Here is a 57,671-nt window from a genome sequence, read left to right as displayed (position 1 = left end):
ACGAGGTCAGCAGCGAGAGACCGGCCGGGGTCACCGCGGCGGTCGCCAGCCCCTGTGCGACACGGGCGATCAGCAGGGTCTCGGGGCTGACGGCGAGCCCCCCGAGCAGTGAGGCGGCGCCCAGGACCGCGAGCCCGGTCAGAAAGAGCCGGCGCCGGCCGACAAGGTCGGCGATCCGGCCGAAGAGCAGGGTGAATCCGGCGGCGGCGAGGGCGAACGAGGTGGCGATCCACTGGAGGTTCCCCAGCGAGAAGCCCAGGCCCCTGCCTATCACGGGCAGCGCGACGTTCAGGATCGAGAAGTCCACGGCGAGCATGAACTGCGCGACCAGCAGGACCACCAGGACGAGCCTCAGCCGGCCGGTGAGCCGCTCGGGGTGTGCTGAAGGCCGCTGCTCTGACACATCGTCGAGTGTCGACATCGTCGGGTTCCCTCTCGTCCTTGACCAGGCATGACCATCACGCCGACCGAGAGTCTGCGGTGACGTCGAGGGGGCAGCCAGCCACGCGCGCCGCGTACGCGAGGCATGCGTGTGACCGCTGGTCCTACCACTCGCAGGGTGTGGACAGGCCCCGGTCCGGACGGAGGGCCGCGGCCATACTGGTCCGCATGGACACTCCCGCGGAGCTTGGTGAATTCCTGCGCACACGGCGCGCACGGCTGAAGCCCGAGGACGTCGGACTGGTCTCGTACGGGGCGCAGCGGCGTGTGCCGGGCCTCCGGCGCGAGGAGCTGGCGCAGCTCGCCGGGGTGAGCCCGGCGTACTACGCGCGGCTGGAGCAGGGCCAGAGCGGCAACGCCTCCGAGGGGGTGCTCGACGCGCTCGCCCGCGCGCTCCGGCTGAGCGACGACGAACACACCCATCTGCGGAACCTCGCCCGTCCCGGCCGCGCCAGGCGCCGTCCACCGGAGCGGGCGGTCTGCGTCCGGCCCGGTACGAAGCAGCTCATCGACGCCATGGACGGCGTTCCCGCGATCGTGCTGGACCGGCGCAGCGATGTCCTCGCCTGGAATCCCCTGGGCCACGGCCTGGTCGGGGACCATCTCGACTTCGCCGCTCCCGACCGGCAGACCGGGCGTCCCAATCTTCAGCGGCTGCTCTTCCTCGACCCGCACACCCGCGAGCTGTATCCGCGCTGGGAGGAGGAGGCCAGGCGCGCCGTGTCCTCGCTGCGGCTGATGGCCGGCCGCTGTCCCGACGACCGCCGGCTGGCCGAACTGGTCGGCGAACTGCTCATGAAGAGCCCGGAGTTCGCCGCGCTGTGGCAGCGCCATCCGGTACGCAACTGTGTGTCCGGGGTGAAGTCCTTCCACCATCCGCTGGTGGGGCCGATGGAGCTCTCCTTCGAGACGCTGCGCATGCCGGACGAGTCCGGCCAGTGGACGCTGATGTACAGCGCCCGGCGTGGTTCCCCGGCCGAGGCCGGTCTGAGTCTGCTGCGGACACTCGTCGAAGCGCACCCGGTCACCGCCCCCGCCGACGGCGGGCCGGGACGCTCCGACAGCGGGCCGGGAGGTTCCGACGGCAGACCGGGACGCTCCGGCCGGGGCGCCGACTCCGTCAAGGACCCGGCTCAGCCCTGTCCCGGGGTCTCCTGAGCGCGCCGGGAAGAGGTCGGACGGTGCCGAGGGCCTGCTGACGGCCAACGTCACCGAGGGCTGACCCCGCTCGAACCCGAACCGGGCATGCGCCGAACCGGGCATGCGCCGAACCGGGGATGTGCCGAACCGGGGATGCGCCGACGGTCGGGTGACGGCTTCGGTCGCACTGCTGTCATGGGGCCTGCCAAGAACGGCGGAGGACCGTGGTGTGATGGCGTCGTGAGCCGTGCCGCAGAAGAGACGAACCGCCGGATGCTCCGGGTACGGGATGCGATGGACCGCGCCTACGCGCAGCCGCTGGACATCCCGGCCCTGGCCCGGATCGCCCATGTGTCCCAGGCACACTTCACCCGCACTTTCCGGGCCACATTCGGCGAGACGCCGCACCGCTACCTGCAGCGCCGCCGTGTCGAGCGTGCGATGTTCCTGCTGCGGGAGACCGATCGCAGTGTGACGGACATCTGCTTCGAAGTCGGCTTCGGCAGCCCGGGAACCTTCAGCCGCACGTTCCACGACATCGTCGGCCGGTCGCCGAGGGAGTACCGCAAGGAAAGGAGAACGGCGGCCACGGGCGTTCCGACCTGCTTCACCATGGCATGGATGCGGCCGAGCCCGTGACCGTCCGCACACCGCGCGTACCGTCCGCCATCCGAGCAGTTTCGGATAAGTTTTCGCCCGGCTTGCCCGGTAGCGTGACGCACATGTTCAACGCGATCACACACTCACAGATATACGTCCTCGACCAGGACGAGGCCCTCGATTTCTACGTCGGCAAGCTCGGCCTGGAGGTCAACTCCGATGTCGACCTCGGCTTCATGCGCTGGCTGACCGTCCATGTCCCCGGCCATCCGGAGCGGCAGATCCTGCTGGAGAGGCCGGGAGCTCCGGCGCTGTCCGAGGAGACGGCGCAGCAGGTCCGCGAGCTGCTGACCAAGGGCGCCACGGGCGGCTCGCTCATCTTCAGCACGGACGACTGCCGCACGACGTACGACACGCTGCTGGGCCGGGGCGTCGAGTTCACCGAGGAACCCACCGAGCGCCCGTACGGAATCGACTGCGCCCTCCGCGACCCCTTCGGCAACAGCATCCGTTTCACCCAGCTGAAGGCCTGAGGACCGGTCCGGCCGGTCCGGCCGCGTCCGGCCCGAGCACTCCCGCGGCGCGGCGCGCCCGTATGACCTTTGCCCTCGTACGGGTGAAGCCGCTCCCCGATCGCCGTCGCGGCGGGGCCGATCACCGGTATCTGTCGGGCCATGCTGAAAACCCTCGCGCGGGCCATGACGGCCGCCGCCCTCATCGCCCTGCCGCTGACCGCCACGACCCCGGCCCATGCCACATACGAGCAGTGTTCCCGGTACCTCCAGAACATGGGGTACCCCCATCCGCTCCTGAGCCTCCAGTGCCAGCTGGGGGAAGGCGACTACACCTACGCCTACCGGGACTGCGTGGACGGTCTGACCGCACGGAACGTCCAGCGGGCCCACGCCAACGAGGCGTGCCGCCTGGCGCACCTACGCCCCTGAGCCGGCGCCGGGGCCGGTCGGGGCCGGTCGGGGCCGTACGGAATCCGACGGTGCTCGACCGGTTCCGTCCGGTGACGGATCACAGAGGCCGAGGCAGCTGGGCCTTGACTATTCGGTCCCCTCAACGAAAAGTGGCTAGTGCTTCGATATGAGGGGAATGTTCCATTTCTGCAATCAGCACGCTCAGTCAGGTGACCGTGACCGCCCCGAAGCGGCTCTCCCAGCGGATGCGGGACCAGGGCCGTCCGTTCGAGACGGCGCTCCTCACTCCTCTGCTGGTGATCGTCGTGGTCTCGGTGGCGGCGGCCTTCACACCCCATCTGCAGTTCAACCGGCTGCTCGGGGTGGCACCGGCGCTGGCCGCCGCCATGTTCCCCGTAGCCGGCACGCTGGGCGTCGGGCTGCTGGCCCTGACGGCCGACACGGCCCTCGGTCTCGTCGTCGAGCACGACCTGAACCGAACACCCGGTTACTTCACACTGCTCGCGATCGCGACGATCACCCTGGCCGCCGCCTACGCCAGCCGCGTACGGCAGAACCGGGAGCGCACGCTCGCCCAGGTCTGCGCCGTGGCGGAGACCGCGCAGCGGGTACTGCAACGCCCGCTGCCGAATCATCTCGGGCAGGTCGACATCGAGGTGCTCTACCGGGCCGCCGCCGCGCACGCCCGTATCGGCGGTGACTTCTACGAGGCGCTACAGACCCCGTACGGGGTACGGCTGATCATCGGTGATGTGCGCGGCAAGGGGCTGCCCGCCGTCGAGGCCGCCTCCGTCGTCCTCAGCTCGTTCCGGGTGTTCGTCAAGGACAGCCCCGACCTGCCGTCCCTGGCGGGCCGGCTGGAGAGCGGTATCAACGGGTACTGCGAGGTCGTCCCCAGCGAGGACGTACTGGAGCGTTTCGTCACGATCGTGCTGGTCGAGATTCCCACCGATGAGCCCGTCGCACGGCTGGTCAACTGCGGGCACCCGCCACCGCTGCTGCTGCACGACGGCGATGTGCGCGAGGTTGAACCCAGCGCGCCGTCGGCACCCATCAACATGGCCGCCCTGCTCGGCGATCACTACCGCGTGGACACGATCCCCTTCGCCGTCGGCGACAGTCTGCTGCTCTACACCGACGGTGTCAGCGAGACCCGCGATCACGCCGGGACCTTCTATCCCCTCGCCCAACGTGTCCGGCCTTGGGCCTTCACCGCGCCCCGCCAGTTCCTGGACCTCCTTGAGCAGGACATTCTCGCGTATGTCTCGGGCACCCGCGCCGACGATCTCGCGGCCCTCGTGGCCCACCGCGCCGCCCTGGGCGGTACCGGTTAGACCGGACGACCGGCTGGACCGGGCGCGGACCCGGACCCTGTCCGCCCCACGCCGCGCCGGGGCGGTCCATCGCCCGCGCACCGATGGGCCGACTCCACGTTTCTGTACGAGAGTCAACGGAAACAATTGGTGACTTCGGGGGATCCACAAAGCCGCATGCCGGCTCATCCGGGCGTCGGGCGTTTTATCGACGCGTTCGACAAACTGGTGGCGCAGCCGCAGCAGGGTGCCGGTCGTCCTGCTCAACGAGCAGGACGGCGGTAATGCGGGGCGCCGGATCGTCACAGGGCTCCGGTCGCGGATGCGCGGGCGCAGCGAGGTCCTCGCCCCGCACGCGTACATCCCGCGGCTCCCCGACGGCACCGACCCGCCGCCGCTCGAACTCTTCGAGCATCTGACCCATCTGCTCGCCGAGACCATCGACCAGGCCTGGCGGACCACCGGCGGACATGACGACCGCCTCGACCGCGGACTGCTGCAAGGGGTGCTCCACCAAGGTCTGGGCGGCGGGGGTTTCGACGGGGCCACCGGCCGTATGGACGCGCACGGCGCGGCGGGCGGGGGACGGCTGACGGAGGACAAGCTGCTCGCGGTGCTGCGGGGCGGCGGCGACGGGACGACGACCGAGCTGCTGTGCGGCACGGTGGTGCGTGGGGATGCAGGGACGAGGTGGGGACCGAAAGGAAAGGAACACCCCTGCCGGTAATACAATTACACGCTGGCGATTCGCAGCAAACTCTCCGGCTTTCCCTTGACGGTTTATTCGAACGTGCCATGCAATGAAGAAAGCGCCATCGAGGCTCCGTCGAGCCATAACGGCAGCGCTGTTCAGGAGTGCCGTTCCGAGAAAGGAATCAACCGTCATGCTCGAAAACGATGAACTCTTCGAAGAAATGTCGATCCCGGAGACCGAGGCGGCTTTCGCCGGGCACAGCTGCTTCAGCGCTGTGTCGGATGTGACGGAGCGGGAGACCGGGCCGACGGAGTAGCGCGCCAGGTGTCTTCCTGTCTCGTGACGGGCAGGGAGACACCTTCTTGCTCCCGGCCCCCGACCAGTCTCCAGAAGGCGGACAGCATTGGAATCGAGCCCGGACCCGTCGGCCACCCCCCGCTCCGCCGCCCTCGTGCCCCGGCGCGATGTACGGCTCGTCAGCCGCGACGATCACCTCTATATCTGCGCGAGTACGGGGACCCTCCGCGTCCCGGCCGGAGTGCCCGCCCCGCGTGGTGGCGAGCACGGCCTCCTCGCGCTCGACGCCGTACCGGATCGCGTCGTCGAGGGAATGCGTGACCGCGGCCTTGTCCACCCCGGCGACGGACGGCGCCCCCATCCCCTCTACGGACGGGAGCAGGAGCGCGGCGACCTCACGGTCGTCCTGGCCGCCGACGGGCTACTTTCGGCCGAGACAGCCACGCATCTGAGCCGGGCCGGAGTCAGGGTGGTGGTCGCCGGGCGGAGCGCGGACGCCGACGCCGTACTCCCGCCCCTGAATGCCGACGCCCTGCCCCTGCGCGCCGACGCCGCACTCCCGCCCCTGGACGCCGACGCCGTACCGCCACCGCCGGGCGCCGACGCCGTACTGCTGCCGCTCGGTCTGGCAGAGTCCGAACTCCACCGCTGGACCCGCTTCTCCCTCGCCGGCGGCACACCGCTGGTGACGTATCTGAGCACGCCGACCCGTCTGCTCCTCGCCACCCTCACCCCGCCCCGTACCGCCTGCCCCGTCTGCCTCGTACGGCGCATCCGCGCCAACCACACCTGGCAGGCGGTCGCCGGCCTGCCCTTCGATGTGCTGCTGGGCGCGGCGGAGAGCGAGGCATGGCCCACCACCGCCATCGCCGCGGGAATCCTCGCCCACGAGTTGCTGACGGCCCTCACCACGCAGCCGCGCACCGGTCCCCCGGTCCTGACCGACATCGACCACGATTCGCTGGAGCGTACGCGCCACGCACTGTTCCACACCCCGAACTGCCCGGCGTGCGCCCAGGCCGTTGTCCCGCCGACGCGGCCCGAGGCGGACACCGTTGACGCGCACACCAGTTGGGAGCTCATGCGCGGCGCGGTCGATCCGCTGACCGGGCTCGTGCCGGAGCTGCGCGTGGACGGGAGCGACGGCCGGCGGGACAGCACCACCTACGCGCGCACCGCCGGGGTGACCACCACGACCTGGTTCTCCCCGGTGAAGGCGGAGGCGCGCGGCGGCGCCGTCAAGAGCGACCCGACCGGGGCCCGGGTCTGTGCCGTCGGCGAGACCATGGAGCGCTATGCCGCGGGCGTCTACGATCCGGAGCAGCTCATCCGCGCCACCTTCGCCGCGCTCGGCGACAAGGCCGTCGACCCGCGCACGCTCCCTCTCGGTTCGGCCAGGGAGTACACCGAGCGGCCACGGTACGGACCCTTCGACCCGGAGGTGGAGATCGACTGGGTCCGGGGCCGCTCCCTGACCACCGGTAGGACGCGGTATGTACCGGCCTGCGCGGTCTATCTGCCGTACCGCTTCCCGCGGGGCCACAAGCCCTGGTTCGACCCCATCTCCACAGGCCTGGCGGCCGGCGGCACATACCACCACGCCGTGCTCGGCGGTCTGCTGGAGATCGTCGAGCGTGACTCGGCCATCGTCTTCTGGGAGAACCGCCTCACCCTGCCGAGCCTGGATCTCGCGCGGCTCGCGGACGGCCCGGCCCGCCGGATCATCGACCGGGTCACGGCGGACGGCGCCACGGTCATCTGCAAGGACCTGACCACCGACCTCGGCATCCCGGCCGTGGCCGTCCGTTTCGCCGAAGGCACCCCCGACCGGCCCGTGGTCGTCCACACCGCCCGCGCCGACCTCGACCCGCACGCGGCACTCCTCGGAGCGCTGGAAGAAGCGTGTCTGTGCCGGACGGGCGCCGGTATCTGGCTCGCGGAGGAGGAGATCCCCGGCCCCGACGCCATCTTGAGCAGCCTCAGCGAATTCTCCCTCTACTACTGCTCCCCCGAGCGCCGGCACCATCTGGGCTTCTGGGACGAGGGCCCGCTGCACCCGGTCCCGCCCGCCAGACCCGCCGGCGGACTCCGGGCCGACGTGGACGAGGCGGTCCGCCGGCTGGCCGGCCGGGGGTACGAGACCATCACGGTCGACATCACCCCGGTCGATGTGGCCGAGTGCGGCGTATCGGTGGTCAGGACGGTGGTGCCCGGCCTGTGCCCGCTCACCCTGCGCAGCGACTTCCACCGACGGGGCGGCCCCCGTGTCTTCACGGCCCCGGTCGCCATGGGCGTACGCGAGAGGAGCCTCACCGAGGACGAGCTGAACCCGTTCCCGCTGCCGTTCCTGTGACGGCGCCCGGTCCACGGCCTGTGCGACGGAAGACACCCGATCAGCGAGAGAAAGGGGTGGCCCCATGGACAACCAGCACCGCTACCGACGCAACCCCGACATTCTGCTGGAGTGGGGAGAGGGCGCGGGACCCGTCCTGGTCGACTGCCGTCGATGGCGGAAGTTCTCCGTCAAGCCCGTGCTCGTCGGGCTGCTCCACCAGCTCGACCGCCCGCTGACGGCGGAAGAACTCCACGAGCGCTGGCAGGACTCCGGCCATGCCGAGGAGGCGCGCGGACTTCTGGACCGGCTTGCCTCGGCCGGGATCGTCCAGCGGTGCGCACCGGCCCGCACACCGGCCGAAGGCACCACCGAGGGCGGTGACGAATGCGGTGCCGACCGCGGTGACAACACCACGGGAACAGGAGTCGCCTCCGGCGGCGACGGCTGGACGCCCTATGAACTCGCCGTACACGCACAGGCCGGGAGGGGTCCCGTCCCGTATGCCCGGCGCGGCGCCCCGCCACCCGCGCGCCTCAGCCACCCCGAGGCCACCGAGGTCATCGTGCTTCCCGACGGCCGTGACATCCCGAGCCGCCCGCTGGCCGAGGTGCTGGCCGAGCGCCGCAGCGTCCGCGCTTTCGCCCCGTCCCCGGTGCCGCTCCCGCTCATCGGCGCGTTCCTCGACCGGACCGCCCGGGTGCGCGGCTACCTCCCACCGCGCGCGTACGAACAGACCCACCGCGCGGCTCCCTCCGGCGGGGGACGCCACAGTCTGGAGGTGTATCTGCTGGCGCGCGAGGTGGAGGGGCTGGCGGGCGGGGCCTATCACTACGATCCGTTCACCCACACACTGCACCGGCTCTCCGCGTGGACCGATGAACTCGCCGTCCTGCAACGGCGGACCGTCATCGACGCCGCCGCCATGGCCGAGGCGCCACCCGCCGGGATCTATCTGGCGTCCTGCGCCGGCCGAACCACCTGGAAGTACGAAGGGATGTCGCTGAGTCTCGTCTATCGCGACACCGGCTGTCTGATGCAGACCATGTGTCTGACCGCGACCGATCTGGGTCTGGCGTCCTGTCTGACCGGTGCGATGGAGACACCGTTGACGGCCCCGTTCCTGGCTCCACACCGGGAGCGGCTGATCCATGTGGGCAATGTGGCCCTCGGCCTGCCCACTGTCCCCTCAGCCGTGCCCGCCCTGGAGCCGCTGACCCGGTAGTGAAAGCTTGTGCTCCCTGTCCAGACCTCCGCGCCGCGCGCGTACCACGCCGCTCACCGTGACGGGCCGGGGGTGATCCGGGACGCCAGCAGCAGGGCCACATCGTCTTCCTGGCCCTGCCGGTCCTCGATGCTGGCGACGATGTGCTCCGCCAGCCGGTCGAGTTCGCCGGGGCCGGGACCGCTGTCGAGAAGCATCTGTATCTGGTGCTCACCGGCGGCCATGTCGGTGTCGTGGAACTCCAGCAGTCCGTCGGTGCAGAGCAGGAGCGTCTCCTGCCGGCCGAGGTGAAAGTGGTGAACGGGGTAAGGAGCGTCGCTGGGGTCGGACAGGCTGAGCGGGAGTCCGGGCGGAAGGCCGAGCGGCGGCCCGCCGTCCACGGCCAGTTGGGTACTTCCGCGGGCGGTGCGGACATGCGGACTGGGGTGTCCGGCGCGGACGACCTCCGCGCGGCCGGTGGCGGGGCCGAGGCTGACATAGATACAGGTGGCGAGGCGCTCGGTGTCCAGGTCGCGCAGAAACGCCGAGGCCCTGGACATGAGGGCGGCGGGCGAATGCCCCTCGGTGGCATACGCGCGAAGAGCCGTCCGCAACTGTCCCATGACAGCGGCGGCCTGAATGTCATGTCCCTGTACGTCACCCACGACGAGGCCCACCCGTCCTTCGGGCAGCGGCATCACGTCGTACCAGTCCCCGCCTATCTGATGACCGGCCCGCGCGGGCCGGTACCGCGCGGCGACGCTCACTCCCGGCACCGCCTCGATCCTGGCCGGGAGCATGGCCTGCTGAAGACCGACCGCCATCGCGTGTTCCTCGTCGTAGAGCAGCGCCCGCTGGAAGGCCTGGGCGACGGTGGCCGACAGAGCCGTCAGCAGATTGCGCTCCTCGGGCGAGAAGCCTTTCTTTCCCTCGTAGAGAATCGCGAGCACGCCGGTGAGCCGCGCCTGTGCCATGAGAGGCAGGACCGCGGACGCGGTAAAACCTGTCCCTTTGATATAAGGCCATAGCATCGAGTAATTGGCCCGTATGTCTTCCCGCGTGACGAACAGCGCTTTCTGTGTCTGGAAAACCTCGGCGATCGGCCGGTCGTCGTCAAGGCGACCATACTCCACTTCCCGTACATATTTAGGAGGCATACCGACGGTGGCCAGTCTGCGCAGTCTGTTCTGCTCAAGAACGGTCAGCGATATTCCCACGGCGCCCACCGGGCCCAGAATCTCATGACTGGTCAGAGCCGTCAGCACATCTTCGACACCGAGCGCCTGGGAGAGAGCCGTCGTGGTCGCCTGGACAACGCCTGCCTGGTGACGGCGCTCGGACTCCAGGACGGACCGCTCCTCGGCATAATGCAGCTCGGCGCGGAGGACACCGATCACCCGGACGGGATTTCCGGCATCATCACGCACAACGGCCGCCTGTGAGTGTGCCCACCGAGCGGTGCCATCCGATTGACGAACACGGAAATAATTCCCACAACTTGCCGAACGCCCGGGATCCGCGATAATCTCAGCGGTCCGCACCCTGATACCGGACCGCTCCTCAGGTACGATCCGGTCATAGAGCGTGGATATCTTCCCGTCGAACTCATCGGGCGCCAGATCGAATATCGCAAGTGCGCTCGGATCGAGCATGACCCGCGCGGATTCCAGATCCCACACGAATCCGCCGATGCCGTTCAATTCCATCGCTCTCGACAGATCCGCTCGCAGTCCGTCTCCGAGTGGATCAGATGGCACACCACCCGACATCGGGCGGTTACTGTGCGTCATACAACCTCCTGACATTTAAGTGTAGTCCGAGGCGGATAACCGCCCTGTCGCCGCATTTTTCGCCGGCCCGGCCGACCACTTCATAAATCCGGCTCAGCTCCCCGCACCGCGTGCCGGGGCATGACCTTGCTCATCATCGGCGCCAGCGGTTTCCTCGACGGGGAACCGGCAGGACAGGCGACAGCTTCCGGTCACGCCGTTGCCGGGACCTTCGCGAGGAACCCCGGTCGCCTCTCCGGAATGGTGCGAGGAGAGCCGATGAAAGCCGGGCCCCGGTTACTCGTAAACCGTGGCTGCTTGGAGCGCGCGGGCGATGAAGGTCCAGTCACCGCCTGCTGGAAGCTCTTTGCCGACGTTCCGATAGAAGCCCGGAGAGGCTTGCACCCACGTGGCGAGGGCTTCCAAGAAAGTGGCGAGTGTGTTGTTCTCCCACGTATCGCCTTGCCGCAGGAAGTCCTGGTGCAGCGCGCGGACGAAAGCGGCCAGCTCCTCGCGGCTGTGGATCTCGTCATCTGGAGCAAGGGACATGCCGGTGAGTATCCGGTGGCCCCGTAGGACGGTCATCCAGGGGGCTGGTTGTTGGTGGTTCTCGTCACGGATCATGCGGCGGCGCCTGGTACCGCGACGCCTCGCACAGGCGGCTGTATACCTGTGGCCGCGTGGGCCCGCAACTGCCAAAATTCTCTGACCGTCCAAGTGCATTATTCAGTGGGGGTGTTGGGTGCAGTCGCTGACGGCTGAGGATCCGCGGCGGGTAGGTGCGTACCGGCTGCTGTACCGCCTTGGTGAGGGCGGCATGGGGCGGGTGTACCTCGGCCGGTCGCCGGGCGGTCAGACGGTGGCGGTCAAGATGGTGCATGCGGGGATGGCCAGTGCGCCGGGTTTCAGGGAGAGGTTCGCGCGGGAGGTCCGTGTGTCCCGGGAGGTCTCCGGGCCAGGAACGGTGCCGTTGCTGGCCGCCGCCGCGGATGCCCCGATTCCGTGGCTGGCCTCCGCCTATGTTCCAGGTCCGTCCCTCGCCGAAGCCGTCCACGACCACGGACCGCTACCCGAACCGTCCCTTTGGCGGCTGCTTGCCGGGCTGGCCCGAGCCCTGAGCACGGTGCACGGGTGCGCTCTGGTACACCGCGATCTCAAGCCGACGAACGTGCTGCTGTCCTCGGACGGGCCGTTGCTGATCGATTTCGGGATCGCCCGGACAGCCGACGACACTGCCTTCACCGCAACAGGCTCGGTGGTGGGTTCCGCCGGCTACATGTCACCAGAACAGGCACATGGGGAGCAGGTGGGCCCCGCGAGTGACATCTTCTCGCTCGGGGCGGTGCTGACCTTCGCGGCCTTGGGGAGCGGCCCGTTTGGGAACGGCTCGCCACCGGAACTGCTGTACCGGGCTGTCCACAATGAACCGAACCTGAACGGCATGCCGGAGGACTACGCCGCAGTGGTGGGCGACTGTCTGGCCAAGAGGCCGGCGGACCGTCCCTCTCCGGAAGACCTGCTGTCCCGGGCAGAGGAACACCGTACAGACGAGCCCTGGCTGCCCGGCCCTCTTGTCCTGGCGATCGCCCGGAAAGCAGAGCAGCTCCTCAGCGTCGAGGCTGAGGACGACGCCACAAGGGCGGGGACAGGCGGCGGGCCACCGCCTCGTACAGCAGTGATCACCGAGGCCGACTCCGGTTCCCGGCCCTGGACTCCGCCGTCGTCCGCCCCGCCCCCGTCCATCCCGCCCCCATCCGGGCGGAGCGCGTACCCGGGCTCCGCCACACCGCACTCGTACGGGCCTCCCGCGTACCAGCCGCCCGCACAGCCCCGCCCGGCAGGACCGAGGACCGTGCCGGCTCGTCCCGGGCCACGGCAACAAGTGTGGGTGAACCCGTGGGTGCGGCGCGGACCCCTGAGCCACCCGCTGCTGAGCCTGTTCGGACTGGCGCCCGCGACCGTTCTGCTGGTGACCGGGTCCAGCCTGAAGGCGATCGCTCGTGATCACACGAGTAGTTCGCTGGAGCTGGGGGGCTGGAAGGACCTGACCGAGTGGGCGATGACGGACGACGGATGGCGGCTGCCGTTGACACTGATCCTCATCGTCATGCTGATCGTGCTGCAGTACTTCCGCGCCCGGCTCGAGCAGTATCCGGTGGCCGTCACCCGGACCTGGAATGTGGCCATCGGGTGCTTCTGGCTCCTGTTGACGGGGACCGTGATCGCGAACTTCCTCTGGCTCATAGGGACGGCCGCGGGTGCCGAGGAGGACGCGGGAGACGGCAGGCTCCTCCTCCTCAGGGGGCTTGTGTCCGCAGTCCTGATGCTGGACGGCCTCGTGACGGTACCGGTCGCGGTGGCGGCCTTCATCCGGGTGCTCCGCGGCGTTTTCGGCGACGTGGCGCGTCCCGTCCATCCCTGATCTGCCTACCGGCTGCCAGATCGTGGCGCCCCTGCCCCCTCACGCGAACACCCGACCCGCCGGCCTCACTCAAACCAGTGCTTCTCCGCACTTCACTCGATCGGGCGAGCGGCGTCTTCGACGACCTCCGTGCCGTTGGGCGTGAAACCTTGTAGACCAGTGCTTCGTGGCCATGATCGACTGAGGCCATGAGTTTGTCGGTGCATGTGTTCGTCGTCGGTGAAGACGACCAGATGAATGTGCTGGATGTCCCGGCGGGCAGTTCCGACCTCGCGGGCTTCGAGAGCTGGCGCACCGTCGTGTGGGGTTCCGAGGCGGTTCGGTCACTGGGCGCGACGTTCTTTCCGGTCCTGGCCGGCGGTGATCTGACAGTCGCCCCGAACCAGGCGGCGGACTTCCTGGCTGAATGTGCCTTGATCCGAAGCAACCTCGGCCTCGTAGCTCCCAGCGCCGATCCGGCGACGTCGCACGCGGAGTACGTACGGCAGATCTCGCAGCGGCTGAGGAACATCGAGGACGCGTGCGAGCGTGCGCGGGGCGTCGCGGGCGGTGTACTCATCTGGTAGCGGGTCCGTTCCGGAGGAAAAGTAGCGGCGACCCTGCTCATGGCGTGGCAGGGTGGCGCCATGACATTGATCCAAGGGGGCAGTGCCGCGTAGGCCGCCCGGCGCGGTGCGCGCCCAGACGCGGTTGATTCGAGGTCGGTTCAGTCAGGTCCGAGGCTTGCGACAAGGAGCCCAGGCCGCTGTCAGGCGCCTGGAGGCTCAGCGGTTTGGGCCCGGGTACCTGAGCGAGGCGCTCGGCCAGTACGAGCGGTTCTTGCGCCGGCCTGGCCGGTTGCTCTACGTGCCTTTGGCGGATTGCCCGTGCCATGACGTGTTGGGGGGCCGGGACCATGTGCAAGCCATGCTTGAGGCGTTGCCACCGGCCGCACGCCGTGATCTGAATCGGATCGTGGCCAAGCTCGACGCGGAGTTCGAGCGGCGTACGTTGCCGGACCCATTCGCGTCCGAACGGCTCTGCGGTGAGTGGTTCGACCCGCCGAGTCGGCCGTGGTGGTACCTGCGGTTGACCAAGCCGTAAGCGAACGCGTGAGGTATCGGCCACTGCCCGCCGCCGGGTGGAACACATCCGGCGGCGGAGACGGACAAGCGGGAGCCGATCCGTATCACGGGGTTCACGCGGGGCGCGATTCTCGAACTCGCGTCCTCCGATCACGCCGGAATCCACCACATCGCGGGGCGGGACGTGCGCCTGGACAGCGGCGGAACCCTGCGCAGGCTCCGCGTCAGGGTGCGCGGGGCTCGCGAATTCTGTCCGTCGAGGGGCCGGATCGGGGCACGGGCGACCGGCGTCGACGTCCTGACCGCGTACGTTCCCGCGCCTGCTCGTCCGAGCGGTCCTGCCGGGGTGCGCTGCCCTGTTCGGGGGTGGCCAGCCAGTATCGACTTAGTATAGCCTTACCTAAGTTTTCGCCCTGATCGACGGGCCGAGATCTCAGGAGCCGGAGGAGTGCGGTGGGGGCTGAAGGCCCGGCGGGGCGGGACGTCCTGAGGCGTGTGGTGGGGGGACAGCGGCGCGATGTCGTCCTCGCGTCGCTCCTCGCGGCCGGGCACCAGGCCGGAGAGGCGCTCGTTCCTGTGCTGATCGGCCTGGTGATCGACCAGGCCGTCGCCAAGGCCGACGGCGCCGCGCTGTGGCTGTGGATCGCCGTGCTGGCCGTCGTGTATGTCGGACTCTCCTTCAGTTTCCGTCACGGTGCCCGGCTGTCGGAGCGGGCCGCCGTGGCGGCGGCGCACGAGCTGCGGACCGCATTGGTGGGACGGGTGCTGAATCCGGCGGGCGGCGCGGAGGCGCTGGGGCTCCCCGGGGCCCTGGTGAACACCGCCACCGAGGACGCCAAGCGGGTCGGCGCCGTGAACGTCGCGGTGATGGAGGCGGCGGCGGCGCTGGCCGCGCTGGGTGTCAGCGCCGCGGCCCTGCTCTGGATCTCCGTACCGCTCGGTCTGGTCGTCCTGCTGGGCACCCCCCTGTTGCTGTGGCTGGGCCATCTGCTGAGCAAGCCGCTGGAGCGGCGCAGCGAGGCCGAGCAGGAACGGGCCGGGCACGCCTCGGGAGTCGCCGCGGATCTCGTGGCCGGTCTGCGGGTGCTCAAGGGCATCGGCGCCGAGTCGGCGGCCGTCGCCCGCTACCGTTCCGCCAGCCGTGCCTCACTGGGCGCCACGTTGCGCGCGACCCGGGCGCAGGCCTGGCAGAAGGGGATGACGCTCACGCTGACGGGTGTGTTCATCGCCCTGGTCGCCCTGATAGGCGGCCGGCTGGCCGCCGCGGGTGACATCAGTCTGGGCGGACTGGTCTCGGCGGTCGGGCTGGCGCTGTTCCTGCTCGGGCCGCTCGAAGTGGTCGGCTGGGTGAACTCCGAGTTCGCCCAGGGCCGTTCCTCCGCCGCCCGTATCGCGAAGGTGCTCGCCGCTCCCCCGGCGGTGGAGCCGGGTCCTGACCCGCTGCCGGTGCCGGTACGCGGCCATGTACGGCTGCGCGGTGTCTCGTACGCGACGCTCCGTGACGTCGATCTGGAGGCCGCGCCCGGCGAGTTGCTCGGGGTGGTCGCCACCGATCCGGCCGACGCGCTGGCGCTGCTGGGCTGTCTGGGGCGCGTGGCCGATCCGGACTCCGGGACCGTGGAACTGGACGGTACGGCCCTGACGGCGCTGGACCCGGCGGAGATCCGGAAGGTGCTCCTGGTCGCGGGCCATGACGCCGATCTGTTCGAGGGCACCCTGACCAGCAATGTGTCGGCCGCCGCGGGCCGGACCACCGAGGTGCCCGCCGCCGCGGGCCCGGCCGGTGACATCGTGACGGCGGCGATGGCCGCGGCCGGCGCGGACGAGGTCGCCGAGGCTCTCCCGCACGGCGCCGGTACGACGGTCACCGAGCGCGGACGGTCCCTGTCCGGTGGCCAGCGCCAGCGTGTGGCCCTCGCCCGCGCACTGGCGGCCGACGCTCCGGTGCTGGTGCTGCATGACCCGACGACGGCGGTCGACACGGTCACCGAGGCCCGGTTGGCCGACGCCGTCAGGGACTTCCGGCGGGGGCGTACGACGATCATGGTCACCACGAGTCCGGCGCTGCTCGCGATGACCGACCGGGTGGTGCTCGTCCAGGGCGGGCGCGTCACCGGAGCGGCGCCCCACGCCGAACTCGTACGGCGTCACGAGAGCTACCGGACGGCGGTCTTCGCGTGAAGCACGAGCACACCGTGCCCGACCCGGCCGCCGCCCACACCACGGCGGAACCCGACCCCGGCACAGCGGCCGACGAACGGGCGCTGCTCCCCACCGCCTCCGCACGTCGCACCCGCGCCGCCGTCCGCGAACTGCTGCGCCCTCACCGCCCGCTGGCCCTCGCCGCCCTGGTCACCACGGTCGCCGCGACGGCCGTCGGACTGGTGGTCCAGCCGGTACTGGGCCATATCGTGGACGTGGTCACCGAGGCGCGCCCGGTCGGCGCGATCACCGTACCCGTGATGCTGCTGGCCGCGGTCGCCGTCGTCCAGGGCGCCGCCACCGGCCTCGGGCTCTCGCTCGTCTCCCGGCTCGGCGAGACCGTACTCGCCCGGCTGCGCGAGCGGTTCGTGGACCGGGCCCTGAATCTTCCCCTGGAGCAGGTGGAGGGCGCCGGCTCGGGAGATCTGACGGCGCGCGTCACCGGCGATGTGTCGCTGATCGCCGACGCGGTCCGCAACGCGCTGCCGGAGCTGACCCGTTCGGTGCTGGCGATCGTCCTCACCCTGGGCGCGCTGGCCCTGCTCGACTGGCGGTTCTTCCTCGCCGCGCTGCTCGCCGTCCCCGTCCAGGCGCACACCGCGCGCTGGTACATACGCAACGCGGCGCCGCTCTACGCCGAGCAGCGCATCGCGTACGGAGCACAGCAGCAGCAGCTTCTGGACAGTATCGGCGGGGCGCCGACGGTGCGTGCCTTCCGGCTGGAGAAGGAGCACACGGAGCGGGTCACCGAGCGGTCCTGGTCGGTGGTGGCGCTGACGATGCGCGGTGTCCAGCTGGTGCTGCGCTTCTACAGCCGGCTGCATCTGGCCGAGTTCACCGGACTCGCGGCCGTGCTGGTGGCGGGCTTCGCGCTGGTGCGTGCCGACGCCGTGTCGATCGGTACGGCGACGGCCGCCGCGCTCTACTTCCACAGTCTCTTCACCCCGGTCAACTCGGCGCTGATGCTGATCGACGACGCGCAGTCGGCGACCGCGGGCCTGGCCCGGCTCGTCGGGGTGGCCGATCTGCCGCCCGCCGTACGGGTGGAGCGGCCCGCCGTGCCGCGCAACGCGTCCGTCGCCCTCGGCGGGATCGCCCACGCGTACCGACCGGGCCATCCCGTACTGCACGGGGTGGATCTGACGATCGCGCCGAGGGAGCGGGTCGCGCTGGTCGGGGCGAGCGGCGCCGGCAAGACCACCCTGGCGAAGATCGCCGCCGGTATCCACCGGCCGTCCGAGGGCACGGTCCGGATCGGCGGCGCGGAACTGGACTCGCTCGACAGGGCCACGCTCCACCGGACCGTCGCCCTGATCACCCAGGACGTGCATGTCTTCGCCGGACCGCTCGCCGACGACCTGCGGCTGGCCCGCCCCGACGCCACCGACGCCGAACTGCGCGAGGCGCTCGACCTCGTGTCCGCGCTGAGCTGGGCCGATCTTCTGCCGGACGGTCTGGCCACGGTCGTCGGCGAGGGCGGGCACCGGCTCACCAGCGCGCAGGCGCAGCAACTCGCCCTGGCGCGGCTGGTGCTGGCCGATCCGCCGGTCGCGATCCTCGACGAGGCCACCGCGGAAGCGGGCAGTGCCGGGGCGCGCGCCCTGGAGAAGGCCGCCGCCCGCGCGGTGGACGGCCGTACGGCTCTGATCGTCGCCCACCGGCTGACCCAGGCCGCGAGCGCGGACCGGATCGTGGTCATGGAGGCCGGACGGACGGTGGAATCCGGTACGCACGACGAACTGCGCGCGGCGAACGGCCGCTACGCGGCACTGTGGGAAGCGTGGTCGTACAGCCGCGAAACAACACCGGGTGACGCCACCCCGGGTGACACCGCGCCAGGTGACACCGCGCCACGCGACGACACACCAGGTGACACCACATCGCGCGAGACCACGTCAGGTGACGCCACACCGTGCGAGACGGCACCAGGTGACGCCCCGTCAGGTGACACCGCGCCATGAGCCCCGAATCTCGCAGCCCGTGGCTCCCCCGTACTCGCCTCCACCTCACCCCCCGCATCCACCCACCAGAGAAGCACCGAACCCGAAGGACCCCTTGAGATGGCCCGCACCCTCCGCACCGACCGGCTCGTCGCCGCGTCCGCGTCCGTACTCCTGCTGTTCGCCACCGTCTCCGCGTGCGGTTCCGACTCGGACACGGGCGCGAAGCAGGACTCGGCGGAACAGGGGAAGGACACGGCGGCGGCCGGGTCGTACCCCGTCACGATCGCCCACAAGTTCGGCAGTACGACGGTCGACTCCGAGCCACAGCGGATCGTCACGGTCGGCCTCACCGACCAGGACGCCGTGCTGGCGCTGGGCAAGGTCCCGGTCGGGACGACGGAGTGGCTGGGCGCGTACAAGGGCGCGCTGGGGCCCTGGGCCGAGGCCGAACTGAACGGCGGCGCGACCCCCACCCTGCTGAAGGACACCGGCACCGGACCGCAGACCGAGCGGATCGCCGCGCTCAAGCCGGACCTGATCATCGCGCTGTACTCCGGTCTCACCAAGGAGCAGTACACGACGCTCTCGAAGTTCGCGCCGGTCCTCGCGCAGCCGAAGCAGTACAACGACTACGGCATCCCCTGGGAACTCCAGACGGAGACGATAGGCAAGGCGCTCGGCAAGGAGGCGGAGGCGAAGAAGCTGATCGACGGAGTGGAGGCGAGCTTCACGAAGGCCCGCGAGGAGAACCCCGCGTTCGACGGCGCGTCGGGCGTGATGGCCACACCGTACGAGGGCATGTTCGTCTTCGGCAGCCAGGACCCGCGGTCACGGATCCTGACGTCGTACGGCTTCGCGCTGCCGGACGGTCTCGACAAGGCGATCGGCGACAAGTTCGGCGCGAACATCAGCAAGGAGCGCACCGATCTGCTGAATCAGAAGGTCGCGGTGTGGTTCGTGGAGGACGTCGAGAAGAACGCGGAGAAGCTGCACCAGGACCCGACGTACGGGGATCTCGACGTGGTGAAGCAGGGCCGCGAGGTCTTCGTCGCCGAGACGAGTGACTTCGGGAACGCGCTGTCCATGGGGACGGTCCTCAGCCTGCCGTACGCGCTGGACAGGCTGGCTCCGATGCTCGCGGCGGCCGTGGACGGAGACCCGGCGACGAAGGTGGAGCAGCCCGCCTCGTAACGCGGCCCCACTCGGCCCAACGACTCGGCCTCATAGCAGCGGAACGCGGCAGCGCGAAGGGCCCGGACCTCGGGGAACTCTCCCCGGTCCGGGCCCTTCTCGCTGTCCTCCCCCGGCGGACGGTGCCCCCGTGCTCCGTCCGCCGGGACCTCAGCTCACTGGTGGTGAAGGCTCCTGGGGCGCAGATCCGTCCAGTGGGACTCGATGTAGTCCAGGCACCCCTGGCGCTCCCCGGGACCGTGGACGCGCGTCCATCCGGCCGGGATGTCCACGAAGTCCGGCCACAGGCTGTGCTGTCCCTCGTCGTTGACCAGCACCGAGTAGACGCCGTCTGGGTTCTCGAACGGGTTGCTGCTCATGTTCACTTCTCCTCGATACGCGCGGCGGCGCGAGCCACCAGCGCTTCCAGCGCCCGGAACCAGGTCTGCGCGAGGTCCCTGACGTCCTTCTCCTCCAGCACGGCCGCCGGCCAGGACCAGTTGGCGGCCAGGACCGGCCCGTCGGGGCGGTCCTCCGTGACGACGTTGATGCCCAGTGCGTGGCCCTCCCGCATCGCCGGCTCCGAGCCGATGTCCGCCGCGTCCTCCTCGGGGGCGTAGGACCAGTCGGTCGCCTCGGGAACGTCGAAGCGGCCCAGGTAGTTGAACTCGATCCGCGGCGCTTCCAGTGCCGCGAGGACGGGTGCCGTACGGGGGTTGAGATGGCGCAGCATGCCGTAGCCGACGCCATTGGCGGGCAGTGCGGCGAGGTGCTCCCTCACCCGCCGCAGTGCCTCGTCCGCGGCCGGGCCGCCGGCGAGGGCGTCGGCCAGATCGACCGGCCCCGGGTCGAGCCGGACGGGGAAGACGCTGGTGAACCAGCCGACCGTACGGGACAGATCGGCGTCGTCGGTCAGCTCCTCCTCGCGGCCGTGGCCCTCCAGATCGACCAGCACCCCGCCGCTCGCGCTCGCGCCGCGGCGCCGCAGCCAGTCGGCCAGCGCGAGAGCGAGCCCTGTCAGCAGGACGTCGTTGACGCTTCCGCCGAGGACGGAGGGCACGGTGGACAGCAGGGGGCCGGTGCGCTCCGGGTCCAGTCGCAGCTCCACCTCCCGTACGGTGTCCGCCGTGTCCCGTTCCGGGATCAGCGGCCGGATCGGCGGGAGCGGTTCCGCGCCGTCGAGAACGGCCGTCCACAGGGGCAGCTCGGCCTCACGGGACGGCTCCTGTGCCAGTTCGGTGAGCCGGTGCGCCCACTGCCGGAACGGCGTGTCGACCGGGGCGAGTTGGGCCGGACGGCCCTCGGAGACGTCCTGCCACGCCACCGCCAGATCAGGCAGCAGCACCCGCCAGGAGACACCGTCGACCAGCAGGTGATGGGCCATCAGCAGCAGTCGGCCCGGCCGGTCGCCCGTGTCGAACCACACCGCCCTGACCCCCGCGCCGGTCTCCGGGTCGAGCGCCCCCCGGGCCGCACGGGCCCGTTCCGCGACGCACTCGCGCAGGGCGTCGTCGTCCAGGCCGGTGGCGTCGACCCGTTCGACCCAGGTGCCGATGTCGATGGTGCCGGCGGGCGGGACCTCCAGGGACCAGTCGTCCTGGCCCGTGCGCACCAGTCCCGCCCGCAGCATGTCGTGCCGGTCGGCCAGCGCCCGCACCACGCTCAGCAGCTTCGGGAGGTCGAGCGCCGCCGGGGTCCGGACGAGTGCCGCCTGGTGGTAGCCCTTGAAGGGACCGCCCAGTTCGCGCAGCCAGTGCATGACCGGGGTCAGCGGGACATGGCCCGTGCCGTCGTACGGGGTGCGTGCCGCGCCCGGTGCGACGGCGGTCCGCTCGACGGCGACGGAGCACAGGCCCGCCACCGTGCGGTGCAGGAAGACCTGACGCGGAGTGATCCGTACCCCGGCCGCCCGTGCCTGGCTGACGAGCCGCATCGCCATGATGCTGTCGCCGCCGAGCGTGAAGAAGTCGTCGTCCACGCCCACCCGTGCCAGCCCCAGGACATCGGCGAGGACACCGCAGAGGACCTTCTCCTCGGGGGTACGCGGTGCGCGTCCCGAGGAGACCGCCGTGAAGTCGGGCGCGGGCAGCGCCTTCCGGTCGAGCTTGCCGTTGGCGAGTTCCGGCAGCCGCTCCAGGAGGACCACCGCCGCCGGGACCATGTAGTCCGGCAGATGCCGGGCGACATGCGCGCGCAGTCCGCTCGGGTCGGGCGACTGCCCGGCGGCGGCCACCACATACGCCACCAGCTGCTTGCGGGGCCCGTCCTGCCGGGCGCTCACCACGACCCGCGCGGTCTCCGGGTGCGCGGCCAGCACGTCCTCGATCTCCGCCAGCTCGACACGGAATCCGCGGATCTTGACCTGGTCGTCAGCCCGGCCCAGATAGTCGAGCATCCCCTCCGCCGTCCAGCGGGCGAGGTCACCCGTGCGGTAGAGCCGGGAGCCGGGGGGACCGAAGGGGTCGGCGACGAATCGTTCCGCGGTCAGCGCCGGCCGGTCCAGATAGCCGCGGGCGAGCCCGCCGCCCGCGAGATACAGCTCGCCGGGCACCCCTGGCGGCACGGGCCGCAGGAAGTCGTCGAGCACATAGGCCCGGGTGCCCGCCACGGGGCGGCCGACCAGGGGCCGGTCACTGTCGCGTACACGCGCCACGAGCGCGTCGACGGTCGACTCGGTGGGCCCGTACAGATTGAACGCCTCCGTGCCGCGCAGCCCGCGCAGTCGCTCCCACAGCGCCTGCGGTACGGCCTCACCGCCGACGCCGATCACGGCGAGGGGGCAGGCGCCGTCCGCGACGAGCCCGGTGTCGGCCATCTGCGCGAAGAACGACGGTGTCACTTCGAGGAAGTCGAAACCGTGCTCGACGACGGCCGCCGCGAGCAGCTCGGGGTCGCGCCGTGTCTCCTCGGAGACGACATGGACGCAGTGTCCGTCGAGCAGCCACAACTGGGGCTGCCAGGACGCGTCGAACGAGAACGACCAGGCGTGCCCGGCCCGCAGCCGCCGCCTGCCGGTCAGCGCGACAGCCGGTTCGTACAGTGTCTCCCGGTGGCTGTGGAAGAGATTGCCGACCGTCTCATGGGTGATGACGACCCCCTTCGGGCGGCCGGTCGATCCGGAGGTGTAGATCACATAGGCCGGGTGGCCCGGCAGCAGCGCGTTCGCGCGGTCCGTGTCCGTCACATCCCGGGGGTCGTACGCGGCGAGCCCGGCCACGGTCTCCGGGGCGTCGAGCACCAGGACCGGCACCCCGGAGTCCGGCAGCAGCGGGGCGAGCGCGCGGGTGGTCAGGGTCAGTACGGGGCGTGCGTCGGCCAGCATCCCGGCGGTGCGTGCCGCCGGGACATCGGGGTCGACCGGCAGATACGCGGCGCCCGCCTTCTGCACGGCGAGGATCGCCAGCAGGGTGTGGGCGGTGCGGGGCAGCGCCAGCGCGACGATCCGCTCGGGACCGGCTCCCCGCTCGATCAGCAGCCGGGCCAGCCGGTTGGCACCCGCGTCGAGTTCGGCGTAGGTCAGTTCGACACCGTCGGAGGCGACGGCGGGGGCGTCGGGGGTGCGCCGTACCTGCCGTTCGAACAGCGCGGGCACGGTGGTCGGTGCGGCGGGCAGCTCCCGGGCGTTCCACCGCCGCAGTATCCGCTCCCGCTCGTCCTCGCCCAGGATGTCGATCCGGCCGATGGACAGATCCGGCTCCGCCGCCACCGCGCGCAGGACGCGGCGCAGGCGCTCCGCGATCGCTTCCGCGGTGGCCCGGTCGTACAGATCGGTGCTGTATTCGAGGACGCCGTGGACGCCGCCGCCGTCCGCGTGCTCCACGAAGTCGAAGGACAGGTCGAACTTCGCGGTGTCCTGGCCGACCTCCTCCTCGCGCGCGAGAAGTCCCGGCAGCGCCGGACCCGTCGCTCCCGCCGCGAGATAGACGACCATCACCTGGAACAGCGGATGGCGGGCCAGTGAGCGCGGCGGGTTGAGCACCTCCACCACCCGCTCGAAGGGCACGTCCTGATGGTCGTACGCGGCGAGGTCGGCGTCCCTGACCCGGGCCAGCAGTTCACGGAAACCCGGATCACCGGAGGTGTCCGTGCGCAGGACCAGGGTGTTGAGGAAGAACCCGACCAGGTCCTCCAGCGCCTCGTCCGGGCGCCCCGCGATGGGGCTGCCGATGGGGATGGCCGTACCGGCCCCGAGCCGGGTCAGCAGGGCGGCGACAGCGGACTGCATCAGCATGAACATACTGACGCCGGCGCCGCGTGCCAGTTCGCGCAGCGAGTCCGCCAGCTCCTGGCCGAGGGACAGGTCGACGGCGCCGCCCCGGTAGCTGCTCTCCGCAGGGCGCGGCCGGTCGGTGGGCAGCGCCAGCTCTTCGGGGAGACCGGACAGGGTCTCCTTCCAGTACGCGAGCTGCCGGGACGCCACGCTGTCCGGGTCCTTCTCGTCGCCCAGTACGGCCCGCTGCCACAGGGTGTAGTCGGCGTACCGCACGGGCAGGGGTGCCCAGCCGGGCGCCCGGCCCGCCGCGCGCGCGGTGTAGGCGGTGGCCAGGTCCCGGGTCAGGGCCTGCTCGGACCACTCGTCCCCGGCGATGTGGTGCACCAGGACCAGCAGGACGTGCTCGTCCTCGGCCAGCCGGAACACCCGTACGCGCAGGGGCGGTTCACGGTCCAGCTCGAAGCCGTACGCCGCCGCTTCGGCCAGCAGTCCGGCGAGGCCTCCCTCGTCGGCGGGCACGACGTCCACGGGGATCTCGTACTCGCCCTGGCGCAGGATCCGCTGGTACGCGGTGCCGGACTCCTCCGGGAACACCGTACGCAGGGTCTCGTGGCGCTCCGCCAGATCGCCCACGGCAGCACGCAGCGCGTCGGTGTCGAGCGCGCCGGACAGCCGCCAGGCGGACGGGATGTTGTACGTGGGGCCCGCGCCCTCGACCTGGTACAGGACCCAGAGCCGCCGCTGCGCGGACGACAGGGGCAGCCGCTCGGGACGCTCCCCCTCGGTGAGCGCGATGAGCGGGGGCCGCTGCCCGCCGGTCCCCCCCTCTCCGGTGAGGGCCGTGGCCAGCCGGGCCACGGTCGGCGCGTCGAAGACCGTACGCAGCGAGAGGTGCGCGCCGAGCGAGGCACGGACCTTCGCCACCAGACGCATCGCCAGCAGCGAGTGGCCGCCGAGTGCGAAGAAGTCGTCGTCGATACCGACCCGTTCAACACCGAGCACCTCGGCGAACTGCCCGCAGAGGATCTCCTCGGCGGGGGTGCGCGGGCGCCGGCCCGCCGGGCCGGCGGAGAAGTCCGGCGCGGGAAGGGCGGCACGGTCGAGCTTCCCGCTGACGGTCCGCGGCAGCGCCTCCAGGGTGACGAACGCCGCCGGAACCATGTACGCCGGCAGCGCGGCGGCCGTGTGGGTCCGCAGCTCGTCGGGGTCCAGGGTGTGTCCCGGCGCGGGTACGGCGTAGGCGACCAGACGCGGTACGCCCGGGGTGTCCTCCCGTACGACCACGGCTGCCGTCGCCACCCCGGGGTGCGCGCCGACGAGGGACTCGATCTCGCCCGGCTCGATCCGCAGACCGCGCAGCTTGACCTGGTCGTCCGCCCGGCCCAGGAACTCCAGGGTGCCGTCCGCACGGCGCCTGGCGAGGTCACCGGTGCGGTACATCCGCCCGCCGGGAGGGCCGAACGGATCGGCGGTGAACCGTTCCGCGGTCAGCGTGGGCCGGTTCAGATAGCCGCGGGCCAGGCCCTCTCCCGCGAGATACAGCTCACCGGCCACTCCGGCCGGGACCGGCCGGAGCGCCGCGTCCAGGACATGGGCACGGATGTTGGCGAGCGGCGCGGCCCAGGTGCGACCGTCCGCCTCCCCGTGCCAGCCGTAGGAGTCGACGGCGCACTCGGTGGGTCCGTACAGATCGTGGACCGCCGTACCGGGCAGCGCGCGGAGCCGTTCCCACACCGGGGCGGGGGTGGCCTCGCCGCCGACCGCCACGACACCGGGCACATAGCCGCCGGGGTCGAGGAAGCCGTGGTGGGTCAACTCGCGCAGATAGGTGGGAGTGACATCGACGAAGTCCATCCGCTCGGCCACCAGATGCCCGAGCAGCGCGGCCGGATCGGTCATGGTGGCCTCGTCCACGACATGCAGCTCATGGCCCGCGAGCAGCCACAGCATCGGCTCCCAGGAGCCGTCGAAGCTGAACGAGGCGGCGTGCAGGGCGCGCAGGGCGGACCGGCCCGCGGCCCGTTCCGCGGGCTCGATCAGGTCCTGGCGGTGCGAGCCGAAGAGGTTGCTGAGGCCCCGGTGGGTGCCGATCACTCCCTTGGGGGTGCCGGTGGACCCGGAGGTGAAGATGACGTACGCGGCCGACGCGGGACGCGGGGCGCGGCCGGTCCCCCCGGGCTCCCGCTCCTCGGAGACGTCCGGGAGTTCGTCCCCGAGGGTCTCCAGCAGGACGAGTTCCCGCCCTTCCGGCAGTCTCGGCGCGAGGGCGGCGGTCGTGAGCACACACCGGGGCGCCGCGTCGGCGAGCATGAACTCCAGCCGGTGCGCGGGATGGTCGGGATCGAGCGGCAGATACGCGGCGCCCGACGCGAGTACGCCGAGGATCGCGGGCACCATCTCGTCGCGGGGCAGCGCCAGACCGATGACCGTCTCGGGACCGGCTCCCCGGCGCAGCAGCGCGCGGGTGATGTCCTCGGCGCGCTCGGCCAGTTGGGCGAAGGTGAGCCGGCCGCCGGCGGTGACCAGGGCGGTGGCGTCGGGCCTCGCGCGTACCGTCTCGGCGAAGAGTTCGGGGACCGTGCGGGGTTCGACCGGCCGGTCGGTGTCGTTCCAGGTGGTCCGTGCGGCCAGGGCCTCGGCGTCGGTGAGGATCCGCAGCGCCCCCACGGGCTGTTCGGGGGCCCGTACGACCTGTTCCAGCAAAGCCACCAGCCGCTCGACGAGCCCGTCCGCGGTCGGGGGGTCCACCAGGTCGGTGGCGTACTCCAGGAGCAGGGTCAGGGGCCGGTCGCCGCCGTGGTCGACGAAGGTGAAGTCCAGATCGAACTTGGCCATGCCGGTGTCCATGTCGAACCACTCGGTGTCCAGGCCGAAGAGGTCCGGGTCTCCGTCGGGTCGGTAGTGGTAGCCGATCATCACCTGGAACAGCGGGTTGCGGCCCGCCGCCCGGACCGGGTTGACGGCCTCGACGACCCGGTCGAAGGGCAGGTCCTGGTGCTCGAAGGCCGCCAGGGCGGACTCCCTCACCCGGGAGAGCAGTTCGGTGAAGGCCGGATCGCCCGACAGGTCGGTGCGCAGGACGAGCGTGTTGACGAAGAATCCGACCAGATCGTCCAGGGCGGAGTCCGTGCGCCCGGCTATGGGCGCGCCGAGCGGGATGTCGTCCCCGGCGCCGAGCCGGTGCAGCAGGGTCGCGGTCGCGGCCTGGAACAGCATGAACAGGCTGACGCCCTGGGCGCCGGACAGCTCGCGCAGCGCGCTGCCGGTCCCGGCCGGGAGCTGCGCCCGTACCACTCCCGCGCGGCCGGTGAACCGGGCGGGCCGTTCGCGGTCCAGCGGCAGTGCCAGTTTCTCGGGCAGCTCGCGCAGGGTCTCGGTCCAGTAGGCGAGCTGCCGCTCCCCCACCTCCTCCAGGAGGCGGTTCTGCCAGAGCGTGTAGTCGGCGTACTGCGCCGGAAGATCCCGCTCCCACTCCGGGACCCGGCCGGCGGCCCGTGCCGCGTAGGCGACGCCGAGATCGGCGAGGAAGGGCCGGTCGGACCACTCGTCGGTGGTGATGTGGTGCAGTACGAGGGCCACCACCTGGTCGGCGGGAGCGAGCCGGAGCACCTCGGCCCGCAGGGGCAGTTCGGTGCTCAGATCGAACGGGCGGCGCTGGGCCTCCTCGATCCGCGCGGGCAGGTCCGCCTCGGCGCAGTCGGTCACGGTGAACGAGGGGTCGGCCTCGTCGGCCGGGACGATCCGCTGGTACGGCTCGCCCTCGTGCTCCTCGAACCGGGTACGGAGGGCTTCGTGGCGGCCCGCGACATCGCGCAGCGCGGCCCGGAGCGCGGCCAGGTCGAGTGTGCCGCGCAGCCGGAAGACCAGCGGGAAGTTGTACGCGACCCCGCTGTCGTCGGTGATGTGCCGCACCAGCCACAGCCGGCGCTGCGCGGCCGAGAGCGGGAGCCGCTCGGGCCGGACCGCCCCGGGTGCCAGGGCGGGGCGCGCGGGACGGGCGCCGCCGGTGCGGTCCGCGAGCAGCTCCGGGGTCGGGGCCTCGAAGAGATCGCGGATGGCGAGTTCGGCGCCCAGCTCGTTACGGGCGCGGCTGATGAGCCGGGTGGCGAGCAGGGAATGTCCGCCGAGATCGAAGAAGTCGTCCTCGGCGCCGACCCCGGGCAGGCCGAGCACCTCGGCGAACAGCCGGCACAGGATCTCCTCCTGCGGGGTGCGCGGACCGCGCCCCGCGCCCTGTGCGACGGCCGGCTCGGGCTCGGGCAGCGCCCGTACGTCGAGCTTTCCGTTGTCGTTCATCGGCAGCCGGGGCAGGACGGCGAAGGCGGCCGGCACCATGTAGTCGGGCAGCCGCTCCCTGAGGTCGTCGCGGAGCTGCCGTACGAGACCGCTGGCACCGCGCGCGGTGGTGGGCGCGTTGGCGTACGGCGCGTCACCGTCCGCGCGGCGGTAGAGACCGGTGGTCACCCGGAATCCGGTGCCGGTGTCCGTCTCCCGGATCAGCACGGCCTCGTACGCGCCGAGTCGCGCGGACCAGGTGGTGAGCACCCGGTAGCCGAGGCGGGAGCCCAGCTCGCGCAGTGTGTCGGGCTCGACGCCTTCCCGCGCGACGCCGTGCGGACGGCCCTCGTCCAGGGAGCGTACGGCGGCCAGTTCGCCGATCGTCCGGGCGTCGGGCACCCCGACGACGCGCAGCCGCTCGGGACGCCGCTCTTCGAGGAGCCCAGCGAGCGACTCGTGCCCCGCCCAGTCGGTCACCGGAGCGTCGGCGAGCTCCAGGGCGTCGTCGTGACCCCGGTGCAGGACGACGTCGTAGCGGTGCCGCGTCAGTTCGTTCTGGTGACGTCCGGCCTTGGTCCGCAGGTCGACGCCGAAGCCCAGGGTGGTGAAGTAGTCCGGATCGACGAGGAGTTCCTTCTCCAGCGCGATGCCCCGGTCCACGGCCCGCCGGACGGTCGCCGGATCCGTGCCCTTCTCGGCCTTGGTGAGCTGGATGGCCGTCTGGAAGGCACGGGCCAGCCGGAGGTTTCTCACATCGCCGACGAACAGCGCTCCGCCCGGGGCGAGCAGGTCCATCGCGCTGTTGATGACATCGGTCAGATAGCCGACGCTCGGGAAGTACTGGATCACCGAGTTGATGACGACGGTGTCGAAGAATCCGGTGGGAAGACCGTCGACGTCATGGGCGGGCCGGGCCCGCAGCTCGACCTTGGCCGCGAGCTCGGGGTCCTGTCGCAGATCCTCGCCGATCTTGCGGATGACGGGCTCGGCGAAGTCGGTGGCCCAGTACGCCTCGGCCGCCGGGGCGAGCTGCGAGAGCAGCAGCCCCGAGCCGACGCCGATCTCCAGGATCCGGCGTGGCCGCAGCTCACGGATCCGCTCGACCGTGGCGGCCCGCCACTCGCGCATGTGCTCCAGCGGGATGGGCGTGCCGTCGTACGAGCTGTCCCAGCCGGCGAAGTCCTCCGTGAAGACGGCGGTGCTGATCTCGGTGTACTCGGCGGAGTAGATCTCCTGCCACTCACCGATCTGCGCGCGCTCGGCCTCCTCGCGCCTCTCGTCGTCGAGTTCGGCCGGGACGACATAGCCGACCAGGCGCTGGGTACCGGGCGCGGACGGGTCGTCACGCGCGATGACGGCGGCCTGGGCGACCCGCGGGTGCCGGCTGAGCGCGGTCTCGATCTCGCCGAGCTCGACCCGGTATCCGCGCACCTTGACCTGGTCGTCGGTGCGGCCCAGGAAGTCCAGATTGCCGTCCGCCCGCCGCCGTACGAGGTCGCCCGTGCGGTACATCCGCTCGCCGGGCTCACCGAACGGGTCGGCCACGAAGCGCTCGGCGGTCAGCCCCGGCCGGCCGAGATAGCCGCGGGCCAGACCGACGCCCGCGATGTACAGCTCGCCGGGAACCCCGTCGGGGAGCGGACGGAGCCAGGAGTCCAGGATGTGTGCCCGGGTGGCGCGGATCGGGCGCCCGACGGTCGGGGTGGCGCTGTCGTCCGTTCCGCCGCCGAGGGTGTTGATGGTGTATTCGGTGGGCCCGTAGAGGTTGTAGCCGTAGGTGCCGTCGGTGTCGCGGAGCCGGTTCCAGACGGTCTCGGTGACGGCCTCGCCGCCGAGCAGCACGAGCGGCGGCCGGTGTCCCTCCAGCAGCCCTTCCTCGATGAGGAGATGGGCATAGGTCGGGGTGACGTTGACGACGTCGATCCGGTGGGTCTCGCAGTACGCCACCAGTGCCTCGGCGTCACGGCGCAGCTCTTCGTCGCAGATGTGCACCTCGTGTCCCTCGACGAGCCAGAGCAGCTCCTCCCAGGACATGTCGAAGGCGAAGGAGACGGTGTGCGCGACGCGCAGGCGCCTGCCGCCCGCCGAGGCGATGGCCGGGCCGAAGATCTCCTTCTGATGGTTGAGCTGCATGTTCGTCAGACCGCGGTACGGGGTGACGACGCCCTTGGGGTGGCCGGTGGAGCCGGAGGTGTAGATGACGTAGGCGGGGTGGTCCAGGCCGAAGCCGACGCGCACCGGGCCCGCGGGCAGCGCGGTGAGTTCCGCCTCGACGGCCGGGTCGTCCAGCAGGACGCGCGGGACGTCTCCTTCGAGTGTGTCCGAGACCTCGGCGGTGGAGAGCAGGAGCACCGGCTTCGCGTCGTCGAGCATCAGGGCGAGACGGTCGGCGGGGTAGTCGAGTTCCAGCGGCAGATAGGCGGCGCCGGTGCGCAGGACGGCGAAGAGCGCCACGACCATGTCGATGGAGCGCGGCAGTCCGAGGGCCACCACCCGCTCGGGCTCCGCGCCGCGTGAGATCAGCAGCCGGGCCAGCCGGTCGCAGCGCGCGTCGAGCTCGGCGTAGGTGAGCGTCCGGGCGCCGAAGACGAGGGCGGTCGCGTCGGGGGTGCGGGCGGCCTGGGCCGCGAGCAGATCGGCGACCGTCTCGTCCGGGACGGGCTCCCTGGTGGCGGTGTTCTCCCGTTCCACAGCCGCTCGTTCGGCGGGCAGCAGCGGGTCGAGGGCGCCGACGGGAGCGGCGGGGTCGGCGGTCAGTCCGTCCAGCAGGAGGGTGAACCGGGCCAGCAGGTCGTGCGCCTGGCCGCTCTCGATCACATCGGGCCGGTGGGAGAGGGTGACACGGATGCGCCGGCCCGGGGTGACGACCAGGTTCACGGGGTAGTGGGTGGCGTCCACATTGGCGACGGCGGTGGCGCCGTGCCGGTCGCGCAGCACGGCGAGCCGGTCCTCGGTGTCGGCGTTCCGCAGGACGAAGAGGGTGTCGAAGAGGCGGCGGTGGCCGCTCTCCGCCTGGAGGACCCCCAGGCCCAGATACTCGTACGGCAGCAGCTCCAGGCGCTCGGTCTGCACCCGCCGCAGCAGGTCGACGACCGGTTCGGCCGGGTCGAAGGCGATCCGCGCGGGCACGGTGTTGAGGAACATCCCGATGATGTCGGCCACGTCGGGCACCTCGCTCGGCCGGCCCGCGACGGTCGTGCCGAAGACCACATCGGTACGGCCGGTGGCGCTCGCGAGGGTGAGTCCCCAGGCCGCGTTGAGGACGGTGTTGAGGGTCAGGCCGTGGCGGCGCGCGGTGTCGCGCAGCCGCTCGCTCGCCTCGGTGGTCAGTACGGAGTCGAGGCTCTCCGGGACCACGGGTTCGAGCCCCCGGTCGGCGGCGGCCGGGACGAGCAGGGTGGGCTCGTCCAGCCCGTCGAGAGCGGTGTGCCAGGCACGGGTGGCCTCGTCGGTGTCCTGTCGCTCCAGCCAGGTCAGATAGTCGCGGTACGAGCCGGGGCGCGGCAGCTCCGCCGGGTCGCCGCCGCTCTCGTACAGGGCGAAGAGTTCGTCGAGGAAGAGCCAGGCGGACCAGCCGTCCCAGAGGATGAGGTGGCGGCCGATGACCAGACGGTCGCCGCGCTCCTCACCGAGCCGGATGAGCAGGATACGGAAGAGCAGCGGCTCGGTGAGATCGAAGCGGCGGGTCCGCTCCTCGTCCATCAGCGCGCGGAGCCGCTCGTCCTGCTCGGCGGCGGGGACGCCGGTGAGGTCGGTCTCTTCGAGCGGGATCCCGGGGTCGCGGACGATGAACTGCACCGGCTGGCGCAGCCCCTCGCTGGTGAATCCGGCGCGCAGGGCGGGGTTGCGGGCGAGCAGGGTCCGTACGGCGGCGCGCAGCCGGCCGGTGTCGATCCGGCGCGCGAAGTCGAACGACTCGTGGACGGTGTACACGTCCAGGGCGTTCTCGTCGTACGTGGAGTGGAAGAACAGCCCTTCCTGGAGGGGCGCGAGCGGCCAGATGTCCTCGATTCCGCCCGGGGCGAGCCGCTCCACCCGGGCGGTCTCCTCGGCGGTGAGCACGAAGGAGGACCCGGCCGGCCGGTCCGGCTCGCGCGGAGCGGTGGGCGTCGCGGCGGCGGCGAGGGCGGCCGGGGTGCGGTGTTCGAAGATGTCACGGGGGCCGATGTCCAGGCCCGCGCGGCGGGCCCGGCCGGCGACACCGATGGAGCTGATGCTGTCGCCGCCGAGCAGGAAGAAGTCGTCGTCGATGGAGACGTCCGTCAGCTTCAGCACGGCCGCGAAGATGTCGGTGAGGACACGTTCGCGTGCGTCGCGGGGGGCGCGCGCCTCGGCCCGTACGGCCTGTGGTGCGGGCAGGGCCGCCCGGTCGAGCTTGCCGCTCGGGGTGAGGGGCAGGGCGTCCAGGACGACATAGGCCGTGGGCACCGCGTGGGCGGGCAGGACTCCGGTGAGTGCGGCCCGGAGCCCGGCCGCGTCCGGCGCCTCGTTCCCCGTACCGACGACATAGGCGACGAGGGCGTTCTCGCGGACGGTGACGGCGGCCTGGGCGACGGACGGCCGGCGGACGAGAGCGGCCTCGATCTCACCGAGTTCGATCCGGTTGCCGCGGAGTTTGACCTGCCGGTCGGTGCGGCCGAGGTATTCGACCGTACCGTCGGGGCGCCGCCGTACCAGGTCGCCGGTGCGGTACATCCGGCTGCCGGGCGGGCCGTACGGGTCCGCCGTGAAGCGCTCGGCGGTCAGCGAGGGCCGGGCGTGGTAGCCGCGCGCCAACTGGACGCCGGTGAGATACAGCTCGCCGGGGACATCGGCGGGGACCGGCCGCAGACAGGCGTCGAGCACCCGCAGTCCGGTGTTCCAGACCGGCCGTCCGATGGGGACGGCGGTGCTGTCCCGGGATCCGCCGCCGGGGCGGTAGGTGTGGTGGGTGACGTCGACGGCCGCCTCGGTGGGTCCGTAGAGGTTGTGCAGCGGCACCCCGGTGAGCGCGTGCCAGCGGCTCGCGGCGGAGGCGGTGAGGGCCTCGCCGCTGCTGAAGACGCGGCGCAGGGTCGCGGCCCAGCCGGGATCGCCGGTGACGTCCTCCGAGCCGAGGAACGCTTCGAGCATCGACGGTACGAAATGCAGGGTGGTGACGCCCTGTTCGCGGACGAGCCCGGCGAGATAGGACGGGTCCCGGTGTCCGTCGGGCCTGGCGAGGACGACGGCCGCGCCCTCGGTCAGCGGCCAGAAGAACTCCCACACGGAGACGTCGAAGCTGGACGGTGTCTTCTGGAGGACCCGGTCGTCGGGCCGGAGGCCGTACTCCCCCTGCATCCAGGCCAGCCGGTTGCGGACGGCGCGATGGGTGACGACGACGCCCTTGGGGCGGCCCGTGGAGCCGGAGGTGTAGATGAGATAGGCGGGGTCGTCCGGACCTGCCTGGGCACCGGAAGTCCCTTCGGGGGACTCGTCCTTCGGCGTGTCGGGACCGTCCCCCGGTGCGTCCAGGACGAGCGCCGTGAGCCCCTCGGTCTCCGGCAGCCGGGAAACGGAGTCCGCGACGGTGACGACCGTACGGGCACCCGAGTCGGCCAGCATGTGGGCGACCCGCTCGGCGGGGTAGTCCGGATCGACCGGCAGATAGGCGGCGCCGGACTTGAGGACGCCGAGGAGCGCGACCATCAGCTCGGTGGAGCGCGGGACGGCGACCCCGACGACCCGGTCGGGACCGGCGCCACGGGCGCGCAGCCGCCGCGCCAGGGATTCGGCGCGGGCGTCCAGCTCGGCGTAGGTCAGACGCTCGTCGCCGAAGACGACGGCCGTCGCGGCCGGGGTACGCGCCGCCTGCTCCTCGAAGGCGGCGGACAGGGTGACCGGGCGGACCTCGCGCTCCGCTCCGGTGAGCTGCGTCTCCGCCTCGGCCAGCTCCCGCGGCGAGAACAGACCGATCCGCGCGACCGGCCGCGCGGGATCGTCGGCGAGTGTCTCCAGGATCAGGGAGAGCCGGCCGGCCATGGCCTGTACGGCGTCACCGCTCAGCCGCTCGGCGTGGTGCTTGAGGCGCAGATCGAGCCGTCGGCCCGGCTTGACGATGAGGGCCAGGGGGTAGTGGACGGCGTCGTGGAACTCGTGGCCGGTGATACGGACCGTGTCCGACGGGTCCCGCAGATCGGTGTCGGCCGGATAGTTCTCGAACACGAGGAGTGTGTCGAAGAGTTCGCCGCTGCCCCCGAGGCCCGCGATCCGCTGGATCTCCGCCAGTCCGAGGTGCTGGTGGTTCAGCAGTTGGGCCTGCTCGTCCTGGAGGCGGCCGAGCAGCGCCGCGAGCGTGTCGGCCGGCTGCCAGCCGAACCGGGTCGGCAGGGTGTTGATGAACAGGCCCACCATCGACTCGATGCCGTCGACCTCGCCGTCGCGTCCGGAGACGGTCGTGCCGAACACCACGTCCTGCCGGCCGGTGAGCCTGCCGAGCAGCAGGCCCCACGCGCCCTGGACGACGGTACCGAGGGTGACCCCGAGTTCACGCGCCCGCGCGGCCAGCCGCCCGGTGGTCCGCTCGGAGAGTTCGATCCGGATCTGTCCGGGCCGGATCGGCGCGCCGCCGGCCGGGGTCCGCACCAGCCGGGTCGGCTCGTCGAGACCGGACAGCGCGGTGCGCCAGGTCGCACGGGCGGCCTCGCGGTCGAGAGCGGCGACGCGCCGCAGATGGTCGCGGTACGGGGCGACCTCGGGCAGTGCGGAGGCACCGCCGCCGTACGCGGCCATCAGCTCACGGTGCAGGACCGGCAACGACCAGCCGTCCGCGATGATGTGATGGAACGTCAGGACGAGCGCGCCACGCTCGGGACCGTACCGTACGAAAGCGCAGCGCAGCAGCGGCGGCCGGGCCGGATCGAAGCGGTGGGACCGTTCGTCGGCGGCGACGGCCTCGGCGAGCGACTTCCTGACGGAGGCGTCCTGGGCCGACAGATCGACCTCGCGCCACGGCAGTGTGAGACCGCCCGCGATGATCTGCGCGGCGGCGCCGTCGGGGCCGTACTGCCGGAAGGCCGCGCGCAGCGGGGCGTGGCGGTCGAGCAGGGTCCGCGCCGCGGCGCGCAGGGCTTCGCCGTCCACCGGTCCGGCGAGCTCGATGATCTGCTGGACGGTGTACGCGTCGGCGTCGGAGCCGTCGGCGAGGGCGTGGTAGAGGAAGCCCTGCTGGAGCGGGGCGAGCGGCAGCAGTTCCTCGATGAGCAGGGGTTCCGCGCCCTGGATCTCGGCGATCTCGTCCGGGGTGAGGGCGAGGAGGGGACCGTCGGCGGCCTCGGTGCCTCCCTCCGTACGGTCGACGGCGACGGCCGCGAGAGCGGCGACCGTACGGTGCCGGAAGACATCCCGCGTGGTGAGCCGGACACCCGCCTCGCGGGCCCGGACGAGCAGTTGGATGGCGTTGATGCTGTCGCCGCCGACCGCGAGGAAGTCGTCGTCGATGGTGACCGACCGCAGTCCGAGCACCTCGGCGTAGAGCCGGCAGAGCAGTTCCTCGCGGGCGTCGCGCGGGGGCCGGCCCGAGCTGAGGGCCCCGTAGTCCGGTGCGGGCAGCGCCTTCTCGTCGAGCTTTCCGCTGGGGGTGACGGGCAGCCGGTCGAGCGGTACGAAGGCCGACGGCACCATGTACTCGGGGAGCCGTTCCGCGCTGTGGGCGCGCAGGGTCCTCATCAGCGCGGTGATGTCGCGGAAGGGCGCGGGCCGGTTGGCGTACGGGAAGGTCCCGCCCGGCCGGTACGACGGGCCGGGAGGCGTCCGGCCCTCGGTGAGCACGACATCGAGGCGGCCGTCGTCGGCGTGTCCGTTCCAGGTGACCGCGCAGCGGTAGCCGTGCCGGCCCGCGAGCGCGTGGAAGGCCTCCGGGTCGATGCCGTCGGGGGCGGGGGTGCTGCTGTCCTCCAGGGCGCGCAGCGCCGAGAGGTCCTCCCCGAGGCGCCCGTTGGGCACGCCCGTGACACGGACCCGGACGGGCCGGGTGATCAGCAGCTCGTCCAGCGCGGCGAGGCCCTCGATCCCGGACCAGCGCACCTCGCTCTCCCCTGGGACCGACGGAGCGGTGCGGACCGGGCCGGCCTGAGCCGTCTCCCGCGCGCGCAGCACCACGTCGTAGCGGTAGCGGCTCAGTTCGTTGTGGTGCGTGGCGCGCTTGACGAGCACGTCCGCCTCGAAGTCCGGCAGCCCCGGCAGATCGGTGAAGTAGTCGGGGTCCAGGAGCAGTTCGCCCTCCCAGCTCACCGAGCGCTCCACCGCCGCCCGCGGGGCCGTCTTGTCCGGGTCCTCGGAGGCGGCCGGCCGGCGGCTCTCCACGGCGGCGCGCAGGGTGCGCAGCAGCCGGAGGTTGCGGATGTCGCCCACGAAGATCCTGCCGCCGGGCGCCAGCAGCGCCGCGGCCTTGCGCAGCACGTCGGACAGATAGTCCGCGCTCGGGAAGTACTGGGCCACCGAGTTGATGACGACCGTGTCGAAGAAGCTCTCGGGCAGGCCGTCGGTGTCATGGGCGGGCCGGGCGCTCAGCTCCACCCGGGAGGCCAGGCCGGGCACCGCGTCCACCTGGGCGCGCAGCGCCCGTACCGCTTCGTGCGAGACATCCGTACCCCAGTACGTCTCGCAGTCCGGTGCGAGGCGGGACAGGATCAGTCCGCTGCCGACGCCGATCTCCAGAACCCTTCGGGGGGTGCCCGGTTCACGGATGCGGTCGATCGTGGCGTCGCGCCACTCCCGCATCTCGTCGACGGGGATGGGGGTGCCGTCGTACATGCTGTTCCAGCCCGCGAAGTTCTCGCGGACGGACGTGCCCTCGCTGCGGCCCTCGGATCCGGCGGCGCCGTAGAACAGTTCGTGGAGGTCCTTCCACTCCTCGACCTGCGCGGTCCCGTCGCCGGGCCCGCTGTCGAGCGAGGGGACGATGTACGCGGCGAGCCTGCGCTCCCCCGGCCGGTCCTCGCGGGCGACGACCGAGACCTGGTCCACGGCGGGGTGCCCGCGCAGCACCGACTCGATCTCGCCCGGTTCGACACGGAAGCCGCGGATCTTGATCTGGGTGTCGGCGCGGCCGAGGAACTCCAGCCGTCCGTCGGCCTTCCAGCGGACCAGGTCGCCCGTGCGGTAGAGCCGCTCGCCGGGCGCGCCGAAGGGGTCGGCGACAAACCGCTCTGCGGTGAGGCCGGGCCTGCCGAGATAGCCGCGGGCGAGTCCCGCGCCGCCGAGGTACAGCTCACCGGGCACACCGTCCGGGACGGGCCGCAGGCGTGCGTCGAGTACATAGGCCCGGGTGCCGGGGTCGGGGACGCCGATGGGCACGACCGCGCCGGCCGGGGTGTCGGGGTCGCACAGACCGAGGGTGGAGTTGGTGGTGGCCTCGGTCGGACCGTACGCGTTGAACATCATCCGGGTGCGCGCGTACCGGCCCACCAGCTCGGGCGAGACCCGCTCGGTACCGGCCAGCAGGGTCGCGGTGGCGGGCAGCCGGGCGTCCTCGGGCATCGCCGCGAGCAGGGCGGGCGGCAGGATCATGAAGGTGATCCCGTGCGCGTTCGCGTAGTCGGCGAGGGGCGCACCGGGGACACGGAGCTCGCTCGGTACGACGACGAGACGTCCGCCGGAGAGCAGCCCGAGACACAGGTCCCAGAAGGCCACGTCGAAGCTGGGCGAGGCGAATTGCAGCACGCGGCTGCGCGGCCCGATGCCGAAGCGTTCGCTCTGTGTGGCGACGAGTTTGGCGACACCGGTGTGGGCGAGGACGACGCCCTTGGGCCGGCCGGTGGATCCCGAGGTGTAGATGACGTAGGCGGCGTTCAGGACGGACAGCGCGCCGCCGCGGTCGGCGTCGGTGGGATCGTGCGCGGGATTCCCGGCCAGCTCGGCGACGGTTTCCGGGAGGTCGAGGAGGAGGCGGGCGACTCCGTCCTCCGACGGGAGGTCGCCGACGGACCCCGCCGTGGTCAGCAGGCAGACGGGCTCGGCGTCCGCCAGCATGTACGCGATCCGGTCCGCCGGGTAGTCGAGGTCGACGGGCAGATACGCGGCGCCGGACTTCAGTACGGCGACCTCGGCGACGATCAGTTCGGCGGAGCGGGGCAGGGCGAGGGCCACGACCCGCTCGGGGCCCGCACCGCGGGCGATCAGCGCGTGGGCGAGCCGGTTGGCCCGCTCGTCCAGCTCGGCGTAGGTGTACCGCTCGTCCTCGAAGACGAGCGCGATCGCGTCGGGGTGCCGCTCGACCCGCTCCGCGAACATGGCGGGCCAGGTGGCGGCCGGGACGGAGTGCTCGGTGGCGTTCCGCTCGACGAGCAGTCGATGCCGTTCCGGCGCGGTGGTCAGTTCCAGCTCGGCGACCGCCGTGCCGGGGCGGGCGAGTCCGTCCGTCAGCAGGGTCTCGTAGTGGCCCAGCAGCCGGTCGATGGTCGTTTCGTCGAAGAGGTCCTGACGGTATGTCACCCAGACCGACCCCGGCGCGACGCTCAGCGCCAGATCCAGAGGGCCGGTCAGCTCCTCCGTCCGAGCGCCGCCGACGGGAGTCCCGGAGCCGGTGTCCGTGGCCGGGTCCGTCCCGGGCTCCGCGTCGGCGTCCGCGTCGGGCGCGACGGCGGCGGCGATGTCGAAGGCGGTGTTGAAGAAGTGTCCGCCCGCGCGTGTGGGCTCGGGCCGCAGCTCGTCGACGAGGACGGACAGCGGAAGCCGGTGCTCCCCGGCGGCGGCCCGCGCCTCGGTCACCCGCTCCACCAGCTCACGGAACGACGGAGCGTCGCCGAGCTGGACATGGATCGGCAGTGCCTCGTGTCCGACGGTGATGCCGGCCGCGCCGCCGTAGCGGTGCAGGAGCGCGAAGAAGGCGGCGAGAGAGGTCTCGCTCGTCGTCCGTACGGCCATGCTCCTGGTCCGTACGGCCCGGTTCCCCGAGCACACCGCGGGATACGGACGATCGGTCGGCAGCGCTGTCTCGGCCGAGGACACTGCCGGCAAGTCACGCCAGTACCCGATGACTTCTTCGATACCCGACACGTTGGCCGCGCCTCCCCAAGCAGATCAGTCCCCGGGTCGAGCCCGAGTCGCCGTCATACTAAGGTAAGGGTTACCTAATCACATAGAGGTACTCATCTTCGGGGCGCTGAGGCGCTGGCTAAGGTGAGGGCCCGGCCCCGAAGTAAGGACGTTGACGTGGAGAGAGCCCGGTGACCGGGGCGAATGCCCCTCGCGCAGTGCCCAGGGCGCCTCGCGCGGTGCTGCTGGTGGCGCTGCCCGGCACCGTCCTGATCACCCTGTGCCTGCTGTCCATCGCGTTCGGCGCCCTGAGCGTTCCCCTCGACCAGGTGGTGTCGACCCTCTTCGGGAATCCCCCGAACTCCCGGATCGACACTGTCATCTGGTCCGTCCGCCTGCCGCGTACCGCGCTCGGGCTGGCGGCGGGAGCGGCCCTCGGGCTGTCCGGCTGTCTGATGCAGGCCCTGACGCGCAACCCGCTGGCCGACCCGGGTGTGCTCGGCGTCAGCGCGGGCGCGGCCTTCGCCATCGTGGTCTCCATCGGGGTGTTCGGACTGAGCACCGTCCACGGATACATCTGGTTCGCCTTCGCGGGCGCGCTGTTCGCCAGTGTGCTGGTGTATCTGCTGGGCGGACTGGGCCGGTCCGGTACGACGCCGGTGAAGCTGGCGCTGGCCGGCGTCGCCATCACCTCCCTGCTCTCCTCCCTCACCAGCGCCATCGTCCTCACCGATCCCGACGCCCTGAACCGGTTCCGCTTCTGGGAGGCGGGCTCGCTCGCCTCCCAGAACGGCGACAGCCTCGTCCAGGTGCTGCCGTTCCTCGCCGTCGGTGCCGTACTCGCCCTGTCGATGGCTCCCGCGCTCAACAGCCTCGCCCTCGGCGACGATGTGGCGGCCTCGCTGGGAACGCGTCTCGGTCTGATCCGGGTGGTGGGGGTGCTCGCGGTCACACTGCTCACCGGCGGGGCGGTGGCGGTCATCGGGCCCGTGGTCTTCGTCGGTCTCGTCGTCCCGCACATCGCGCGTATCCTCACCCAGGCGGCCGGGATCGGCCCCGACCACCGGTGGCTCCTTCCGCTGTCGGCCGTGCTCGCCCCATGCCTGCTGCTCCTCGCCGACATCGCCGGACGTCTCGTCGCGCGGCCGGTCGAGATCCAGGCCGGTGTCCTCGTCGCCTTCATCGGCGGCCCGTTCTTCATCGCGATGGTCCGCCGCCGCCGACTCGCGGAGCTGTGAACATGACCGGTCTGCTGTCCCCCCGTACCCCCGCCTCCGCCCCCGCCCGTACCGCGCCCCGGCTCCCCGCCCGTGTCGCGTTCCGGCTGGCCCGCCCGCCGGTCTCCGGTGTGATACGGCCCCGGCTGGTCGTCGTCGCCGGCTGTCTGGCGCTCGTCGGCTTCCTGGTGTTCTGCCTCGGCATATCCGTGGGCGAGGTCCCGATCGGCATCACCGAGGTGATGCGGTCCCTGGCCGGGTCCGGCGATCCGGGCACCGATCTCATCGTTCATGAGCTGCGGCTGCCGAGGGCGCTGGCCGGGCTGCTCGTCGGCATCGCGTTCGGAGTCTCCGGCGCCCTCTTCCAGACCATGACGCTCAATCCGCTCGCCAGCCCGGACATGATCGGTATCACCCAGGGCGCCGGTGCCGCCGTGGTGGCCGGTATCGTCCTCGGCTGGGACGCGGGTCTGAGCACCCAGTCGCTGGGCCTGCTCGGCGCGTTGGCCACCGCACTGCTGGTGTACGTCCTGGCCTGGAAGCGCGGCACGACCGGCTACCGGATCGTGCTCGTCGGCATCGGCGTCTCCTGGATCTGCACCAGTCTCACGGACTATCTGATGGCGCACGGCGGCCAGTTCGAGGCACAGGCATCGCTCGGCTGGCTCGTCGGCAACCTCAACGGGCGTGACTGGAACGCCGTCGGGCCGCTGGCGACCGCGCTGGCCGTACTGGTACCGGTCGCGCTGCTGCTCGGCCGCTGGATGAGAACGCTCCAGCTCGGCGACGACGTGGCGAAGGGGCTGGGAACGCCCGTACAGGCGGTCCGTCTGGCCACCCTGCTCGCGGGAGTCGGACTGATCGCGTTCGGCACGGCCGCGGCCGGCCCGGTCGCCTTCGTGGCGCTGGCCGCGCCCCAGGTCGCCCAGCGGCTGGCCGGTACCGCCTGGCCCCCGCCGCTCGCGGCCGGTCTCACCGGCGCTCTGATGGTGCTCTCCGCCGATCTGCTCGCGCGCGAGGTGATCCCGGGCACCGAACTCCCGGTCGGCGTCGTCACCGGAGTGCTCGGCGCCCCGGTCCTGCTCTGGCTGCTCGTCCGTGCCAACCGCGTCGGCTCAGGAGGCTGAACCCGTGTCATCGAATCCCGTACCTCACGCCGGTCCGGATCTGCGGGCCGAGGGCCTGCGGCTGGCGTACGACAACCGTGTGGTCGTCGACGGCCTCGATGTGGCGATACCACCGGGCCGGATCACCGCGATCGTCGGGGCCAACGCGTGCGGGAAGTCCACCCTGCTGCGGGCGCTCGCCCGGCTGCTGTCGCCGCGCGCCGGTTCCGTACGACTGGACGGTCTCGCCCTGCACTCCATCCCGACCCGGGAGCTGGCCCAGCGGCTCGGCATACTGCCGCAGAGCCCGGTCGCGCCGGAGGGGCTGACGGTCGTCGACCTGGTCGGCCGCGGCCGTTCACCGCACCAGACCTGGTGGCGGCAGTGGTCGAAGAGCGACGAGCAGGCCGTCCACGACGCGCTGCGCGCCACCGCCATGACGGACCTCGCGGACCGTCCCGTGGACGAACTCTCCGGCGGACAGCGGCAGCGCGCGTGGATCGCGATGGCGGTCGCCCAGGGCACGCCCGTACTGCTGCTGGACGAGCCGACGACCTATCTCGACCTGGCACACCAGATCGACGTGCTGGATCTGGTCAAGGACCTCAACCGGCACGAGAAGCGCACGGTCGTCATGGTGCTGCACGATCTCAACCAGGCCTGCCGTTACGCCGATCACGTCATCGCGATGAAGGCGGGCGCGATCGCGGCGGAGGGCGCTCCGGCCGAGGTGATCACCGCTCAGACGGTCGAGGACGTCTTCGGGCTGCGCTGCCAGGTGGTCACCGATCCGGTCAGCGGAACGCCGATGGTCATCCCGGTGAGCCGCCACCACGACACGCCCCCGGGGCCGGCCGCCGAGACACCGGACCGGCCCGCGGCCGACACCGCCGCCAACGCCGACACCGACACCGACACCGACACCACGGAACGGCCCGCCGCCTCCGCGTCGCTCTGAGACGGTGGCGGCCCGGGGCCCGTTCGTACCCGGGCCCCGCGCCGCCGTCCGGATCAGGGCACCGGCACCGTGCTCGCCGGGCGGAACGGAGGCAGGCTCCCCGTCTCCTCGTCCTCCGGCGCCGTATCCGGCAGGACCGTCGTACCGCCGCGCCCCGGGTGGAGCAGACCGGTCAGCAGGGCATGGGCGACCCTGCCGTCGAGGACCCGCGCCGTACGGACTCCGGCCCGGACGGCGTTCCCGCACGCCTCCATCTTCGGCAGCATGCCCCCGTCCAGCCCCGGCAGCAGCAGGTCCAAGTCGCCCGCGGTGAGCCGCTCGACGATCCGGTCGCTCTGAGGCCAGTGGGCGTACAGACCCGCGACATCGGTGAGGACCACCAGTGTCCAGGCCTCCAGGGCGACCGCGATCGCCCCCGCGGCCGTGTCGGCGTTGATGTTGTAGACCTCCCCGGACTCCCCGCGGGCCACCGGCGAGATGACGGGGATATGACCGTGGTCCAGCAGCATCCGCACGAATGTGGTGTCGACCTTGGTGATGTTCCCCACCAGGCCGATGTCGACGGCCTCGCCGCCCGCCTCGCCGTACCGCCGCTCGGCGACGAGGGTGTGCGCGTCCTCGCCGGTGAGACCGACGGCGTACGGTCCGTGCTCGTTGAGCAGGCCGACGAGTTCGCGCTGCACTTTGCCGGAGAGCACCATCCGTACGACGTCCATCGTCTCCGGGGTGGTCACCCGAAGGCCGGCCGCGAACCGTGAACCGATCCCGAGACGCTTGAGCTGGGCACTGATCTGAGGCCCGCCGCCGTGCACGACGACCATCCGCACACCGGCGCGGCGCAGCCTCACGACATCGTCCGCGAAGGCGCGCGTCAGCTCCTCGTCCACCATCGCGCTGCCACCGAACTTGACGACGACGGTCCGGCCGCGCAGCCGCTCCAGCGCCGCCGGGGCGGGGAACCCGTTCACGGGCGGGCGGTCAGGTAGCCGCCCATCGTGCGGAAGTAGTCCGTGGCGGCGTGTTCGGTGCCGTCCTCGGTCCGCAGGCGCCTGATGACAAGGCCCTTGCTCCGGCCCGTACGCGCGTCGGGACCGGCGACGATGACCACACCGTCGCCCTCGCGGATGAAGATCCGGCCCGGGGTGCCACCGTAACGCGCCTGCGAGAGCGCCGCCGAGACGATCCGTATGCGCCGGCCGCGGTGATGGGTGAAGGCGTTGGGGTAGGGGTCCGACTGCGCGCGGATCAGCCGCTCCAGGTCCTCGGCGGGCCAGGACCAGTCGATCCGGCTGTCCTCGATGGAACGCTTGTGGAAGAAGCTGGCCCTGGAGCGGTCCTGCGGGACCCATCGGGCGGTGCCGGAGGCGATGGCGTCGAGGGAGTCCGTCACGATCGGGCCGATGAGGTCGACCGTCCTGTGGAAGAGATCCGTGGCGGTGTCGGTGGCTCCGACCGGCACGGACCGCTGGAACACGACGTCACCGGCGTCGAGTTCAGCGTCCATCCGGTGAGCGGTGACCCCGACCTCCGGCTCTCCGTTGATCAGCGCCCAGATCAGCGGGGAGAAGCCCGCGTAGGCCGGCAGCAGCGAATCGTGGACATTGAGCGTGCCGTGCGGGGGCAGGTCGAAGATCTCCGGGGGCAGCCACGTACGCCAGTTGTTCGCCACGATGATGTCGGGGGCCGCCTCGCGCAGTGTCCGCAGCAGTTCCTCGTCGTCGGGCCTGTTCCGCAGAAGTACGGGTACGCCGTGCTTCTCGGCCAGTTCGGCCACCGAGTCGTCCCAGATCTTCTCGTAGACGTGATCGCTCTTGGGATGGGTCACGACCAGGACCACTTCGTGCTCGGAGTCCAGCAACGCTTGGAGGGTCCGGTGACCCCAGGTTTGGTAGCCGAACATGACGACCCGCATGGTGAATCCTTCCTCAAACATTGCAAGGTAAGCCTTACCTTACCTAATATGTAATCACTTAGGGAGGCGATGACGCGGTGAACCCACTGCAGAGCGGGCCGGACTTCATCCATGACGTACTGGGTATCGGCTTCGGGCCGTCGAACCTGGCTCTCGCGATAGCAGTCCAGGAGCACAACGCACGGAATCCGGACAATGAACGGATAAGTGCCGGATTCCTGGAGAAGCAACCCCGTTTCGGCTGGCACCGGGGCATGCTGATCGACGACGCCACGATGCAGGTCTCCTTCCTCAAGGACCTGGTCACGATGCGGGATCCGACGAGCGACTTCAGCTTCCTGTCGTATCTGAGCGACCGGGGCAGGCTGGTGGACTTCCTCAACCAGAAGACGCTGTTCCCGCTGCGCATCGAGTTCCACGACTACTTCGAATGGGCCGCGGCCCGGGTCGGCGATCTCGTGACCTACGGTTCCGAGGTCGTCTCGGTGGAACCGGTGACGGCCGGGGGCGAGGTGCGCTGGCTGGACATCGGCACCCGCGATCCGGCCGACCCCGAGCGGCTGATCGTGCGCCGGGCCCGCAATGTCGTGGTCGCCACCGGTATGGAGCCCCATCTGCCGCCGGACACCGCCCTGTCGGACCGTATCTGGCACAACAGCGAACTGATCCCCAGGGTGGCCGGGCTGACCGGCCGTCACACCCCGGTGCGGCGCGCCGTGGTGCTCGGCGCCGGGCAGAGCGCGGCGGAGGCCGTCGACTATCTGCACCGCAACTTCCCCGACGCGGAGATCTGTTCGGTATTCGCCAAGTACGGCTACACCCCGGCCGACGACAGCCCCATGGCCAACCGGATCTTCGACCCCGAGGCAGTCGACATCTACTACAACGCGCCGCGCGGGGTGAAGCGGTCGCTCTTCGACTACCACCGCTCCACCAACTACTCCGTGGTGGACATGGACCTGATCGAGTCCCTGTCCCGGACCATGTACCAGGAGAAGGTGCGGGGCAGGCCCCGGCTGCGCATGCTGAACGTCTCCCGGATCCGCGAGGTCGAAACACACGACGACCGGCTCGACGTCACCGTGGAGTACCTGCCGACCGGCGAGCGGGAAGTGCTCGCCGCCGACATCCTCGTCCACGCCACCGGCTACCGGCCGCAGGATCTCGGTGAACGCCTCGGCGGGATCGGCAAGCTCTGTCTGCGCGACGAGGAGGACGCGCTCCTGGTCGGCCGGGACCACCGGGTCGTGACCGCCCCGAATGTGACGGCGGGCGTCTACCTCCAGGGCGGCACCGAGCACACCCACGGGATCACCTCGACCCTGCTGTCCAATACGGCGGTGAGGGCGGGCGAGATACGTGACGCCCTCCTGACGGAGCGCCGTACGAGGAGCTTCCCGACCACGGCCGAGGCGCACTGACGCGCCCTGACGCGCTCTGACGCACGCCGGGCGGGCGACCGGTGGAAGCGGACGGGCAACCGGCCGAAGCGGGGAGGTCTTCTTCGCGGTGGTCTTCCTCCGTCCTGGCATGTCGCGCACGCTCACCCCCTCGCACCGTGTGATCCGATGGCGGGCGCGGCCCCGCGGCGGAAGATGCGAAGGATGGGAGCGGATCATGAGCGAAGCAGCAGGAGTCCCGGCGGAGAACACGTATGACGTGATCGTCATCGGCGCGGGCCCTGTCGGCCAGATCGCCGCCGAACGGGCCCGCGCCGCCGGACTGAGTGTCGCGGTGGTGGAGAAGGAACTGGTCGGCGGCGAGTGTTCCTACTGGGCGTGCATCCCGAGCAAGGCACTGCTGCGCCCGGTCGTCGCCGTCGGGGACGCCCGCCGTGTCGAAGGCGCGCGGGAGGCGGTCTCCGGTCCGCTCGACGCGCCGGGTGTGTTCGCCCGCCGCAACCGTTTTGTGCACAACTGGGACGACGGCGGACAGGCCGACCGGCTCGCTGGCGTCGGCGCCGAGCTGGTCCGCGGCCATGGGCGGCTGGACGGGCCACGCCGGGTCGCCGTCACCCCCTCCGACGGCGCGCCGGTGGTACTGGCCGCCCGGCACGCCGTGGCCGTGACCACCGGCAGCGACGCCGTACTGCCCGACCTGCCCGGTGTCACCGAGGCCCGGCCCTGGAGCAATCGCGAGGCCACCGACTCCAGCACGGTCCCCGGGCGGCTCGCCGTCGTCGGCGCCGGCGGTGTCGGTGTGGAGATGGCCAGCGCCTGGCAGGGCCTGGGAGCCGCGGTCACCCTGCTCTCCCGCCGCCCCGGTCTGCTGCCCCGGATGGAGCCCTTCGCCGGTGAGGTGGTCGCCAACGGGCTCAAGGAGGCCGGGGTGGACGTGCGCGTCAATGTCTCCGTCACCCGGCTCAGCCGTCCGGACGGCACCGGACCGGTCACCCTGACGCTGGACGACGGCGGCGAACTGGAGGCCGACGAGGTGCTGTTCGCCATCGGCAGGACCCCGCGCACGGACGACATCGGCCTGGAGACGGTGGGCCTCACCCCCGGGTCCTGGCTGGAGACCGACGAGACCTGCCGAGTACGGGACGTCGAGGCCGGCTGGCTGTACGCGATGGGCGATGTGAACCACCACGCCCTCCTCACACATCAGGGCAAGTACCAGGCACGGATCGCCGGCGACGCCATCGGCGCCCGCGCCACCGGACAGCCGGTCGACACCTCGCCCTGGGGTGCCCACGCCGCCACCGCGGACCGGCACGCGGTACCGCAGGTCTTCTTCTCCGACCCGGAGGCGGCGGCGGTCGGCCTCTCCGCCGAACAGGCCGAGCGGGCCGGTCACCGTGTGAAGGTGGTCGATGTCGACCTCGGCGAGGTCGTCGGCGCGAGTCTGTACGCCGACGGCTACCAGGGCCGGGCCCGTATGGTGGTCGACCTCGACCGAGGCCATCTGCTCGGGGTGACCTTCGCCGGCCCCGGTGTCAGTGAGCTCCTCCACTCCGCCACCGTCGCCGTCGCCGGGCAGGTCCCCGTCGAACGGCTCTGGCACGCCGTGCCCTGCTTCCCCTCGATCAGCGAGGTCTGGCTGAACCTGATGAAGGCCTACCGGGACAGCGTGTGACGAAGGCCTGCCGGGACTGAGTCCCGTGCCGGCGGAGCGCGCTCTCTCAGCGGGGGTTCTGCCAGGTCAACGGGGTGGCCAGGCGGATGAGGTCGACGACGTTCCGGTCGGGCTGCTCAAGAGCCGCCTGGCCGACGACGCGGAGTACCGCCAGAAAGGCCGCGGCCAGGAACCGCGCCTGAAGACCGGCGTCCGGTCCGGCACGGAAGCGCCGCTCCACCACGGTGGCCAGATCCCGTTCGAACGCGGTGTAGGTGGCGACCAGTTCGGGAAGCAGCGAGGGATGCGTGCGCAGCGTTCGGTAGCGTCGCTCATCGGCGGCGCTCCCCGGCCGTTCACCGCTCATCTGCTCGGCGGCCCGGGTCAGCGCCTCCAGGGGGGATTCGAGCTCGGGGCGGGCGTGGACGAGTTCGACCAGCCGCGCCACTTGTGTCCGGTCACGGTGGAACAGCGCCTGTTCCTTGCTGGAGAAGTAGTTGGAGAACGTGCGCCGGGAGACGAAGGCCGCGTCGGCGATCGCCTCGACCGTGAGGTTCTCCACCCCGTGCTCCATGGCGAGCCGTACGGCCGCGTCATGGAGTGCCTGACGGGTCGCCGCCTTCTTCCGTTCACGCAGACCTGCGGACATCACCCGGTGAGCATAGCCCCGGAGCGCAAACATGCACACAGGGCAATCTTGCGCGATGGGAAGATTTTTGTGAGGCTACGGAGGCCGCTCCAGTGGCTCACCACCACGGTCCGCAGAGAGGAACAGGACACCCCTATGTCCGCCCCCCACACCTCGCCCTCCCCCACCGGCCCGCGGGATCCCGGATTCGACCCCGAGGCGCTCCGGGCCCGCTACCGCGCCGAACGGGACCGCAGGATCCGGCCCGAGGGCACCGGGCAATACCAGCGCACGGCCGGGCGGTTCGGCTACTACGCCGACGACCCGCACGCCGATCCGTCGTTCTCCCGCGACCCGTTGCACGACCGGGTCGAGGCCGTCGTCATCGGTGGCGGACTCGGCGGACTGCTCGCCGGCGCACGCCTGCGCCAGGCGGGCGTGGACTCGATCCGGGTGATCGAGCAAGGCGCGGACTTCGGCGGGACCTGGTACTGGAACCGGTACCCCGGCATCCACTGCGACATCGAGTCGTACGTCTATATGCCGCTGCTCGAAGAGGTCGGCTACCTACCGAAGTGGAAGTACGCGCCCGGCGAGGAGATACGGCAGCACGCGCGGGCCGTCGGACGGACCTTCGATCTGTACCGCGACGCCTGTTTCCAGACCCGGGCGACCGAATTACGCTGGGACGAGAACGAGTCGGAGTGGATCGTCGGCACCGACCGGGGCGACCGGATGCGGGCACGCTACGTGGTGGTGGCCGGCGGAACGCTCAGCCAGGCGAAACTCCCCGGCATCCCCGGCATCGAGACCTTCAAGGGACACACGTTCCACACCAGCCGCTGGGACTTCGCGTACACCGGCGGTGACGCCGACGGGAATCTGCACCGGCTCGCCGACAAACGCGTCGGCCTGATCGGCACCGGCGCCACCGCCATCCAGTGCGTACCCCATCTCGGGGCCGGCGCGGAGCGGTTGTACGTGTTCCAGCGCACGCCCTCCTCGGTCGACACGCGCGGCAACCGCCCCACGGACGAGAACTGGGCCGCCTCACTGACCCCCGGCTGGCAGCGCCGCCGCATGGACAACTTCCTCACACTGGTCACGGGCGGCCGGGCGGACGAGGACCTGGTCGACGACGGCTGGACCAGCAGCGCCCGGCTCCAGCAGAAACTCATCCCGACCAACAGCTACGCGGACGTTCCGGCGGACGAGCGGGAACACGCGTACGAAATGGCCGACTTCCAGAAGATGAACGAGATCCGCGCCCGGGTCGACGCCGTCGTCGAGGATCCGTCGGCGGCGGAGACGCTCAAGCCCTGGTACCGCTACATGTGCAAGCGGCCCACGTTCAGCGACACCTATCTGCAGACGTTCAACCGGCCGAACGTCACCCTGGTCGACACGGCCGACAGCCACGGTGTGGAACGCGTCACCGAGAACGCCGTGGTGGTGGGCGGGGTCGCCTACGAGGTCGACTGCGTCATCTTCGCGACCGGCTTCGAGGTCGGTGCCTCCGCGATCCTCAACGGATCCCTGCCGGTGCACGGCAGAGGAGGCGTCACCCTGGCTGAGGCGTGGAAGAACGGTCCGAGGACGCTGCACGGCTTCTACAGCCACGGCTTCCCCAATCTCTTCCAGCTCGGTCCGCTGCAGAACGCCAGTGCCGTCAACTTCGCCCATGTCCTCGACGAACAGGCGATCCATGTGGCCGAAGTCGTCGCCCAGGCGCGCAGGAGGCGGGCCCGTTATGTGGAGCCTTCCGGTGAGGCGGAGGCGGCCTGGGTGGCCACGATCCGCCAGAAGAGCGCCGACCTCTACAGCTTCCAGGCCGAGTGCACCCCCGGCTACTACAACAACGAGGGCATGCCACGGGAGCGCGGCCAGTCCTACGGGGACGGGCCCGTCGCGTTCCATGAACTCCTCAGGCACTGGCGCGAGGACGGCGGGATGACGGACGTCCTCGTCGGGTCCGAGTGAGAGGGCGCGAGAAGGTGACGGAGTCGGGGACCGCGTATCCCAGCCGATATGACAAGACCGGCCGTGAGCGGCCCACGAGCAGCCGCTGGAAGGTGAAGAGGCTCAATCCGCCGAATCCGCTGTGGGGTTCGAACGGTGTCGCCTTCGGGCCCGACGGGCGCCTTTACGTGGCACAGTTCCTCGCCGGCCGGATCAGCGCCGTGGACCCGGTCAGCGGGGACGTCGAGGTGGTGGTGCCGATGGACGGTCCGGTCCGGTCGCCCGACGACCTCGCCTTCGGGACGGACGGCTCGATGTATATCGCCGACCTGGTGCCCGGCAGGGTGTGGCGGCGTACTCCGCACGGCGAATACAGCCTCGTGTCCGATCGGATGAAGGTCCCCAACGGCATCACCTGTGTCGGAGACCGGCTCTTCGTCAACGAGATGAGGATGAACGGCCGGCTGATGGAGCTGTTCCCCGACGGCCGTGACCCGGTGGTGCTGACCGACGGACTGGCCCTGGGCAACGCGATGCAACTCGGTCCGGACGGTTGTCTGTACTACCCGCACATGATCAGCGGTCAGGTCTGGCGTCTGTCCCCCGACGGCGGTACACCAGAACTGGTCGCGGAGGACGTGCACGAACCGGTCGCCGTACGCTTCGACCGGGGTGGCGTCATGACCGTCCTGTCACGCGGCGCGGCCGGCATCGTCACCCGGATCGACCTGCACGGAACCGGCTCCCGTTCGATCGTCACCAGCGGTGTCGTGGGTCTGGACAACGCGGCCTTCGACGCGGAGAACCGCATGTTCGTCTCCAGTTTCGCGAGCGGCGGCGTCACCGAGATGCACCCCGACGGGCGGACCCGGGAGATCGTTCCCCGCGGACTCGACGGCCCCTTCGGGGTGACGGTCGATCTGGCGGGCACGGTCTACGCGGCCGACCACTACCGGCTGGCCGGCCCCGAGAGTCCGGTGGAGGGCGACGGGAGCGGTGTGACGACACACGCCCTCATGCCCTTCGCCCACGGGATCGCGTCGGAGGGCACACTCCTGCACCTCACATCGCAGTACGGCGAGGTCCGGACCTACGACTCCGAGCACCGGACGACGCGGGTACGGGCCAGAGGACTGAACCGGCCCATGGGGATCGCGGTGGACCCTGGCGGCCGGCTCGTCGTCGCCGAGTCGGACGCGGGCCGGGTCCTGGCCATCGATGAGCACGACACCGTCACCGTACTCGCCGACGGGCTCGAACACCCCGTGGACATAGCCTTCGACGCCGAGGGGCGCTGTTATGTCAGTGACGACCGGACCGGGGCGGTGTTCCGGATCGGCGACGGGGAGACGACGGCCGTCGCGGAGGGTCTCGGCGCGCCGCAGGGACTGGCCGTCCTGGGCGAGGAGTTGTTCACGGTGGAGACCGCGCCGCGCCGGCTGCGGGCGATCTCCCTCACCACGGGGGAGAGCAGGATCGACGCCGAGAACTTGGCGGTCGGAGCGCCCCCCGGCCTCACCGCCCGAACCGAACCGGCGCTCTTCACCCACGGTATGCCGGGCTTGCCCATCCGGTTCGCCGGCCTCGCCGCCTCGCCCGACGGCTCGCTCCTCCTCTCGGCCGACGGCGAGGGCACCGTACTGAGGCTGTCGCCGTCCCGGGCTCACGGCGCCACCACCGGCAGCGGGAGCACCACTCCCGACTGACCGTTGCCCCGCTCGTCAGCAAGCCGACCAGTCGGAAAGCCAGGGAGCCAGGGAGCCGGGCAGCCGGGCAGCCGGGCAGCCGGGAAGGAACACATCATGATCAGCACCGATCTGGCAGGACGCGCTGTCATCGTCACCGGGGCGGCGTCCGGTATCGGGCGGGCCGCCGCACTCAGGTTCGCGGACGAGGGCGCGAGAGTTCTCGTCGCCGACCTCGACCAGGAAGGCGCCGCCTCGACCGTCGAGGAGATCGAGCGGGCGAAGGGCACCGCCCTGGCCGTCGTCGGTGATCTCGGCGAACAGCGGGTGGTCGACGAGGTCGTGGGCAGGACCGTCGAGGCCTTCGGCGGTGTGGACGTCCTCGTGAACAACGCCGGTGTCATGGACCGTATGTCAGCCGTCGGCGACACCGACGACGCCGAGTGGCAGCGCACACTGCGCGTCAACCTGACCGCACCGTTCATGCTCACACGGGCGGCCTTGCCGCACATGCTGGCGGCGGGGCGCGGCTCCATCATCTTCACCGCCTCCGAAGCCGGTCTCCGCGGCAGCGCGGCCGGTGCCGCGTACACCGCCTCGAAACACGGCGTCATAGGCCTCGTCAAGAACCTCGCGGTGATGTACCGGAAGCAGGGCATCCGCGCCAACGCCATCGCGCCCGGTCCGACCGCGACGAACGTCAAGGTCGACGCGGTCCCCGGAGCCCATGGCCCCGCGACGGTCGGGCAGCTCATAGGCGCCACCATCGGCCGGATGGGCAGCGCCGAGGAGCAGGCCGCGGCCATCGTCTTCCTCGCCTCCGAAGCGGCGGCCTTCATCAACGGCGCCATTCTGCCGGTCGATGACGGCTGGGCCGCCATCTGACCGGCCTCCCGCACCTGGAGACGCCCGCCGGACCGGTGAAGGCATCGCCCGCAAGCCGCTTCCAGCCCCTTCCGGCTCTTTCCAGCTCCTTCCAGCCCTTTCCGCTTCACCGGAGGCCGGGTGATCTCCTCGTCGCGATGCTCCGTAACGTGAGCTTCCGACGGGACCGGTCCCGGTCACCCCATGACCGAGGTCATGGACGGGTGTCACACCCACCACACATGACGAAGAGAGCCAGCCGCATGACCACCGTGCACGGATCGACCATCGACATCCCCACCCAGGACGGCATCGCCGACGCCTATCTGACCCACCCCGACGACGGCGTCCCGCACCCCGCCGTCCTGTTCTACATGGACGCCTTCGGACTGCGCCCGCACTTGACGAAGATGGCGGACCGTGTGGCCGCGGCGGGCTACACCGTCCTGGTACCCAACGTGATGTACCGCCACGGACGGGCTCCCGTGGTGGAACTCCCCGAGTTCATCAACCCGGCCGAGCGCCCGGAGATCTTCCAGAACCTCCGCCCGGCCATGCAGTCGCTGACACCGGAGGCGGCCATGCGTGACGCCGGTTCCTACCTCGCGTGGCTGAGCGCCTCGCCTCTGACCATGGACGGACCGGTGGGTATCACCGGCTACTGCATGGGCGCCGGCCTGGCCCTGCGCACCGCCGGCACCTATCCGGACCGGGTCGCCGCCATCGCGGGCTTCCATGGCGCGTACCTGGCGAGCGAGGCGCCGGACAGTCCCCATCTGCTCGCCGACCGCATCACCGCCGAGGTCTACTTCGGCCACGCCGACCAGGACTCCGCGATGCCCCCGGAGCAGATCGACCGCCTTGAGGACGCTCTCACCGCCGCGGGTGTCGTGCACCACACCGAGGTCTACGACGGCGCCCACCACGGCTTCACACAGGCCGACACCGCGGCGTACGACGCCGGGGCCGCGGACCGCCACTGGAAGGCACTCCTGGACCTGCTGGGCCGCGCCCTCTGATCCGCGCTTTCTGATCCGCGCTTTCTGATCCGACGGGACAGACGTCCCTTCCCGCTTCCGGGTCCGGTCCTCCGGCAGCACGACGGCCCGTCACAACACCGCCCGTTCCACGGGCGCGGGTCTTGTGCCGTCCGCCGTGACCGGGGTGAGGGGGCGGCGCGCGCCCGGCTCACCGCCCCCGCCGCCCCCCACCACCAACAGGACGCCCGTCCCCCCTGACACCCTGACACGGGCGTCACGGCGCCGGATTCAGGCGGACGCCTCCGTCAGCTCGGTCATCTCCGCGTCCGTCAGCCGGAAGTCGCTCATCGCGAGCAGCGGGGGGAGCTGTCCGACCGTACGCGCGGACGCGATCGGCGCGACCACGGTGGGCCGTTGCGCCAGCCAGGCCAGTGCGACCGTCGCCATCTCCGCCCCGCGCGCCTCGACGATCTTGTCGAGCGTGGCGAGGACCCTGGCGGCGCTCTCGGACTCCAGATACGGGGCGACCCGGTTGAGCCGGACGCTGTCCACGGACGTGCCGGGGCGGTACTTGCCGGTCAGGAAGCCCGCGGCGAGCGAGAAGTAGGGGAGGCAGCCCATACCGTGGCGCTCGACGATGTCCTGCAGCTCGCCCTCGTAGCTGTCCCGCGAGACCAGGTTGTAGTGCGGCTGGAGCGCGGCATAGCGTGCCAGACCCTCGCGTTCGGAGAACGCGAGGGAGGCGGACAGACGCTCAGGGCTGATGTTGGAGGCGGCTATCGCACGGACCTTGCCCTCCTTCACCAGGGCGTCGAGGGTGGTGATGATCTCCTCGACCGGCACGGACGTGTCGTCGAAGTGTGTGAAGTAGAGGTCGATGTAGTCCGTGTCGAGCCTGCGCAGCGAGGCCTCGGCCGCTGCCCTGATGTTGGCGGGCGCCAGGCCCTTGAACTGCGGGTGGATGCCCACCTTGGTGGCGACGACGACATCGGAGCGGTTGCCGCGCGCGGCCATCCACTTGCCGATGATGGTCTCGGACTCGCCGCCCACATTGCCCGCGGCACCCGCGGTGTAGGTGTCGGCGGTGTCGACGAAGTTCCCGCCGGCGGCGACGTAGGCGTCAAGGATCGCGAAGGACTCTGCCTCGTCGGCGCCCCAGCCGAAGACATTGCCGCCGAGGCAGAGCGGGTGAACCTTGAGATCGGACGAACCGAGCGTCTTTCGTATAGTCATGCGCTCAGTCTTTCGTCATCTGATACCTGACACCACCCGACACTGCCCGCACCCCGGCGGCCGGGCAGGGAGCCGGGGCGCACTGGCCGTGTCACCCTCGACCGTCACCTGGTCGTCCGGCTCCGCGCATGATTCTTACGCGACCCAGCAGTACAGCCCCTGGTGCTGCCTCGCGGCGCTGCGGGCGAGTGCGGCCAGATCGCTCAGGATCTGACCAGCCACATCCGCCTCGATGACCTCTCCGTCCTCCGCTCGCCGCCCGACCCACGAGGCCGCGATCTCGTGCAACCGCAACCGCTCCGCCCGGACGAGGGCCGTGAACAGGACGTGAGAGACCACAAAAACGACACAGCCGTCATCGGCCTCCCCAGCGATGACGCGCGGCTCACCGGTGTCGACGCGGTCCTCGAAGTCGCCACCATCAAAGAGGCACTCCCACTCGACCACAGCTTCCTCAGGATCGAAGTTGCCGCACGAAAGCGCTTCGAAGACACGTCCCGGCCCGGTCCCCAGCGCGAGAGCGGCTGACGCGTCATCCGGGGCGACGAAGAACTCAACGATGATGCTCACCCGTGCATGATGCCCGACTCCGATCAAACCCCTTCAGAATCAATCATCTGGAGTACCCACTCCGAAGCACCACCTCAGCCAGGCCTCACCCCCTGGTCTCGGTCGGTGAACCGGGACACGACAGGTAATGCCTGGTGAGGAGCGGTGAACCGTCTGTGCACGAGCTGCCGCCGGGGGCGGCGCGTACGGCGTTCGCCGCGCGGTCACCCCGACGCCAAGATCAACCCGCTCGGATCCATAAAGGGAACATCGGCGCAACACTGTGCGTCCGGAACATGAAGGGTGAGGAAATCTTCGAATCCATCGCTGGTTTTCATCGACGAATCTCCCACGAAATGACGTTTAATATCGCGACCCGTCCAACCGACTGAGACCCCGAGGTACCCGTGGCGCCGCTCAGCAAGCTCTACCAACAGATCAACGACGTTGTGCTTCCGGACGCGATCCCTTACTCCCAGGTGAGCGCGTGGGAATTGCGTTTTCTCTACCTGTTGGGACGCCATCGGCTGACGGGAGAGGGCAAGGTGATCGAGCTGGGGTCGGGCGGCGGCGGCTCGACGTACGCGTTCGCGCTCGGTCTGAAGGAGAACCCCGCCTTCGACGAGAGAAAGAACAAGCTGCACGCGTACGACTTCTTCCGGGTCGGCAAGGGCACCTTCGCCTCCGAGAAATTCTTCTCCGCCGGGGTCGCGCCCGAAGACAGCAACTCCTTCCTCGACGACTTCAAGGACAAGCTGAACCCGTTCATCGACTTCATCGAGCTGCACCCCGGCGACATCTGGCAGACGTCGGACCCCGAGGACCACAGCCCCATCGAGTTCCTGCACGTCGACATCGCCAAGACCTCACGGGTCTTCCGCTGTGTGGCCGAGCGCTTCCTGCCCCGCCTGGAGCCGGGCTCCGTGCTGCTGCACCAGGACTTCGCCAGCCCCCGGCTGCCGTGGCTGCACTACAGCACAGGTCTGCTGCTCCCGTACATCGAGATCGCCGGGCCGCCCATCCGCTCCACACTGGCCTTCGAGGTGGTCAAGCCCATCCCGCAGGATGTGCTCCAGGCCATAGCCGAGGACGCCTTCGACATCGACGAGAAGCTGAAGCTGATGTCGGCCGTCCAGGACGTCGTCGACCGGGATTACACCAAGGGGATCCCGTTCAAGGCCGTGATCGAACTCGCCAAGGCCTATGTCGCCCACTACGAGGGTGACCACCGCCGCGCCTGGAAGATAGCCAAGCCGCTGACCTCGGACGAATACCTGAGCCGGACCCGCAAGGACCACTTCGCCCAGCTGGAGAAGGCGCTGAAGGAGGCCAAGCCCAGCGGCGGATCCTCTGGTCTCGCCAAGCTGGTCAAGAAGGTGACGGGCAGGGCGTAACCGCCGGCTGGTGGCGGGGGGCGCGGAAGCGCCCCGGGGTGGTGGCCGGCGCCGGTACGCAGACCGGGGGATACCGGCCGCGATCATCGTCGTGGCGACCACGGGCGGCACCTGGACACAGGTCCCGCCGGTGCCCGGCCCATCCCCAGCCACCACGCACCAGGCCACCACGCACCACGCCACCGAGGCCTGTCCCGCAAGGACCTGTCCGGCTTGAGGGCCTTGAAAAGGGCGCGGCGGGGCCACACCGATACTGTGCGGAGGCTGAGGTTCGCAGGAATGGCGAAGGCTCCGGGGGGCCAGTGGGGACGCGGCAGGCTGCCTGTGGAGAACGCGGGCGACGGCGACCTGTGTCTCTTCATCGAGCCGTACGGTGAGGACTACTGGCTGAAACCCGGGGAGGTCTTCACGGTCGCACCCGACGCCGAGGGAATCGATGTCTGGTTCTCCACCTCTATCTGGCGGGAGGGCATCACGGTGTGGCTCTATGAGGACGGCGACCCTCACAAGATTGTCCTGGAGTACGCGGTCGCGGATGCCAACGGCACCCGGCTGGAGTGCGGTCACCAGAGGCCTCCGAAGCCCGCTGACTCCGACGCGGCCGAGCTGGAGTGAATCCCTCGGTCACCGGCTCGGAGCAAGATGGTACGGCTGGGCGATGGCGGGCATGGCGGGAGACCGATTTGACGGACGACGCGACCGGCACCGGCCTTCAGGAGGCGTCGGAGGCCGGTCATGTCTTCGGTCCGCCGATCCGGCGGATCTTCCGGGACGTCGTCGTCGATCGCCTGCGGGGCCTTCGGCCTCCGCAATCGGCGATGTTGTTCAGTCCTTCGGCGGACCCGTCCTGGAACGACAGGGGCTTCCTGCGCGACTTCTACAGCGAGATCCTCCACCAGGACACCTGCCAAGCGGACACCGCCGACGGCGTCGCCCTGCTTTCCGCCCTCGCCACGGACGACCGAGTCCCGCCGCGGCACCGGTTCGAGACGGTGAGCCTCCTGTTCGGCATCGCCACCGTCGCGGAACGCCATCTAGGGCCTCTCGTTTGGATCTTGCTGGGCTCGCGTGCCCTGGCACCGCGCCTCGCCGCGTTGTCGTCGGTCGCCTACGCTCCGCGTGGACTCCC

At 70.9% G+C, this 57,671-nt stretch carries 36 protein-coding genes (1 of these 36 running past the window's edge); 26 read left to right on the top strand and 10 right to left on the bottom strand.

The features are described 5' to 3' along the window. A protein-coding gene (locus ACWGDX_RS08900) for an MFS transporter (protein WP_453623653.1) crosses the window boundary here: on the bottom strand, positions 1-421 show its 5' end (the start). The gene continues 1,028 nt to the left of window position 1, outside the view; 421 of the gene's 1,449 nt are visible here — the first part of the coding sequence; the start codon lies at positions 419-421; the stop codon falls past the left edge of the window. 188 nt (positions 422-609) lie between these two features. Here ACWGDX_RS08900 and ACWGDX_RS08895 point away from each other — a divergent pair, with 188 nt between their 5' ends. From ACWGDX_RS08895 to ACWGDX_RS08855, 9 genes are all read left to right on the top strand, one after another. Beyond that, positions 610-1,599, top strand: coding sequence for a helix-turn-helix transcriptional regulator (locus tag ACWGDX_RS08895; protein WP_453623651.1), 990 nt, complete (start codon positions 610-612; stop codon positions 1,597-1,599). A gap of 222 nt (positions 1,600-1,821) precedes the next feature. Next, positions 1,822-2,220 carry a helix-turn-helix domain-containing protein gene (locus ACWGDX_RS08890; RefSeq protein ID WP_453623649.1) on the top strand — a complete coding sequence of 133 codons (399 nt, stop codon included), beginning with the start codon at positions 1,822-1,824 and terminating at the stop codon, positions 2,218-2,220. A gap of 83 nt (positions 2,221-2,303) precedes the next feature. Beyond that, positions 2,304-2,714, top strand: a complete 411-nt coding sequence (locus ACWGDX_RS08885; RefSeq protein ID WP_453623647.1) for a VOC family protein — start codon at positions 2,304-2,306, stop codon at positions 2,712-2,714. A gap of 141 nt (positions 2,715-2,855) precedes the next feature. Continuing rightward, on the top strand, positions 2,856-3,125 hold the full coding sequence (locus ACWGDX_RS08880) for a hypothetical protein (RefSeq protein ID WP_453623646.1): 270 nt from the start codon (positions 2,856-2,858) through the stop codon (positions 3,123-3,125). Between the two features lie 191 nt (positions 3,126-3,316). Next, entirely contained in the window at positions 3,317-4,441 is a 1,125-nt protein-coding gene (locus ACWGDX_RS08875) for a PP2C family protein-serine/threonine phosphatase (RefSeq protein ID WP_453623644.1), read from the top strand. Between the two features lie 226 nt (positions 4,442-4,667). Next, positions 4,668-5,147, top strand: a complete 480-nt coding sequence (locus ACWGDX_RS08870) for a hypothetical protein (protein WP_453623642.1) — start codon at positions 4,668-4,670, stop codon at positions 5,145-5,147. 157 nt (positions 5,148-5,304) lie between these two features. Continuing rightward, positions 5,305-5,430, top strand: a complete 126-nt coding sequence (locus ACWGDX_RS08865) for an azolemycin family RiPP peptide (protein ID WP_453623640.1) — start codon at positions 5,305-5,307, stop codon at positions 5,428-5,430. An 87-nt stretch (positions 5,431-5,517) separates the two neighbouring features. Beyond that, positions 5,518-7,764, top strand: coding sequence for a YcaO-like family protein (locus tag ACWGDX_RS08860; RefSeq protein ID WP_453623638.1), 2,247 nt, complete (start codon positions 5,518-5,520; stop codon positions 7,762-7,764). A gap of 64 nt (positions 7,765-7,828) precedes the next feature. Beyond that, positions 7,829-8,968: a SagB family peptide dehydrogenase gene (locus ACWGDX_RS08855; RefSeq protein ID WP_453623636.1), complete on the top strand. Its 1,140-nt coding sequence runs from the start codon at positions 7,829-7,831 to the stop codon at positions 8,966-8,968. Between the two features lie 53 nt (positions 8,969-9,021). Here the strand turns inward: ACWGDX_RS08855 and ACWGDX_RS08850 are convergent, their stop codons facing one another. Next, the gene (locus ACWGDX_RS08850) at positions 9,022-10,599 is read right to left on the bottom strand and encodes a SpoIIE family protein phosphatase (RefSeq protein ID WP_453623773.1); all 1,578 of its coding nucleotides are present in this window, start codon (positions 10,597-10,599) and stop codon (positions 9,022-9,024) included. 414 nt (positions 10,600-11,013) lie between these two features. Then, positions 11,014-11,340: a DUF7660 family protein gene (locus tag ACWGDX_RS08845; protein ID WP_453623634.1), complete on the bottom strand. Its 327-nt coding sequence runs from the start codon at positions 11,338-11,340 to the stop codon at positions 11,014-11,016. Positions 11,341-11,458: 118 nt separating this feature from the next. On the opposite strand from ACWGDX_RS08845, the gene ACWGDX_RS08840 reads away from it, so the two are divergent. The 5 genes from ACWGDX_RS08840 to ACWGDX_RS08820 all read left to right on the top strand — a co-directional run bounded on the left by ACWGDX_RS08840 (position 11,459) and on the right by ACWGDX_RS08820 (position 19,538). Then, positions 11,459-13,138 carry a serine/threonine-protein kinase gene (locus ACWGDX_RS08840; RefSeq protein WP_453623632.1) on the top strand — a complete coding sequence of 560 codons (1,680 nt, stop codon included), beginning with the start codon at positions 11,459-11,461 and terminating at the stop codon, positions 13,136-13,138. A 188-nt stretch (positions 13,139-13,326) separates the two neighbouring features. Beyond that, positions 13,327-13,704, top strand: a complete 378-nt coding sequence (locus ACWGDX_RS08835) for a hypothetical protein (protein WP_453623630.1) — start codon at positions 13,327-13,329, stop codon at positions 13,702-13,704. Between the two features lie 951 nt (positions 13,705-14,655). Further along, complete coding sequence (locus ACWGDX_RS08830; protein ID WP_453623628.1) at positions 14,656-16,383, top strand: ABC transporter ATP-binding protein; 1,728 nt, start codon at positions 14,656-14,658, stop codon at positions 16,381-16,383. A gap of 83 nt (positions 16,384-16,466) precedes the next feature. Beyond that, a complete protein-coding gene (locus tag ACWGDX_RS08825; protein WP_453623771.1) occupies positions 16,467-18,365 on the top strand; it encodes an ABC transporter ATP-binding protein in 1,899 nt (632 codons plus the stop codon). A gap of 99 nt (positions 18,366-18,464) precedes the next feature. Beyond that, positions 18,465-19,538, top strand: coding sequence for an iron-siderophore ABC transporter substrate-binding protein (locus ACWGDX_RS08820; protein WP_453623626.1), 1,074 nt, complete (start codon positions 18,465-18,467; stop codon positions 19,536-19,538). A 155-nt stretch (positions 19,539-19,693) separates the two neighbouring features. Here ACWGDX_RS08820 and ACWGDX_RS08815 read toward each other — a convergent pair whose 3' ends face one another. Beyond that, positions 19,694-19,897 (bottom strand): MbtH family protein, encoded by a 204-nt coding sequence (locus ACWGDX_RS08815; protein WP_453623624.1) that lies wholly within the window; start codon positions 19,895-19,897, stop codon positions 19,694-19,696. 2 nt (positions 19,898-19,899) lie between these two features. Then, complete coding sequence (locus ACWGDX_RS08810; RefSeq protein ID WP_453623769.1) at positions 19,900-38,955, bottom strand: amino acid adenylation domain-containing protein; 19,056 nt, start codon at positions 38,953-38,955, stop codon at positions 19,900-19,902. 266 nt (positions 38,956-39,221) lie between these two features. Here ACWGDX_RS08810 and ACWGDX_RS08805 point away from each other — a divergent pair, with 266 nt between their 5' ends. Genes ACWGDX_RS08805 through ACWGDX_RS08795 form a run of 3 tightly spaced genes read left to right on the top strand, consistent with a single transcriptional unit; the run spans position 39,222 to position 42,284 of the window. After that, positions 39,222-40,241, top strand: coding sequence for a FecCD family ABC transporter permease (locus tag ACWGDX_RS08805; RefSeq protein WP_453623622.1), 1,020 nt, complete (start codon positions 39,222-39,224; stop codon positions 40,239-40,241). Between the two features lie 2 nt (positions 40,242-40,243). Next, complete coding sequence (locus ACWGDX_RS08800) at positions 40,244-41,347, top strand: FecCD family ABC transporter permease (protein ID WP_453623619.1); 1,104 nt, start codon at positions 40,244-40,246, stop codon at positions 41,345-41,347. 4 nt (positions 41,348-41,351) lie between these two features. Next, positions 41,352-42,284 carry an ABC transporter ATP-binding protein gene (locus tag ACWGDX_RS08795; protein WP_453623617.1) on the top strand — a complete coding sequence of 311 codons (933 nt, stop codon included), beginning with the start codon at positions 41,352-41,354 and terminating at the stop codon, positions 42,282-42,284. Between the two features lie 53 nt (positions 42,285-42,337). Here the strand turns inward: ACWGDX_RS08795 and argB are convergent, their stop codons facing one another. After that, positions 42,338-43,252, bottom strand: a complete 915-nt coding sequence (gene argB, locus ACWGDX_RS08790; RefSeq protein WP_453623615.1) for an acetylglutamate kinase — start codon at positions 43,250-43,252, stop codon at positions 42,338-42,340. After that, positions 43,249-44,196 carry a methionyl-tRNA formyltransferase gene (locus ACWGDX_RS08785; RefSeq protein ID WP_453623613.1) on the bottom strand — a complete coding sequence of 316 codons (948 nt, stop codon included), beginning with the start codon at positions 44,194-44,196 and terminating at the stop codon, positions 43,249-43,251. Before ACWGDX_RS08785 ends, argB begins: the two co-directional genes overlap by 4 nt. Before the next feature lie 77 nt (positions 44,197-44,273). Here ACWGDX_RS08785 and ACWGDX_RS08780 point away from each other — a divergent pair, with 77 nt between their 5' ends. Further along, positions 44,274-45,617 (top strand): lysine N(6)-hydroxylase/L-ornithine N(5)-oxygenase family protein, encoded by a 1,344-nt coding sequence (locus ACWGDX_RS08780; RefSeq protein WP_453623611.1) that lies wholly within the window; start codon positions 44,274-44,276, stop codon positions 45,615-45,617. A gap of 196 nt (positions 45,618-45,813) precedes the next feature. Beyond that, entirely contained in the window at positions 45,814-47,271 is a 1,458-nt protein-coding gene (locus ACWGDX_RS08775; protein WP_453623610.1) for a dihydrolipoyl dehydrogenase family protein, read from the top strand. A gap of 46 nt (positions 47,272-47,317) precedes the next feature. Here ACWGDX_RS08775 and ACWGDX_RS08770 read toward each other — a convergent pair whose 3' ends face one another. After that, on the bottom strand, positions 47,318-47,899 hold the full coding sequence (locus tag ACWGDX_RS08770) for a TetR/AcrR family transcriptional regulator (protein ID WP_453623767.1): 582 nt from the start codon (positions 47,897-47,899) through the stop codon (positions 47,318-47,320). Positions 47,900-48,034: 135 nt separating this feature from the next. On the opposite strand from ACWGDX_RS08770, the gene ACWGDX_RS08765 reads away from it, so the two are divergent. From ACWGDX_RS08765 to ACWGDX_RS08750, 4 genes are all read left to right on the top strand, one after another. Beyond that, positions 48,035-49,858, top strand: coding sequence for a flavin-containing monooxygenase (locus tag ACWGDX_RS08765; RefSeq protein WP_453623608.1), 1,824 nt, complete (start codon positions 48,035-48,037; stop codon positions 49,856-49,858). A gap of 14 nt (positions 49,859-49,872) precedes the next feature. Continuing rightward, on the top strand, positions 49,873-51,543 hold the full coding sequence (locus tag ACWGDX_RS08760) for a hypothetical protein (RefSeq protein ID WP_453623606.1): 1,671 nt from the start codon (positions 49,873-49,875) through the stop codon (positions 51,541-51,543). A 96-nt stretch (positions 51,544-51,639) separates the two neighbouring features. Continuing rightward, positions 51,640-52,407, top strand: coding sequence for an SDR family NAD(P)-dependent oxidoreductase (locus ACWGDX_RS08755; RefSeq protein WP_453623604.1), 768 nt, complete (start codon positions 51,640-51,642; stop codon positions 52,405-52,407). 242 nt (positions 52,408-52,649) lie between these two features. Next, the gene (locus tag ACWGDX_RS08750; RefSeq protein ID WP_453623602.1) at positions 52,650-53,405 is read left to right on the top strand and encodes a dienelactone hydrolase family protein; all 756 of its coding nucleotides are present in this window, start codon (positions 52,650-52,652) and stop codon (positions 53,403-53,405) included. A 249-nt stretch (positions 53,406-53,654) separates the two neighbouring features. On the opposite strand, the gene ACWGDX_RS08745 is transcribed toward ACWGDX_RS08750, so the two are convergent. Beyond that, a complete protein-coding gene (locus tag ACWGDX_RS08745; RefSeq protein ID WP_453623601.1) occupies positions 53,655-54,599 on the bottom strand; it encodes an aldo/keto reductase in 945 nt (314 codons plus the stop codon). Positions 54,600-54,734: 135 nt separating this feature from the next. Next, positions 54,735-55,169, bottom strand: a complete 435-nt coding sequence (locus ACWGDX_RS08740) for a hypothetical protein (RefSeq protein WP_453623599.1) — start codon at positions 55,167-55,169, stop codon at positions 54,735-54,737. 386 nt (positions 55,170-55,555) lie between these two features. Here ACWGDX_RS08740 and ACWGDX_RS08735 point away from each other — a divergent pair, with 386 nt between their 5' ends. The 3 genes from ACWGDX_RS08735 to ACWGDX_RS08725 form a co-directional block, all read left to right on the top strand. Then, a complete protein-coding gene (locus tag ACWGDX_RS08735; RefSeq protein WP_453623597.1) occupies positions 55,556-56,542 on the top strand; it encodes a class I SAM-dependent methyltransferase in 987 nt (328 codons plus the stop codon). Positions 56,543-56,821: 279 nt separating this feature from the next. Continuing rightward, positions 56,822-57,157: a hypothetical protein gene (locus ACWGDX_RS08730; RefSeq protein WP_453623595.1), complete on the top strand. Its 336-nt coding sequence runs from the start codon at positions 56,822-56,824 to the stop codon at positions 57,155-57,157. 68 nt (positions 57,158-57,225) lie between these two features. Further along, positions 57,226-57,671, top strand: a 446-nt coding sequence (locus tag ACWGDX_RS08725; RefSeq protein ID WP_453623593.1) for a hypothetical protein, incomplete at its 3' end; no start/stop codon positions are given.

It is taken from the genome of Streptomyces sp. NPDC055025, from assembly GCF_053608565.1.
Note: the sequence above shows the minus strand (reverse complement) of the source record. Positions and strands in the feature narration are given on the sequence as shown.

What these genes read in the sequence shown, in the direction of transcription:
- ACWGDX_RS08820 (WP_453623626.1), top strand. Translation starts at nt 18,465, where the DNA reads ATGGCCCGCACCCTCCGCACCGACCGGCTCGTCGCCGCGTCCGCGTCC.
- ACWGDX_RS08815 (WP_453623624.1), bottom strand. Translation starts at nt 19,897, where the DNA reads ATGAGCAGCAACCCGTTCGAGAACCCAGACGGCGTCTACTCGGTGCTG.
- ACWGDX_RS08865 (WP_453623640.1), top strand. Translation starts at nt 5,305, where the DNA reads ATGCTCGAAAACGATGAACTCTTCGAAGAAATGTCGATCCCGGAGACC.
- ACWGDX_RS08745 (WP_453623601.1), bottom strand. Translation starts at nt 54,599, where the DNA reads ATGACTATACGAAAGACGCTCGGTTCGTCCGATCTCAAGGTTCACCCG.
- ACWGDX_RS08850 (WP_453623773.1), bottom strand. Translation starts at nt 10,599, where the DNA reads ATGCTCGATCCGAGCGCACTTGCGATATTCGATCTGGCGCCCGATGAG.
- ACWGDX_RS08755 (WP_453623604.1), top strand. Translation starts at nt 51,640, where the DNA reads ATGATCAGCACCGATCTGGCAGGACGCGCTGTCATCGTCACCGGGGCG.
- ACWGDX_RS08835 (WP_453623630.1), top strand. Translation starts at nt 13,327, where the DNA reads ATGAGTTTGTCGGTGCATGTGTTCGTCGTCGGTGAAGACGACCAGATG.
- ACWGDX_RS08880 (WP_453623646.1), top strand. Translation starts at nt 2,856, where the DNA reads ATGCTGAAAACCCTCGCGCGGGCCATGACGGCCGCCGCCCTCATCGCC.
- ACWGDX_RS08885 (WP_453623647.1), top strand. Translation starts at nt 2,304, where the DNA reads ATGTTCAACGCGATCACACACTCACAGATATACGTCCTCGACCAGGAC.
- ACWGDX_RS08770 (WP_453623767.1), bottom strand. Translation starts at nt 47,899, where the DNA reads ATGTCCGCAGGTCTGCGTGAACGGAAGAAGGCGGCGACCCGTCAGGCA.
- ACWGDX_RS08775 (WP_453623610.1), top strand. Translation starts at nt 45,814, where the DNA reads ATGAGCGAAGCAGCAGGAGTCCCGGCGGAGAACACGTATGACGTGATC.
- ACWGDX_RS08845 (WP_453623634.1), bottom strand. Translation starts at nt 11,340, where the DNA reads ATGATCCGTGACGAGAACCACCAACAACCAGCCCCCTGGATGACCGTC.
- ACWGDX_RS08800 (WP_453623619.1), top strand. Translation starts at nt 40,244, where the DNA reads ATGACCGGTCTGCTGTCCCCCCGTACCCCCGCCTCCGCCCCCGCCCGT.
- ACWGDX_RS08750 (WP_453623602.1), top strand. Translation starts at nt 52,650, where the DNA reads ATGACCACCGTGCACGGATCGACCATCGACATCCCCACCCAGGACGGC.
- ACWGDX_RS08730 (WP_453623595.1), top strand. Translation starts at nt 56,822, where the DNA reads ATGGCGAAGGCTCCGGGGGGCCAGTGGGGACGCGGCAGGCTGCCTGTG.
- ACWGDX_RS08785 (WP_453623613.1), bottom strand. Translation starts at nt 44,196, where the DNA reads ATGCGGGTCGTCATGTTCGGCTACCAAACCTGGGGTCACCGGACCCTC.
- ACWGDX_RS08895 (WP_453623651.1), top strand. Translation starts at nt 610, where the DNA reads ATGGACACTCCCGCGGAGCTTGGTGAATTCCTGCGCACACGGCGCGCA.
- ACWGDX_RS08855 (WP_453623636.1), top strand. Translation starts at nt 7,829, where the DNA reads ATGGACAACCAGCACCGCTACCGACGCAACCCCGACATTCTGCTGGAG.
- ACWGDX_RS08765 (WP_453623608.1), top strand. Translation starts at nt 48,035, where the DNA reads ATGTCCGCCCCCCACACCTCGCCCTCCCCCACCGGCCCGCGGGATCCC.